This window comes from Gilliamella sp. B14384G12, from assembly GCF_016101825.1.
Classification (GTDB): Bacteria; Pseudomonadota; Gammaproteobacteria; order Enterobacterales; family Orbaceae; genus Gilliamella; species Gilliamella apicola_N.
This window is the reverse complement of sequence record NZ_JACFPU010000001.1, coordinates 300,336-358,006: the sequence shown is the minus strand read 5'-3', so window position 1 is coordinate 358,006 and position 57,671 is coordinate 300,336. Positions and strand designations below refer to the sequence as shown.

The window sequence follows — 57,671 nt, the reverse complement described above, 5'->3', positions numbered from 1 at the left end:
TATGTTCAGAAAAATGACCTTGTAAGTCATTAATACGTGCAGTTAAAAGTGCAACTTGAACTTCAGTTGAACCAGTGTCGTTAGTACCACGACCAAAGTCGGCAACGATTTTCGCTTTAGCTTCTACAGTTAGAGACATAATAAACCTCTTAAATTAACATAAAATATGGAATGACCGATCTCTAATTCAGACACTCCTCGATATTCATATATTAGATATATGAATCGTGCGCAATTATACTAGAATTTACCGAAATAGCAATTTGATTTGTTCCTTTTGCATTGGTATTACTTGAGAGTAAAGCCATATTCTTCTTGAATGAGTTTTTTAAGTGCTTCAATGTAATTTTGTGCCGACATACTCAATTGTACTTTTTGAGATGTGATCCATCCTACTAAGATTTTTTCTTTGACTTTGAGCGGTATAGATAAAATATCAGAGCCATTTAAATCCTTGCTCAATACTCCAGTACTTATAGTATAACCATTCAGGCCATGTAGTAGATTGAATAAAGTTGCTCTATCGCTAACATGGATACTTTTTTTATGGTATTCCGTACTCAAAATCTCTTCCGAAAAATAAAACGAATTATACTCACCTTGTTCAAACGATAAGTAAGGATACTCTTCTAAATCATTTAAAGTTAGCGATTTCATATCAGATAAAGGATGATTGGTACTGATAAATACGTGAGGATCTGCTTCAAATAATGGGTTAAACGTTAGCCGATGTTCTTTCAATAAACGCAAGATCACCTTTTGGTTAAAATCGTTAATATATAAGATGCCAACTTCACTACGTAAATTAGCCACATCAGTAATAATATCGTAAGTTCGGGTTTCTCTTAAGGTAAATTCATATTCATCTGTGTGATTTTTTTTAATCAAATTAACAAATGCATTTACCGCAAAAGCATAGTGCTGAGTTGAAATGCTACACAGCTGTTTAGAGGGCTCTTTTTTAGCATAATGCTGTTCTAATAGTTCAGCTTGATCTAAAACTTGTTTAGCATACCCTAAAAACTCTACACCATCAGTTGAAAGTGAAACCCCTTTTGATGTTCGAACAAAAATCTCAATACCAAATTCAGCCTCTAACTCTTTTACGGCGGTTGATAAACTCGGTTGAGTAATATATAAATTTTTAGCCGCTTCATTAATTGAACCTGAGCGAGCAATTTCTAAAATATAACGTAATTGTTGTAATTTCATAACATCAAATAGATTATCGTCAAAAGTAAAATAGGTTAAATTAAACAAGCTTTATAATTATTTGCTTATCTAAAATATCCTATACATCATAACTTACATAGCAAAAATTGTATGCAATGAATTTTATGCCATTTGATTTAAACTTTAGATAATCTTTATCAAAAGATGATTCGATAAAATGTATGAAACATACTATTAATAAATTTTTACTGAAACATAGGCGTGACCTCAAACTTTTTTACAAAAAATAAATAATAGTTAAAAATGAGACTGATAAACGCCGTATTTTTTAAATTAATTATCTGATTTATCTTATTTTATTATTGTTATCCGTTAATAACTGAATTTAATAAAAGTTTTTTGCTGAAACGTAGGCATGACCTCAAACTTTTTTACAAAAAAATAAATAACAGTTAAAAACGAGACTGATAAATGCCGTATTTTTTATATCAATTATTTGATTTATATTATTATTGTTATCAGTTAATAACTGAATTTAATAAAAGTTTTTTGCTGAAACATAGGCGTGACCTCAAACTTTTTTACAATGGTTCTAAATAGATATATATTGTGAAAAATAAATATTTTCGGCTTATATCATATTTAACTCCGATGACATTATAAAATTATAAGATCGCTTAAAAAACACAAAAAAGTTGTGTGCAAATTTGCATGCTCTATTTTAATAATAAAACAATAAATTATAATTGGTCTGTTACCTATACACATGGGAATAAACCGAGCTGGCGTTGAATGCGGTTAAAAATAATAGCCAGTTCTCTGGGATAAACTCTGGGTTTTATTTAATGTATTCGCTCCCTATTTTATAAGCTAGAAACTCGTCAATTTGTTTTAAATAACAACTTGTAATATAGACTACGGTAAATTTCATTTATTATTTGCAGTAAAGTTTAAAAAATAGTATTGAGAAATTAGAGTAAAAGACAGGATTTAAGAATAATATTGGTTAATTTTAGATTTTTTATTTTTCCGGAAGTTTATTGTTCTAATAATTTATTTAAAATCAATCGACATTTCAATATTAAAACAAGTTAAAAAAGCTGAGTTTATAAACATAATCGCTTTTGCGATTATTGTAGTAAGTTTGTTACTACTTAAATCGCAAACTAATCTTATATAAATTCTGCAATATCTCTTTTTTTGCTGTTATACAGGATTCAACAATTTGAACGACACTTTCTAAAAGAAATTTTCATAAATCAGTTTAATGCTCATAATAGTAGAAACCGTAATAAGCATTGGTCTTATTAATTTACGCCCTTTAGCAATAACCATTTTAGCGCCTAATCTTGCACCAATAAACTGACCAACCAGCATGACAAGACCAATCGACCATACCACTTGCCCGCCCATAATAAAAAATAGTAATCCAGCTAAATTTGAGGTGAAGTTAAGTACTTTAGTGTGGGCGGTAGCTTTGGTTAGATTAAATCCTGCCAATGTAATATATGCTAAAGCATAAAATGATCCGGCACCTGGTCCAAAAAAGCCATCATAAAAACCAATACTTAATGCAGGAATAAGAGCAAATTGGAGAACAGAAAAACGACTTTTACGATCACTTTCTCCAATCGTTGGGGATAATAAAAAATATAACCCTACACTAATCGTTAATATTGGCAGCAATAATTTCAAAAAATCGGTTTGGATATGCATTACCGATATTGTACCGATGGCTGAACCAACAAAAGCCGCTACAATTGCCCATTTTTGTTGGTTTAAATCAACCATCCTTTGCCGTATAAAATAGAGGCTCGCAGAAAATGAACCACCACAACTTTGCAATTTGTTGGTGGCTAATGCACTTGCTGGTGATAAACCAACCGCCAATAATGCTGGTACGGTTAATAATCCTCCACCACCAGCAATTGAATCGATAAATCCAGCTAAAGCAGCAATAGCAAATAATAATAAAAGTAGTTCATAACTCATAATTCATTTACATCATTACACTGAGCGCGATAACGAAGATAGTGATCCATTAAAACAATAGCGACCATTGCTTCAGCAATTGGCACGGCTCTTATACCTACGCATGGATCATGCCTGCCATGTGTTGATACTTCAACACTTTCACCATGAATATTAATTGATTGACCAGCAATTTCAATACTCGGCGTCGGTTTTAATGCAATACTGGCTAAAATAGTTTGCCCTGAGCTAATTCCACCCAAAATACCACCGGCATGATTAGATAAAAAACCTTGTGGCGTTATTTCATCACGGTTTTCACTACCACGTTTATTGATAACATCAAAGCCATCACCAATTTCTACACCTTTTACGGCATTAATACTCATGAGTGCATGAGCTAGTTCGGCATCTAATCTATCAAAAACAGGCTCACCTAAACCAACAGGTACATTTTCAGCAACAATACAAACTTTAGCACCGATTGAATCGCCTTCTTTTTTTAATGATCTTAATAATTGATCTAGCTCATCAAGTTTACTTTCATCAGCACAAAAAAATGGATTTTGTTCAACTTGTTGCCAATCTTTTAATTGACATTTTATCTCACCCATTTGAGCTAGATAGCCACGAATGGTAATCCCTAATTTTTCATGCAAATATTTTTTTGCTATTGCACCTGCCGCAACTCGCATAGCAGTTTCACGCGCGGAAGAACGCCCTCCTCCTCGGTAATCGCGAATCCCATATTTATGTTGATAAGTGTAATCTGCATGACTCGGTCTAAAAATATCCTTAATTTGGCTGTAGTCTTGTGAACGTTGATCGGTATTTTCGATCAATAGGCCGATACTGGTTCCCGTTGTTACTCCATCAAAAACGCCTGATAAGATTTTTACTTGGTCAGCTTCACGCCTTTGAGTGGTATAACGCGATGAACCAGGACGACGACGATCAAGATCATATTGCATATCTGATTCAGTCAAAGCAAGACCAGGCGGAACGCCATCAACAACACAACCTAGCGCAATGCCATGTGACTCTCCAAATGTTGTAACTTTGAATAATTTTCCAATTGAGTTTCCAGCCATAATAATTTTTCCGTATATTAAAAACAGCTTATTTAAAACAGTGTTGATATTGAATTAATTCTTCACGCGTGATAGAAAAAACACCTAATCCGCCACGTTCAAATTCCAACCAATTAAAAGGAACTTGAGGATATTGTTCTTGTAAGCTAACCCAGCTATTTCCTACTTCACAAACTAATATTCCTTGTGGTGATAGATAATTAATTGCATCACTTAAAATTCGTTTAACGATGTCTAAACCATCAAATCCGGCTTCAAGTGCTAATTTTGGTTCATAGGAAAATTCATCAGGCAAATCGTCCATATCTTCATTATCAACATAAGGAGGATTAGTAACAATAAGATCATATTGTTTTGCTGGAATATCATTGAATAAATCAGATAGCATTGGTGTAACTCGAAAATTCATTTCGTGCAAGTCAATATTTTGTTGTGCTACATCCAACGCTTCTAATGAAATATCAGTGATGTCAACTTGTGCCTCAGGAAAAGCATAAGCACAAGCAATACCAATACAGCCGCTACCTGTACAGAGATCTAAAATCTGTTGGGGTGGCTGTGATAATAAAGATTGGAAATGATTATCAATTAATTCACCAATCGGAGAACGTGGAATCAATACACGTTCATCAATGTAAAAACTGTGTCCACAAAACCAAGCTTGATTAGTTAAATATGGCGTTGGCACTCGATCACTAATCCGTTTTTGGATAATATCGAAAAGCTCTTGTTTTTCGTCATTGGTAAGATTTGCAGAATAAAATTCGGTAGGAATAAACAATGATAAACCCAAAGTGGCTAAGATAAGTTGTTTAGCTTCATCGATAGGATTATCTGTTCCGTGACCTAAGAAAACATCTGATAGACTAAGTTGTGATGATGTCCAGCGTATAAAATCCTGAACCGTGCGTAAGTTTTCCATAATGGCTCCAATGATTAAGGAGAGGGAAGGTATTACTCGTCACTTCCGATCACATTATAATGAGGAAATGCACTAAATTAATATTGAAAGTGACTAATAACAATCACGATGAGCAAAAAGGCTTTCCACTTCCAATAACTAAAAATTAATATGGCGGTGAGGAAGGGATTCGAACCCTTGATACGTTGCCGTATACACACTTTCCAGGCGTGCTCCTTCAACCACTCGGACACCTCACCATCTATTTACAACCTGCTTTAGAAGAGCAGGTTGCATACTATAATAATCCCAAGCGAATTAATCAAGCTTTTTTAATTCATGCAAACAATGGCGCCAAACACAATCAAAACCGATACAATTGCAGTTGCAGTCATTAAAGCGTATTTCAAATCTGTACACATGTTTATTATCTCCAATCGTTTTAATATTTATTCATCTAGTTTTTAATAGGTGATCTAAGTGAAATAATCTCTTGAGTTAATTTTTTATCTTCAATATTTGGGTATTTAGATATCAAATCCAACAATATTTCAACTGATTCGTTTAGATAAGCATCGGGTTGCTTATAATCTTTAGGTAAATCTTCTAATTTAGTAATAGGAGGTTTGCCTTCTCGAGCTAAACGTTCATTCATTCTTTTTAAATCGCGATTTTCATAACTTTTTTGTTCTGCTTCACGATTCTTTTTATTGAGAGACACAATATATCGACGATCCTTTTTATCATTAAGCTCTTTAATATCCTGATCAATATAGACAAACTCTGGATTATTTGAAATTCGTGCTAAATGTTCTGATTTCAAATAAGGCAATATTGGTTTTATATTAGTTAGAGTTAAATATTCAGATGATGGAATTTTATCCCACGGCATAGCGTTATCTAAGAAACGTTCACCGGTTTCATCGTCATATTTAGTTTTACTCATTTCAATATCAGGCTCGACACCTTTAAGTTGTGTACTATCACCATTGATACGATAAAATTTTTGCACGGTATACTGAACACCACCGAGCTCAGGCCAATTAGGATGAAGTCTAGCATCAGTTTGATAAGCAATATTTCGAGAGGTTTGCACCGTCCCTTTACCATAAGTTGTTTCACCAACTATTACAGCTCGACCATAATCTTGCAATGCCGCGGCAAATATCTCGGAAGCAGAAGCACTATAACGATTAACCATTACAACAATCGGGCCTGTATATTCGATGCCTTTATTTTTATCATCATAAACAATAACTTTTTGAAGATTATCACGAACTTGAACAACTGGTCCATAATCTATAAAAAGTCCTGTCAAAGAGATAACTTCAGCTAACGAACCACCACCATTATTACGTAAATCGATAACCAGACCTTGTAACTTAGCTTTATTGGCTTCCAACAAAAGTGATTCAACTTTGTCGGTTAAACCCATATAAAAACTTGGTATATCAATAACACCAACTTTTCCTCTTTGATTATCAACAATATTTAATTTTGCTTCACGATCTTCAAAGTGAATCTTATCTCGAGTAAGCTCAATAACTTTTGATTTGCTGTTATTACCGGCAGGTAATATTTCGAGTTTAACCACTGTTCCTTTAGGACCACGAATTTTGTCAACGATATCATCTAAACGCCAACCAATTACATCTTCTATTGGAGAATTACTTTGCCCAACACCAATGATTTTATCACCAACGGCAATCGATTTACTTTTCTCAGCCGGACCACCAGTAACAAAAGACATGATTACTGTATAATCATCTTCTTGGCTAAGCGTTGCACCGATACCTTCAAAAGATAAACTCATTTCAGAATCAAAATCACGCTTTTTACGTGGCGCTAAATAACTGGTATGAGGATCAATTTCACGCGCAAGTGCATTCATAAATACTTGAAAAGCATCTTCATTATTTGATTGTTCAATGGTTTTTAAAACTCGGTTATAACGTTTGGTTAACGTTTCTCGAATTTGAGTTTCATTTTTTCCAGATAAAGATAAACTAAGTTCATCATATTTAACGCGCTTATCCCAATAAGAGTCGAGCTCTTTTTCAGTGGTTGGCCAAGATATATCTTCACGATTAAAATCAATTTCATCGTTAGTAGAAAAATCCATTGGGGATTGTAAAACTTTAAGCGCATACTTATAACGTTCATAACGTTTATACATTGCAAGATTATAAATATCGTAAGCAGTTTTTAAATTACCATCTAATAATTCTTGACCTAATAACTCTTGCCGATTGCGAAAAGTATCGACATCACTTTGAATAAATATCGCTTTACTACCATCTAACATTTTAAAATAGCGATCAAAAATTTTAGCTGAAAATGCACCGTCTAATGCAAAGTTACGATAATGAGCTTGAGTAAAAAAGTTCGTTACTCGCTTAGCTACGACTTGATGAACATCATCCTGTTTAAGTACTGGTAATGATTCCATGTCAGGCTGTTTGGCATGAACACTCAAACTTAAAATACATAATGCAAGGCTTAATTTAATAGTGCCTTTGAGTAATTTATTCATTCAAATTCTCTATTTAGTAATAATATGTTCTGGTTTAACAGTTAATTCCATTCCAGAGCCAACATTTACTTTGATATGCTCTTTTTCAATATTAATGATTTGTACTCTTAACGGTTTATTGCCTAATATTACTTTAACATAGTCACCCACTTTTAAAGTTTTAGCTTTTTTCACTGGGGGACGTGGATTTTTACGTTTTTCTTTTTGTGTCCGTTCTTTTAAACGCTCTTTTGCTTTCTGCTTACTTTCTTTTAGCTGTTGTTGGGCATATTCCATTTGTTCTTTGCTTATAATCTCATCTGGATTTCCATCTAAATCAATACGATGAGCACCTTCTTTAATGCTGTATAAATAACGCCAACTCATTGTATAAGCGCGTAAAGCAACGCGAAGTTTTGTTTTACTTAGTGCTTCACTATCCAATCGTGAAAGGATATCTTGAAAAATTCCAATTTTTAGAGGTTTCGCTTCACCTTCGAGAGTAAAACAATTTGGAAATTGTTGAGTTAAATATGCAATAATATCTTTACTATTTGTTAATTGAAACTGACTTTCCATTGTTTATTCCATAGCAACTAAATTGATTTTTTACTAGCGTTAGAGTATATCGCAGCTTGGGCAATAACACTAACTATCTTTTTTATGTTTATTGATAAAACTTATAAAATCTTTAATACCATTTCGCATCAACCATGATATAACAATTGACTTTTCATCAACAGATAACTGTTCAAATGCTGTCATCCATATTTGCAATGGGTCAATTGGCGGAACAACATAAGTTGCACTTTCTTCCTCAAGATACAATGCTCTTTTGACACTAAGAGGTAAGCTATTTATATGATATTCTAAAGCCTTTCCTCGAACACCTGTTCTTTTGCGTGCAGTCCAATTTTCAGATCTTGCTTTACGATTAACACCTTGTATCGTTGATGGCATCCCGGCAATACTTAATAGCTCTTTTGATGAGAACCATTCTTTCATTTTTATTATCCCATTTCAACACAATAAGAAAAAAATACAGAAATTAAAGAAACTTTGATACAATAAATAAGAAACAAGAAATCATAAATAACTATAGTTAGATTATAAACTTACTTGTTTTAGTAACATCAAAGCATAACATAGATATACAAGGTTATAAACAAAGAGGAAATAAAAAATGAAAATAAATTCTAGTGATTGGCATCCTGCAGACATTATTGCCGCACTAAAAAAGAAGGGGACAACTCTTGCTAATCTATCTCGACAATCAGGTCTAAGTTCATCAACGCTTAGTAGTGCTTTAGCTCGACCTTGGACAAAAGGAGAGTTCATTATTGCCCAAGCGCTAGATTTAGAGCCTAATGAAATTTGGCCAAGCCGTTATATTGATTCAATCACCAACGAACCGATAAAACGCGTATTACGACTTACAACCACCACAAAGAAGAAGAAAAAACGAAAATCAACGAGTAAACGAAAAAAAATTAATAAAGAATGATGAAACTATGGAAACATATAGAAATAAAATATTTTCTATATTCATTATAGATTAAATTTTAGTTGATCTTGAACGTTACCAAACATATGGTATCATTCACATACATGGAGAAAAAACATTAATTATCAGGCTACAATATAATGAAAAATGTTAAGAAGTTCTTTATCGCTTTATTCTCAATAATAATATTATCGAGTTGTTCACAAAATAATTTTATAGAACAAGGTACACCACTAAGTAAAGACAAAGTTAGTAGTATAGTTGAAGGTTCAACAACTGAGTCACAAATAATATCATTATTTGGTGAACCAGTAAGTAAGAAAGTGATTAATTCTGATGAAGTACAATGGACATACAAATATATTAGAAAGATTTCAACCAGCCATTTAATTATTGGCGAAACCCAATCTAATACTATTAGCGGAACACTGGAAGTTATCATTTCGAAAGGTGTTGTAACTTGGTATAATTATAATGAAAATCATGAACAAAAAAGATGGTAGTTAAACTTACTTTATCTAATACCGATAGCACATTGTTATAATGTGCTATTAGAGTGAGCAAGTTAATTAATTGATGCATCATCAAGTATGATCCTACCTTTTCCGGCAATATCTGTATAAAAAAGTATATACTTTATCCACCTGCCTATTCAAAAACCGACATTACTGGACAAAATCATACATTAAGTTATACTCATTGATGAAATTAACCAGACAATCGCTGCTTTGTTGTAGTCCTTTGTAAAAAGGAGACAAACAGAGGGGAGGAAAGTCCGGGCTCCATAGGGCAGAGTGCCAGGTAACGCCTGGGGGATGTTGGCGTGAGCAAACATTCACGACTAGTGCAACAGAAAGTATACCGCCGATGACTTATTTATAAGTACAGGTAAGGGTGAAAGGGTGCGGTAAGAGCGCACCGCGCAACTGGTAACAGTTGTGGCACGGTAAACTCCACTCGGAGCAAGGTCAAATAGGGATTCATTGGCGCGGCCCGCGTTGAATCCGGGTAGACTGCTTGAGCTAATGCGTGAGTATTAGCCTAGAGGAATGATTGTCCACGACAGAACCCGGCTTATCGGTTAATTTCGCCCTCTTCTTTATAAATTTATCTTTAATATTAAAATTGCTTCTTCTTTGCAGACCAACGTTTAAATGCTAGCCATAAAGAGAAAATTAATCCTAATACCAATAGAAAAACTGGAATCAACATAAGAAGAGACATTATTTGTTTTTCATATTTATTAAAGAATGGAGATAAACCAAATAAATAACCTAATGTTACAATTAAGAAAATCCATAATGTCGCACTGATCCAGTTATAAATATGAAATTTTCGACTATGCAGTCCTGATAATCCCGCCATCATTGGTAATAATGTACGTACAAAAGCAATAAATCGCCCAATAAATAGAGCTTGCAATCCATATTTATGAAATAACATTTCTGATTTTTTATGATATTTTTCAGGAATATGCTCCATCCAGCCCTGTACTAGCTTAGTGTTGCCCAACCAAAGACCTTGTATATAACCTAACCAAGTACCTAAAGCAGCTCCTGCAATTAAAATAACATTTATTAAACCAAAATGAAAAACATCAAGACTAATCAATACACCAGTTAAGAATAATAAACTATCGCCCGGTAAAAATGCTGCGGGTAATACACCATTTTCTAATAAGATGACAACAAATAACATACCATAAAGCGTCCAAAGCACATTAGGATTTGATAAAGTTGCAATATCCATATTAATAAAAGCATGATAAAGATTGATGATTGTTTCCATCTATTTAATTTCCCATTTTATTTATAGTTTTTAATTATTAATCGTTCCACCAACGGTTAAATTATTCACTTTTAAAGTGGGCTGTCCTACACCTACCGGAACACTTTGTCCTGCTTTACCACAAATACCAACACCTGAATCTAATGTGAGATCATTCCCTACCATCGATATTTGTTGCATGGTTTCAATGCCGGAACCAATTAATGTTGCGCCCTTAACTGGCGTAGTTATTTTTCCTTTTTCAATTAAATAGGCTTCTGATGTTGAAAATACAAACTTACCAGAAGTGATATCAACCTGACCTCCCGAAAAATTAGGTGCATAAAGGCCATAGTCAACGCTATTGATAATATCGTCGAAAGTTGATTCCCCTGCTAACATATAAGTGTTAGTCATTCTTGGCATAGGTAAGCATGCATATCCTTCACGACGACCATTGCCGGTTGAATGTGTGTTCATCAATTTAGCATTAGTCTTATCAAACATATAACCTTTTAAAATACCATTTTCGATAAGAACGGTTTTTTGACTTACGGTACCTTCGTCATCAATTGATAATGACCCCCTGCGATTTTCAATTGTTCCATCATCTACAATGGTACAGAGTTCTGACGTGACTTTTTCACCAATTTTTCCTGAGAATACCGAGCTGTTTTTGCGATTAAAATCACCTTCTAAACCATGCCCTACCGCTTCATGAAGTAGTACTCCTGGCCAACCCGCACCTAAAATTACAGGCATTGTACCTGCTGGGGCAGCTTTAGCTGACAATGAAACTAATGCTAATCTCACTGCTTCTCGAGTATAACTATCAGCAAAGCTTTCAGACGTTTTAGGATTAATATTTAAAAAATACTCATAACCAAAACGACCCCCACCGCCACTACCACCACGCTCACGTTTCCCGTCTTTTTCGACAATGACCGATACAGATAAACGTACTAATGGACGGACATCGGCGCATAGTGTACCATCAGTACCTGCAATCAAAATATCTTCATAACTACCAGTTAAACTGGCTGATACTTCAATTACATTTTTGTCAATTGACCTTGCTAACTGATCAATGTGTCGTAACAATGCAATCTTTTGCTCTTGAGAAAAAGAGTTAATTGGATTGATTGATGCATATATTGGTACCGTTTTAGCCGTTTTAAAAGGCGTGACAACAATTGGGGTTTGCTGCTTAGTAATTGAATTAGCAGCCAATACACTCTGTTCTAAACGATTTAGGGAGAGCTGATCAGTATAAGCAAAACCTGTTTTTTCGCCAACAACTGCACGAACACCAACACCCTGATCACGATGGAAAGATGCATTTTTAATAATGCTATCTTCCAGTACCCAGCTTTCGTAATAACCAGATAAAAAGTATAAATCACCAAAATCAATTTGTCTTGAACTTAACATATCGAGCAAATGTGAAATATCTTGATGGCTTAAATTATTAGGGGTGAGTAGCCGTTCACTCACTTGAGTTACTATCATAAATTCCTTAAATTTTAATTTATAATGATATATTTTTGATATATATCCATTATTCTTCTTATACTCAAACGTATAGTTAATCTGAAATTTTTTAACAAAGTATTGCTTTACATTAATACTACATCATATTGTTCTTGAATATAAAGTGGTTCAATTTTTACTTCAACTCTTTTACCAACAAAGACTTCAACTTCTGCTAGTGCATGTGATTCATCAATAGTTAAAGCATTAGCAACAGCAGATGAAGCGTATACTAAAAAATATTCAGAACGATGAGCTTTATATACTCTAACAATTTCACGTAGAATTTCATTGCAAACAGTTTCAACTGATTTCACTATCCCTCGTCCCTTACAAGCAGGACATTCTTCACATAAAATGTGCCCAATACTTTCACGAGTTCGTTTACGTGTCATTTCTACTAATCCCAATGTAGAAAATGAATTAATTGTCGTTCTGGCTCGATCTTTCGATAAAAAATCCTGCAATGATTGTAATACACGTTCTCGATGCAAATTTTCTTGCATATCGATAAAATCAATAATAATAATACCACCTAAATTGCGTAATCTTAATTGACGCGCAATAGCAATGGTTGCCTCTATATTAGTGTTAAAGATTGTCTCTTCTAAATTTCGATGACCAACAAATGCACCAGTATTAATATCAATTGTTGTCATGGCTTCGGTTTGGTCAATAATTAAATAACCACCCGATTTCAGTTTAACTTTGCGGTCTAATGCTCGTTGAATCTCATTTTCAGTATCATATAGATCAAATATTGGGATATTACCACGATAATGAAAGAGTTTATTAGTGACTTCAGGCATAAACTCTTGAGTAAAATCGACGAGAAGATCGTAAGTCAATTTAGAATCAACTAAAATACGTTCGATTGGATCACCAACAAAGTCTCTTAACACTCGCTGTGATAAAGCTAACTCACCATAAACTAGATTTTTACTGGTAGGACGAGCCATTCGTTCTTGAATTTTAGCCCATAGCCGTTTTAAAAAATTTGCATCTTGCTCAAGCTCATGAGCATTTGCACCCTCGGCAGCAGTTCTAACAATAAAACCACCGTCTGGGGTTACATATTGTTCAACAATATGTTTTAGCCTTTGACGCTCTTCTTCACTTTCTATGCGTTGAGAAGTAGCTACATGTGCAGAATTTTGACCTGGCATCAACACTAAATAACGTGATGGTAAAGTAATATCAGTTGTGAGTCGAGCGCCCTTAGTTCCTAAGGGATCTTTAACAACTTGTACCATTAAATCTTGTCCTTGACGGACTAGTTCAGAAATATCTTTTACTTGGAATTGCTCTTGTTCTGAATCTGACACACATTCAGTATGTGGCATGATATCTGATGCATGTAAAAATGCAGCCTTTTCAAGTCCAATATCGACAAATGCGGCCTGCATACCAGGTAAAATACGAATAATTTTTCCTTTATAAATATTACCGACAATACCTCGACGTGATTCACGATCAACGTGAATTTCTTGCAATACACCATCTTCAATATAAGCAACTCGTGTTTCAGACGGAGTTACGTTCATTAATAATTCAACAGACATACAGAAATATTCCCCTAATTAATTGCAAAGTTTTGTTTTATGCTTTGCAATAGCAGATATATCCATATCCATAAAAAGCCATCAACACAACTTGATAATAGTATATAAGGTGACATAGTAATTGTATGATAAATACTTACCTGAAATATAAAGATTAAAGCATTATAACATACCGAAATACCAAATAAGATAAAAGCCTGTTGCCATAAAGCTAAATTACTCAATAATTGGTATTTGAATACAAGTAAATAGGCAATTAAAGAATAGATGAAAGCATGTACACCTAATATTGTTCCCGAACATAAATCTATTATTAAACCGAAAACAAATGCAGTACCTATGCCAATCTGATAAGGAAGAGTAATTAACCAATAAGCGATAATTAATAAAAACAAATGTGGTTTAAATATATCATATGAAGGTGACCAAGGTATAATTTGAAAAAATAAGCCTATTAACAAAGTTAACCAAATAATTAATATGCTATTACGAGCCCTCATGTTTTACTCCTTGATCTCCCCATAGTAATAATAGATAGCGTAAACGTTTTAGATCGGCTGTCGGCGTTGCTGAAATAACCGGAGTTGAATCGCTAATATCAAGTTTGACAGAACTTACTACTGCAACAGGATAACCCTCAGGAAAACGACCATCTAGTCCAGAAGTTACTAATATGTCACCGACTTTGATATCAACATTATTTGGTAAAAAATCGAGCGTTAAATCATTACTGCATCCATTACCTACTGCCACCATAGAAATATCATTTCTTAATATTTGTACAGGTATTGCATGTTGATAATCACAAACTAAAATTGCCCGACTGGTTTTTTGAGCTGTTTCATAAATTTGTCCAACGATACCTTTATCATCAACGACAGGTTGACCAATATAAACACCGTCATTTTTACCTTTATTAATAACTACCTGATAAACATAAGGATCTGTATCAGCTAATATAACTTGAGCTGCCATTTTATGTTCATCATGTCTTAAAGGCGATCCTAGCAATTCTCTTAATCGATCGTTTTCATGTCTAAGATGCTCAAGCAATAACAGGTCTGTCTTTTTTTCAAGCAGTATATTATTTAAATTTGCATTTTCTTTTTCTAACGCTTCACGTGTCTTTGACATCTCATAAAGTGTGTCATAAGTCGCTTTTGGTGCATTTGAAATGTAATACAATGGCGAAATCATTGTATCTAAATAGTAACGAACCTCTTTAAACGGACGATAATTTAAATCTAATATTATCAATATAATAGATAATAGCAAAGATATAAATAACTGCACACTAAGAGGAGAACGTTTAGAAAAAAGTAATTTCATTATCCAGTACTTACCTGTTATATGCTTAAAATCTAATTAATTCAAGATATGACTCCGCCGACTATGTCGGCGGAAAAAGTGAAATGTTTATTAATTATCGATTTCATAAAAATTAAATTAATCAATAACTAGACAATAATTACTCTTCACTAAAGAGATCTCCTCCCTCCATATCAACCATATCAAGAGCTTTGCCACCACCTCGTGCTACACATGTAAGAGGATCTTCAGCAACAACCACATGAATACCGGTTTCAGCCGCTAGTAATTTATCAATATTACGTAATAGAGCACCACCGCCAGTTAACACCATACCATGTTCGGAAATATCGGAGGCCAGTTCAGGAGGACACTGTTCTAATGCAACTTTAACGGCACTTACGATACCACTTAGCGGTTCTTGAAGCGCTTCTAGAATTTCATTGGAATTTAAAGTAAAGCTACGAGGCACACCTTCGGCAAGATTTCGACCACGCACTTCAATCTCAAGAACTTCATCCCCTGGATACGCGCTTCCAATAACATGTTTAATTCGCTCAGCGGTTGCTTCACCAATTAACGCACCATAATTACGACGAACATAATTGATAATTGCCTCATCAAAACGGTCACCACCAATTCTTGCCGATGCAGAATAGACAACACCATTTAACGAAATAACAGCAACTTCAGTGGTACCACCGCCAATATCAACCACCATTGAACCAGTTGGCGATGAAACGGGTAAATCAGCACCAATAGCTGCTGCCATCGGCTCTTCAATTAAGTAAACTTCACGGGCACCTGCTCCTAATGCAGACTCACGGATAGCACGACGCTCAACTTGTGTTGCACCAACTGGCACACAAACTAAAACGCGAGGACTTGGTCTTAAAAAGCTATGACTATGCACTTGACGAATAAAATACTGTAACATCTTTTCAGTCACGGAAAAGTCAGCGATTACACCATCTTTCATTGGTCTAATCGCAGCAATATTGCCTGGAGTACGTCCTAACATCTGTTTCGCAGCCTGCCCAACAGCAGCGACACTTTTAGGTGTGCCTGTGCGATCTTGACGAATAGCGACAACTGAAGGTTCGTTTAGTACAATACCTTGACCTTTTACATAAATAAGGGTGTTAGCTGTACCTAAATCAATCGATAGATCATTTGAAAACAAGCCACGAACTTTTTTGAACATAATAAAAACTCTTCCTAGAAATAATCTTGTTTAAGTGTTAGTGAGTACTTGAAGCAAACTATAGGATAAAATACTTAATTTTAATTTTATATCGTATAAAATAGTATTCTAGTTATTTTTTAAAACCTGTTTGCTTCAATAACAATTAGGTTTATATATTGTATCGCAATTCTAAAATAATACCTAGAAAATAGTATAATAACAGTTTGTAAAGGAGAGATATATAATGACAAAATCTATTTTACAGTGTATGCTTCCGCGTTAATGTTGAGTTACTGCCTTATTATCACTTTAAAAGATTACTTTTTAGATATTAAGGATGCATTAAATTAATTGTTACTTATATCAAATAAACACGGTGTAATTCATGGATATACGCAAAATTAAAAAATTAATTGAATTAGTTGAAGAGTCAGGTATTTCAGAAATTGAAATCTCTGAAGGTGAAGAATCGGTTCGAATTAGTCGATCAATACCTACAACAAACTATTCAGCGCCAATACAAAACATTCAAATCCCTCAAGCAGCACCAGTTGTTGTTGCTCCTAACTCAGTTAGTGAAAGTGTGGCTGAAGCGGATCCTATTGCTCCAGCTCCAACAGGTACAACTATAAAATCACCAATGGTTGGAACGTTTTATCGCACGCCAAGCCCAGAGTCGAAAGCTTTTGTAGAAGTTGGTCAAACTGTCAATGTCGGTGATGTACTTTGTATCGTTGAAGCGATGAAAATGATGAACCAAATTGAATCTGAAAAAGCGGGTACAATTAAAGCTATTTTAGTTGAGAATGGTCAACCTGTTGAATTTGATCAGCCACTATTCATCATTGAGTAATATTAACTTATTTATAAGATTAAGAGATCGAATATGCTTGATAAAATTCTTATTGCTAACCGTGGAGAAATTGCTCTACGTATCCTACGAGCATGTAAAGAACTTGGAATTAAAACTGTCGCTGTTCATTCTTCGGCAGATAAAGATTTAAAACATGTATTACTTGCAGACGAAACTGTCTGTATTGGTCCAGCAGCTTCCGCTAAAAGCTACCTCAATATCCCCGCATTAATTTCTGCCGCCGAAGTTACTGGTGCAGCAGCAATTCATCCTGGATATGGTTTTTTATCAGAAAACGCTGACTTCGCCGAGCAAGTGGAACGTTCTGGATTTGTTTTTATTGGACCAAAACCTGAGACTATACGGTTAATGGGTGATAAAGTGTCAGCAATTCATGCCATGAAAAAAGCTGGCGTACCTTGTGTACCGGGTTCTGATGGTCCTTTAAGTAATGATATTGAAAATAATAAGCAGATCGCTAAACAAATAGGCTATCCGGTTATTATCAAAGCGTCCGGTGGTGGCGGTGGTCGTGGTATGCGTATTGTTCGGGAAGAAAAAGATCTTGAACAAGCAATTAAAATGACCAAATTAGAAGCAAAAACCGCTTTCAATAATGATATGGTTTATATGGAAAAATTCCTTGAAAATCCTCGTCATATTGAGATCCAAGTGCTTTCTGATGGTCAAGGTCATGCTATTTATTTAGGTGAACGTGATTGTTCAATGCAAAGACGTCACCAAAAAGTTGTTGAAGAAGCACCAGCGGTTGGCATTACCTCTAAAATGCGCAAATTCATTGGTGAACGCTGTGTTAATGCATGCATTGAAATTGGTTATCGTGGTGCAGGAACATTTGAATTCTTATTTGAAAATGGTGAATTTTATTTCATTGAAATGAATACGCGTATTCAGGTTGAACATCCAGTTACTGAAATGATAACAGGTGTGGATTTGATTAGAGAACAGATCTTAATTGCCGCAGGCAAACCTCTATCAATCAAACAAAGTGATATTGAAATCAAAGGTCATGCTATTGAATGCCGTATAAATGCCGAAGATCCTAAAACATTTATGCCTTCGCCTGGGAAAATTACTCGCTTTCATGCACCAGGTGGTTTTGGTATTCGTTGGGAATCACATATCTATGCAGGTTACACAGTACCACCTTACTATGATTCAATGATTGGTAAGCTAATTGCTTATGGTGAAACTCGTGATGTTGCTATTGCACGAATGAAAAACGCATTAGCTGAACTAGTGATTGATGGTATTAAAACAAATATTGATCTTCACATTGAAATTATGAATGATAAAGGTTTCCAAAAAGGTGGAACAAACATTCATTATTTAGAGAAAAAATTAGGCATTTATGAGTAACAAAAATAATCCCTATTATTTAGGGATTATTGCTTTTAATAAAGATGGATAGATACAAATGAAAAACTGGAAAAGAAGTGCTGAAGAAATTCTAACTATGGGGCCTGTTGTTCCTGTTATCGTTATTGAACGACTAGAAGATGCAGTACCATTAGCAAAAGCTTTAATTGCTGGTGGTGTAAAAGTTCTTGAAGTTACCCTACGAACAGAATGTGCGCTTGAAGCAATTAAAAAAATCATTAAAGAAGTTCCAGAAGCTGTAGTTGGTGCGGGTACAGTAACAAGTGTTGAGCAACTTAAACAAGTAACCGAAGCGGGAGTTGAATTTATTATTACTCCTGGCATAACTGACGCTATTTTAAAAGCAGCAGTTGAAGGACCTGTTCCAGTCATTCCCGGTATTGCGACTATTTCTGAATTATTAACAGCCCAAGAATATGGCTTAACTGCATTAAAATTCTTCCCAGCAGAAATCAATGGCGGCGTAGCTGCATTAAAAGCTTTTGCTGGTCCTTGTGGATATATGAAGTTTTGCCCTACTGGTGGTGTAAACCCTAAAAATTATCGAGACTATTTAGCGCTCAATAATGTACTTTGTGTTGGTGGAACTTGGTTTATTCCAACTGATGCTATTGCTAATGGTGATTTTGCTAAAATTACTCAAATGGCAAAAGAAGCAGTTGCTGGTGCCAAGTAACTATTTTCCGCCGATTTTATTCGGCGGTTGTTTTTCAGTTAATTTAACTTCTTAGCCCTCGCCCACTTTCAATGAGTCGCCATGCAATTATATAGAGCACGGTAACAAACAAAATTAACATTGAAAATGTGATCCATAGTGATACGTCGGTCACACCTAAAAAACCATAGCGAAAACCATTAATCATATAAACGATTGGATTTAGTTTTGATACCCATTGCCAAAAAGTGGGTAGCATGGTTATTGAGTAAAATACCCCGCCAAGATAAGTTAATGGCGTTAATACAAATGTTGGAATAATACTAATATCGTCAAAAGTCTTAGCAAATACGGCATTTAGTAAACCTGCTAATGAAAACAAAATTGAAGTTAATAATAAAGTGCAAATAACAAAGAGCCAAGAATGCACTTCAAGACGAACAAAAAATAACGATACTATCGTGACTAAAATTCCAGTTAAAATTCCACGTATCACACCACCACCAACATATCCCCAAATCAAAATATGCGTTGGTACTGGTGCAACCAATAATTCCTCAATATTACGTTGAAATTTAGCGCTAAAAAATGAAGAACAGACATTGGTATAAGAATTTGTAATTACAGACATCATGATTAAACCAGGAACAATAAATGACATATAACTAAAGCCACCCATATTCCCCACACGAGAACCAATTAAATTACCAAATATAATAAAATAAAGTGACATAGTGATAACTGGCGGTATCAATGTTTGCAACCAAATTCTTAAAAATCTCGTCACCTCTTTACGCCAAATACTTTTTAAGGCAATCCAATATAAATTACACATTATCAGCTCCTTTTGGATTATTATTGCGTAACAAATCAACAAATAACTCTTCTAATCGATTAGTCTTATTACGCACGCTAATCACTTTGACGTTTTGATGATTAAGTTGCTCAAACAACTGATTTAATCCACGTTGTTTATCAACTTTAACTTCTAACATGCCCGTATCAACATTTACATAACTATAATCTGTTATAACAATGGGTTCATTTGTTGGTACATAATCAATAATAATAGTTTCAGATTGGCTATTAGCTAATAATTCACGCATAGAAGAGTTCGCTATTAATTGACCATGTTGAATTATACCAATATTGCGACATAGCATTTCTGCTTCTTCTAGATAATGGGTAGTTAATATAATGGTAATGCCTTGACGATTGATTTCACGTAAAAAATCCCACATTGAGCGCCGCAACTCAATATCAACCCCCGCGGTTGGTTCATCAAGAATCAGTAATTTAGGCTCATGAACTAGTGCTCTTGCAATCATTAAACGTCTTTTCATACCACCAGATAACATGTTTGCTCGGCTATGGCGTTTATCCCATAAATCTAAAATTCTTAGATATTTTTCTGCACGTTCTAATGCTAATTTACGCGGCAATCCATAGTAGCCTCCTTGATTAGTGACAATCTGAATCACTTCTTCAAATTGGTTAAAATTAAATTCTTGTGGTACTAAGCCTAATTGCCTTTTGGCATTGACAATATCAGTATCTAAATCATAACCAAAAATTCGCACTTCACCTGAAGTTTTGGTTACTAGTGAGCTAATTATGCCAATAGTTGTTGATTTTCCGGCACCATTTGGACCAAGCAATGCATAAAAATCACCTGCTTGAACCGTTAAATCAATACCTTTTAATGCTTCTACACCATTTTTATAAATTTTTTTAAGCGCGACCAATTCAAGCGCAGGAATAGATGACATGGTAAAATCCTAATTGAATAAGTTATGATTGAAATTATATAAACTCAATTATTAATGAGCAGCAATATTGACAACATAATCAGCGGTTGTAAAGGTCTTTTTAGTTTTCTTTATATTGAATATAAATGAGTTATAATTTTCAACTTTTAGCGTACATTAATTTTAGCGAACCATTGGCCATATATATGTGGTCTTAATTTCTAATTAATATAGATAAATAATCACCTAAGGAATAAGTACTATGTTCAAAATTGGTTTAGTTTCTGTGTCTGATAGAGCGGCAAAAGGGATCTATGACGATGAAGGTATTCCATCATTAATATCTTGGTTACAATCAGCATTGAAAACTCCGTTTATTACCGAAAATCGAATAATTCCAGATGAACAACCTATTATTGAACAAACATTATGTGAATTCGTTGATAAACTACATTGTGATTTGATTCTAACTACTGGCGGTACAGGGCCTGCCATTAGAGATGTCACCCCTGATGCAACTTTAGCAATAGCTGATCGAGTTATGCCAGGATTTGGTGAACAGATGCGTCAAATTAGTTTGCATTTTGTACCTACTGCCATTCTTTCCAGACAAGTTGGCGTTATTCGCAAAAAATGTTTAATTTTGAACTTACCGGGTAGACCAAAATCGATAAAAGAGACACTTGAAGGTGTAAAAGATAGTGATGGCAAAATAATTGTTAATGGCATTTTTGCCAGTGTTCCTTATTGCTTAGAGTTATTAGAAGGACCTTACATTGAAACGCATGAGCAAATAGTAAAATCTTTTCGCCCTAAAAGCAGTAACAAATCGAATATTTGATTTTATGCAAATCTTATGCATAATTATGTTTAAAGAATTTAAAGTCTAAAACTTAGTAGTTTGATACTCAATTCATTTAAAAAAATGTTTATAAAACTCACTAATTAACTTAGATTTTTTACCGATATATTAAGCAACATAAAATTATTGCTGCTTTCACCTAAAACAGCAATCAATTAATCCTAAAGGAAAAATATGAAACAAGAAGATCTTACTAAAGCTTTTAAAGAAATGCTTCTACAAGAAAAGTTTAGTTCTCAAATAAGCATTGTGCAAGCTTTACAAGAGCAAGGATTTGATAACATTAATCAATCCAAAGTTTCACGGATGTTAACCAAATTTGGCGCGGTTAGAACGCGCAACGCAAAATCAGAAATGGTCTATTGCTTGCCGGCTGAAATGAGTGTGCCAACGGCCAGTAGTCCATTAAAAAATTTGGTTGTTGATATTGATTATAATAGCTCAATGGTAGTCATTCGTACCAGTCCAGGAGCTGCTCAACTTATCGCTCGCTTACTTGATTCAATTGGTAAATCAGAAGGCATTTTAGGTTCAATTGCAGGCGATGATACAATTTTTAGTACACCGACCAAATCTTGTACGGTCAAAAGTTTATATCAAACTATTATTCAACTATTTGAACAAGAATTATAACTATTGATATAGCAATTTAATATTTAATAAATAATTTTCCTATTTAACCTATTGACACATTTAGTAAAATCGTTAATTCTATATGGCACTTAAATTGTAACTTACGTTACGAGAACGAAGAGGCGCATTGCTCAGGTAGATTATTTTAGATACTGGAATCGGTGATAAATGATTGAGGGGATGCAATGCCGAGGTTTGATTGAGTATCCAGAAAGCAATCAAATCGACTGCAAGGGCTGAATCCCTTGGGTTGTCACCTTAACAGGTGGAGCGCTTCGCGGTTTGTACTTTTTAAATTATAACTGTAAATTGCACATACCCTCGCTCTAACTCTGTTAAAAATAAAATTTTTAATATGAGGAATCCATGGAAACATCATTTGTAATTGCTAAATTTGGTGGTACTAGTGTTGCTGATTATTCAGCAATGGTAAACAGTGCTAATATTGTTATTGCTAACCCTAGTGTAAAAGTTGTTGTATTATCCGCTTCTGCCGGTATTACGAACTTATTAGTTGCATTAGCTGAAGGCCGTGATGCGGAGGTTCGAGCTCAGCATTTAGCCAAAATTCAATCAATTCAATACAATATTTTAGAGCAACTCCCTGAAAACCCTACATTAAGAGCTGAAATTGATCGAATCATTGCAAATATAGCCTCTTTATCGGAAGCTGCAAGTTTAGCAACGTCACCAGCATTAACTGATGAGTTAGTCAGTCATGGTGAAATTATGTCTTCAAAACTTTTTGTTGAGATATTAAGAGAAAAACAAAAAAGTGCCGTATGGTTTGATGTACGTAAAGTTATGCGTACTGATGATAAATTTGGTAAAGCTCAACCTAAAATTGAAGAAATCAAACAGCTTTGTTGTGCACATTTAAAATCTTTAAATACTAATGCGCTAATTGTTACTCAAGGTTTTATTGGCAGTGAAAGTACAGGTAAGACGACAACATTAGGGCGCGGCGGAAGTGATTATACAGCAGCGTTACTTGGTGAAGCATTAAATGCAACGCAAATAGACATTTGGACTGATGTTGCAGGAATTTATACCAATGACCCACGTATTACGCCAGCGGCAAAAAGAATTGATGAAATATCTTTCGCGGAAGCTGCAGAAATGGCAACGTTTGGAGCAAAAGTTTTACATCCAGCAACGTTGGTTCCAGCAGTGCGAAGTAATATTCCTGTTTTTGTAGGTTCAAGCAAAGCACCACAAGATGGTGGCACAATTGTTTATAACACGAATAGTATCACTTCAAAATTACCTGTATTTAGGGCGCTAGCATTACGACGCAAACAGACATTACTAACCTTAACCAGTTTAAATATGCTGCATGCTCAAGGGTTTCTTGCTAGAGTATTTACTATATTAGCTAAACATAATATATCCGTTGATTTAGTTACCACATCCGAAGTCAGTATCGCTTTAACGATTGATACTACAGGCACTTGCACTAATGGTAACAGTTTATTAACAAAAGAATTATTTGATGAACTTTCAACTCTTTGTCATGTAGATGTTGAGGAAGATTTAGCTCTTATTGCCATCATTGGCAATAATCTAACGACGACAAAAGGTATAGCAAAAGAAGTATTCGGCGTATTAGATGATTTTGTTATAAGACTTTGTTGTTATGGCGCAAGCACTCACAATCTATGTCTGTTATCAAAAAGTAATGATGCAGAAGCAATTATCAAAATTTTACATAAATCTATTTTTGAATAACAACTCATTCAAAGGGAGAATTAATCTCCCTTCGACTTAAATCAAAGTGATTATTTAAAAGAAGCATGTTAAAAGTTTGAAAACGCAATAAAAGACCTTAACTTTTGTTACAAATAATTATAGAATATTCATCAATTACTATATGAATACGCTTTTATGCACTCAATTCATATAGTCATTCTTTAGTCTTAGGATTAAATCTTCTATCTCCATTTTATGACTGTTATTTATTAATATTTTTAAATTTTGATTTATTAATTTTAATCAATATTGTTAAAGCTATTACATTAAATATCAACATTTCTTAGATTTTTAAACTGTGTTTGTAAACTAAATTTAACCTTAATCAAACAAAGGAAATTATCATGGGTATTTTAAGTTGGGCTATTCTAGGATTAATTGCCGGTTGGATTGCAAAGTTTTTTATGCCACTTGGACGCGTAGGAGTATTTAAAACGATTTTATTAGGAATTGCAGGCGCCATCGTTGGTGGATATATAAGTACATTCTTTGGTTGGGGCTCTGTGACAGGATTTAATTTCCCTAGCTTGTTTATTTCAGTCTTAGGTGCAATATTGCTTATTTATATCTACCGCCTAATGAAATAATACTTTGTTTTACACAAAATTGGCGGGGATTACCCGCCAATTATTTATTAAAAAGTAAATTGAGATTATAATCGACTAGATACTTTCAACCATTTATTTCTGTAAACTTTAAGTTATATTTTACATTTCTTAAAATCTTTAATGAAGCGCCATATACCCCAACAAAGAGTTATAATGAAGAATGAAAGTAAAGATGAAATGAAAAATAAGAACAAACCATCTGTTATAGTAATAGGCCACTTAAATATTAAGTGAGATACAAACACAACAATATTTAAAATAATAAAAGAAGTCCAATATAGTTTTCTTTTAAAAGTATCTTTTGACCCACCTAATTCCAAAAATCCTCTACCAATTTCTTCAATGATAGATCCTACAATATCAACAATAAATTCGCCGGGCATATGATAAAATTATAATTGAAGTATATAGAAGCATTATAATAAATAATTTCGCGATAACCATATTTTTGTTATATTATTTAACAAACTTCATTAAACTAAACCTAAAGATTGTAATGTTAAAAATATTCAATACATTAACTCGAGAAAAAGAAACCTTTAAATCAATTCATCCCAATAAAATTGGACTCTATGTTTGTGGTGTCACTATTTATGACCTTTGTCATATTGGTCATGGTCGCACCTTTGTCGCATTTGATGTTGTAACACGTTATTTGCGCTTTTTAGGTTATCAATTAACTTATGTGCGCAATATCACCGATGTGGATGACAAAATTATAAAACGTGCTCTAGAAAACGGTGAAACCTGTGAACAACTAACCGAACGTATGTTACAAGAGATGTATGCCGATTTTGATGCACTCAATATTAAGCGCCCTGATGTCGAACCTCGTGCTACGCAGCAAATGCCACAGATTATTCAATTAATAGAAGAATTAATTGCAAAAGATCATGCTTATATTGCCGATAATGGTGATGTAATGTTTTCAGTTGATAGCGATCCAAATTACGGTATTTTGTCGCGTCAAAATTTGGAGCAACTTCAGGCTGGAGCGCGCGTTGATGTGGTTGATGTTAAACGTAATCCAATGGACTTTGTACTTTGGAAGATGTCAAAACCTAACGAGCCTAACTGGGATTCCCCATGGGGTAAAGGACGTCCAGGTTGGCATATTGAATGTTCTGCGATGAACAGTTTTCAATTAGGTAATCACTTTGATATTCATGGTGGGGGTTCAGATTTGATGTTTCCTCATCATGAAAATGAAATTGCTCAATCTACATGTGCCCATGATGGACAATATGTTAATTATTGGATGCATTCAGGGATGGTGATGATAGACCAAGAAAAGATGTCAAAATCACTTAATAATTTTTTCACTATTCGCGATGTATTAAAACACTATGATGCTGAAACTGTCCGTTACTTTTTACTGTCGGGTCATTATCGTAGTCAGCTTAATTACAGTGAGGAAAATTTAAAACAAGCAAGAATGGCTTTAGAGCGCCTTTATACAGCACTTCGTGATACTGATGCAAATTATCCATATACGACAAAAGAGAGCGATTATTACCGTCAATTCTGTAATGCGATGAACGATGACTTCAATACTCCTGAAGCTTATTCAACCTTATTTGATTTAGCCCGAGAAATCAATAAAGCTAAAGCTGATAACGATATGTCATTTGCCAACGAATTAGCGGCTGAATTACGTTATTTAGCAGCCGTACTTGGTTTACTTGAACAAGATCCAATAAAATTCTTACAAGGTAATCAGCAAGATGACGCCGATGCAGAATTAATTGAAGCATTAATAAAACAACGTAATGAAGCTCGTGCTAACAAAAATTGGGCTCAAGCTGATGAAGCGCGTGATAAACTTAACGCAATGAATATTGTGTTGGAAGATGGAGCAAATGGTACAACTTGGCGGAAAAAAAGTTAATCCATTAAGTTAACCTTACCATAATCGGTTATTATTTAAAAATACCCACTCTTTTGTGGGTATTTATTTTCATGCCTAAAAATTATAACTTTTTATCAATCGACGTTAGAATACCACGTAAAATATTCAGTTCTTGTTGTTCAATACGTGCCCGAGTAAATAATCTTCGCAAACGCCCCATAATTTGACCTGGATGATTGGCATTGATAAATTCTGTTTGCAATAAAGTTTGTTCTAAATGCTGATAAAAACGCTCAACATCGATATCTTTAGGGTATTCAGATGTATGTGTATTTAAATTTGCTGACTCTGATTGATTATCTTGCAAATTTAGCATTGACATGCGAATTTCATAACATAATACCTGTACTGACATAGCTAGATTCAAAGAACTGTACTGAGGATTAGCTGGAATACCAACATGAAAATGGCATTTTTGCAATTCATCATTGGTTAACCCCACTCGCTCACGACCAAAAACTAACGCAACTTGGGCATTAACAGCCTCACCAATGATTTTATCACCGCACTCTTTTGGTGTTAAATTAGGCCATTGTAAAGTGCGAGAACGAGCACTAGTACCTATCACAAGTGAACAATCAGCGATTGCCTCTTCTAAAGATGAAAAAATTATTGCATTTTTAATAATATCACTAGCACCTGCCGCTAATGAAATTGATTGTGAATCAGGCTTTATCACTGGATTGACTAAGCAAAGATTGGATAAACCCATGGTTTTCATTGCTCTGGCGGCAGACCCCATATTACCCGTGTGGGATGTTTCAACCAAAACAATCTTAACATTATCTAAATAGCTCACATCTTCCTCATTAAAAGATCTTATAAAAATAAATAAAAATAGTAGTTACCTACAGTATATAGTAAAGCAAAACAAAATGCAGGTTCATAGTCACATAGTCATAAAATACATGATTAATAAAATCTTTTTTTAGATTTAAATCACAAAAACTCATGTTAATAGCAAAGTTCTTATTGACGAAATAAAAATAATTTGCCAATGTATTAAAGGAAGCTTAAAAAATCAACTTAGTTGTTTGAAATTATAAAGGAGGTCGATTATGGCTTTAAGTATTACCAGTAAACAAATGGATATTACCCCCGCAATTCGTAGTTATTTAGAAGATAAATTTTCGAAGTTGGATAAATGGAGAGCGCTGTTAATCAATCCTCATTTTATATTATCTAAAGAGCCCGATGGATTTATCATTGATGCAACAATTGCCACCAAAGGAGCGCCACTAGTCGCATCGGCAAAACATATTGACATGTATGCAGCTATTAACGATCTTATTGGTAAACTTGAAAAACAACTGAATAAAATTCAACATAAAGGTGAAGCTCGTCGAGCAACGGAAAGTATTAAAGGTGCAATTTTGGAAGAAGAAATCTAATAAATAAAACGCTCTATTTTTTTAAAAGGTACTACGTTTAAGTAGTACCTTTATTTGTAGCTTGCTATAATACCGTTAACCTTTTAAAAAAATCTAATAAAAATGAAAGTAGATCACTTATTACCTTTACGAGATAAAATTAACGAACTTGATAAAACTCTTTTAGAACTGATTGCTAAACGTCGTGAGCTTTCGACACAAGTAATTAATACTAAAATTAAGGCAAATATACCCGTACGCGACATGGAACGTGAGCGTTCATTGATTAAATCACTAATTGAACATGGTAAAAAATATCATCTCGATGATATTTTTATCAAACATTTATATCAAATAATTATCGAAGATTCTGTACTTTTACAACAAAAAATCCTACAAGAAAAAATAAATCATGGTTCTATTACGACCGCAAAAATTGCTTTTCTAGGACCCATAGGATCTTATTCTCATTCAGCTGCTCGACGCTATGCTAGTGCCCATTTAGAACAGATAGTTGAATCAAGTTGTGCGACTTTTAAAGATGTTTTCGAACAAATAGAGAAAGGCGTTGTTGATTATGGTGTTGTACCAATTGAAAACTCAAGTTCCGGATCCATTAACGAAATTTATGATTTACTACAAAAAACGAATTTGCATATTATTGGCGAGTTATCACTACCGATTGATCACTGTATTTTGGCGCTTCCAAATACTCAATTAGATCAAATTGACACCGTATATAGTCATCCACAACCATTCCAACAATGTTCTCACTTTTTGGAGGGATATCCGCATTGGAAGATTGTCTTTTGCGATAGCACTTCATCAGCAATGGACATGGTTGCTAAGTCAAATAAGCCTAATTTTGCTGCTATGGGTAATAAAGATGGCGGTGAACTTTATGGATTACAAGTTCTTGAACATAGTTTTGCTAATCAAAAAGAGAATATCACTCGATTTATAGTGTTATCTCGTAAGCCAGTTCATGTATCTGATCAAATCCCAGCTAAAACCACAATATTAATGAAAACAGGTCAGCAAGCAGGTGCACTCGTTGATGCTCTTTCTGTGTTACGTAATCATAATATTGTCATGACTAAACTTGAATCTCGTCCAATTCATGGTACTCCATGGGAAGAGATGTTCTATATTGATCTACAAGGTAATCTTTATTCTGAAGAAATGCAAAACGCATTAAAACAGTTAGCAAAAATTACCTTATACACAAAAGTATTGGGTTGTTATCCAAGTGACACAATTACTGCTGTAATGTAATGCCTGTAACAATGCCCCCCTTTGCAAAGACTGTATTAAAATGGTATGAACAATACGGCAGAAAAACGCTACCATGGCAGATTGAGAAAACGCCTTATCATGTGTGGTTATCAGAAGTAATGTTGCAACAGACACAAGTTGCAACTGTTATCCCCTACTTTAATCATTTTATTAAGCTATTTCCAAAAATAACGGATTTAGCAAAAGCACCTATTGATGATGTATTACATCTTTGGACAGGGCTTGGTTATTATGCTCGTGCTCGTAACTTACACAAAGCAGCACAAGTTATTAATAATAAATTTAATGGGCTATTTCCAACCAAATTTGATGATGTAGTGGCTTTACCAGGAATTGGTCGTTCAACCGCTGGAGCAATTTTATCACTTTCACAAAATCAACATTACCCAATTTTAGATGGTAATGTAAAACGTGTTTTAACTCGATATTTTGCTGTTGAAGGATGGCCTGGTAATAAAACAATCGAAAATAAACTTTGGCAATTAAGTGAACAAGTTACGCCTGAACAAAATATTGCTAAATTTAATCAAGCAATGATGGATATTGGGGCAATGGTTTGTACTCGTACAAAGCCTAAGTGCACACAGTGCCCATTGCATGAAGATTGTATTGCTTATAAAACGGAAAGTTGGCAAAAATATCCAACACCAAAACCTAAAACAACCAAGCCAGAAAAATCGGCTTATTTTTTAATGTTAGAATACAATCGTGCCATTTGGTTAGAAAAAAGACCACCAACAGGTATATGGGGAGGGTTATATTGCCTACCAGAATTTTCAAGCGAGCAAGAGCTAAAAGCGTGGTTAGAAAAAAAAGGAATAGTATCAACTGAACCTAAACCATTAAACTCGTTCAGACATACATTTAGCCATTTTCATTTAAATATTACTCCAATTTATTGTGTTATTACCAATTTCACAAAATGTTGGGATGAATCTTCTGGCTATTGGTATAAACTTGAATCAGATAATACCAAAATAGGACTCGCTACACCCGTTTATAACTTATTAAAACAATCTGCTTAAAATTGCTGTCAAGCAGAGGCAATCTTATTTTTAATATATAATTCATCATTATTTTTTTGTAACATTTATTTTATGCAAAGCAAACAATCTCAAGGTTTATCCAGCTGGTTAGTTTTTTTAATGGCATTTGCTATTGGTGTAACTATTGCCAGCAATTATTATGCTCAACCACTACTACATTCAATTACTCATGATTTAAATATTGCAGTTGAGCATGCTGGCTCAATCATAATGGCAGCACAGTTTAGTTATGCTGTTGGTTTACTTTTTATCACACCTCTTGGTGATAAATTTGAGCGAAAACACTTAATTATTATTTTAATGGTATTATCCACCTGTGGGCTTATCGTTAGTGCTTTATCAAAAAATTTATGGATGCTAATAATAGGTACATCCATAACGGGGCTATTTTCAACCGTTGCACAAGTTTTAATTCCTTTTGCAGCTACCCTATCCAAACCGGAAAACCGTGGTAAAATCGTTGGCACTTTAATGAGTGGAATGTTACTTGGCATTTTACTGGGTAGAACTTTTGCTGGCACTATTTCAACTATTGCCGATTGGCATTACGTATATTGGATTGCCACAAGTATCATGGCTATTGTTACCCTATTACTTTGGATTTCACTGCCTACTTACCGTAATACAATTAATATCAATTATTTTCAACTATTATGGTCAATTGGCTCATTATACAAACAAGAACCTATCCTTAGAATTCGTTCATTGTTAGCAGTTATATCATTTGCATTGTTTTCTTTATTATGGACACCACTTGCTTTTTTATTAAGTAATGATCCTTATCACTACTCAGACTTTATTATTGGTCTATTCGGAATTGCTGGGGCGGCGGGTGCATTGGCTTCGCCTATAGTAGGTAAATTATCAGACAAAGGTAAAGGTTGGCTTGCTACCACAATAGGATTAGGTTTATTGCTGTTATCGTGGTTACCACTTTCATTGGCGCAATACTCAATCATTGCATTAATTTTAGGTGTGGTTATATTAGATTTTTCAGTGCAAGTCACACATGTTTCAAATATGAGTGCAATTTACCAAATAAGGCCTGAAGCTCGTAGCAGAATGAATACAGGTTACATGGTCTGTTATTTTATTGGTGGAATGCTTGGCTCTGTTGGTTCAACCTATTTATTTAGTCATTATGGCTGGATAGCAATTGTGGCATCAGGAACAATATTGGGGTTGATGGGGATCATTTGTTGGCTATTTTATACTAAAACGTATAGTTAACCTGAAACTTTTTTACAAATGAATTGATAATTAAATTATCATTTAGTTTCTAACTTTAAGTACAAGTAATTTATTATTCCTTGAAAAAAATTATTAGGCGTTGAGGGGAAAGTAGAAATGATAACAAAAACTTCTTTTCAAATAAGTAAACAAATGACCAAAATATCACATTTTTTTAATTTAAGTGCTCTTACATTTTACTCATTGAAATTGATAAAAAATTCTAAACTCAATTGAATTAAAACATTAATATTTACTTTTACTGATGAATAAACTAACTTAATACTTTTATTAAGTTACCTAAGGAGTCATTTATGGCTAAAATCTCTTTTCTCAATACTCCCTTTAGTATCAAAAATTTATCACTAAAAAATCGCATCGTAATGCCCCCTATGTGCCAATATCAAGCTACCGATGGCATGCCTAATGATTGGCATTTTGTTCACTATGTATCTCGAGCAATTGGTGGGGTAGGCTTAATTATTGTTGAAATGACGAATGTAGCGCCTAATGGTCGTATTTCACCAAATTGTCTTGGGTTATGGAATGATGAGCAGCGTGATCAATTTAAACGAATTGTTGATGCTGTACATGCTCAAAATGGTAAAATTGCTATCCAAATTGCTCATGCAGGTCGAAAAGCTTTAGGAGCTTCAGATGTTGTCTCTTGTTCACCTATTCTTTATGATGGTTCCAACGAAGCTAATCCAAAATGGCAGTATCAAATGCCAAGAGAATTATCAAAAGATGAAATTATTGATATCATTCAAAAGTTTAAAGAATCAACAAAACGGGCAGTTGAAGCAGGTTTTGACGCCATAGAAATTCATGGCGCTCATGGGTATTTAATTCATCAATTCAGCTCACCAAAAACTAATCACAGAACCGATGAATACGGTCAAGATAAATTATTATTTGGTGAACAAGTTATACAAGCAGTTAAATCTGTAATGCCTAGCAATATGCCACTTATTATCCGTTTTTCTGCGCAAGAGTATAGTAAAAATGGCTATGATATAGAATATGGACGTAAAATAGCAAAACGTTTCGCTGATGCAGGCGCTGACATTTTGGATGTAAGTGGTGGTGGCGATGGGCAATTAGATCCAGCTCATACACCGCAGTTTCATGCTGGATATCAAGTATATTTGGCTCGTGCGATCAAACAAGCAATCAATTTACCTGTAATAGCTGTTGGTATGTTAGAAGATCCATACCTAGCAGATTATGTATTAAGTACTGGGGATGCTGACTTAGTGGCAATTGGACGAGGATTATTAAAAGACCCATATTGGGCGATACATGTACCCTCTTCACCATTTGTACCAACTTCTTATCAAGTTGCTTTCAAATAACTCAATTATTATTAAATCCTGTAAAAATTTTGCAGGATTTAAATATTTGGATTCGATTAAATATGCATTGCGTATTTAATAAGTTGTTTTTTCAAGGGTGAACAATTGTTTATAGCATTCATGCCCGCAGTTCTTAACATTTTTTTCAAAACGTTATCACCATTAAACATGTCTTGAATAGTTCGCATCGCAGTTAACATTACTAACGTATCTTTACGGCGAGTAAATTGGAAAGATTTTAAATTATCAGCAAGTCCTATATCTTTGTGTTTATCATGTAATTGCTTAATTGTCGAAACTAATAAAGCTGAATCCTGAAAACCTAAATTCACTCCCTGCCCAGCCAAAGGATGGATAGTATGTGCGGCATCACCAATAAGTACTGTTCGATGTTTAACAAATTGTTTGGCAAAACGCGCTTTTAGCGGAAAGACCATCCGTTGATTAATTAATTGGCATTTACCTACTTTATCGCCCGTTAATTTAAACAGTTCTTGGCAGAACTCTGATTCTGTAAGCGCTGTTAAAATCGTTGCTTGGTTAGGTTTAGTTGACCATACCAAGCAACTTTTATTTGCTTGCCAAAGTGGTAAAAAAGCAACAATACCATTTGGATAAAAAATTTGTTTAGCACAAGATTGGTGAGGGTATTGAGTTTCAACGGTTGTAATTACTGCGTGATGAAGATAGTTACGTTCAAAAACTGAAATTTTTTCATGTTTACGCAACCAAGAGTGTGCACCATCAGCGCCAATAATAAGTTTAGCTTGTAAAATAGTATTATCTGCCAAGGTTAAAAAAGCATAATCGTCATTATAACAATTATCGATAGCAGCAAGATTAAAAATTGTTATATTGTGATTTTCTTTAGCAAAGTGATACAAACAGTGAGAGATCAGATTATTTTCGATGATATAGCCTAGATTTGGATAACCATAATCTTTTGCGTGAGCTGAAAGATGCGCTATACCGTTTTTTTCCCATACTCCTATTTCGGTAAAGTCTTGCACACGATGACTATTTAATAAATCATCCCAAATGCCTATTTGAGAAAAATACCTTTGGCTAGCACCATTAATTGCTGAAGCCCTTATGCCGATTTCATTTTGTAGAAAAGATTCATTGTGATGAACCTTAGCATCTATAATCGCTATCTTCAAATCATATTGACTAAGTGCACAAGCTGTTGCTAACCCAACTAAACCACCGCCAACGATTACAATATCAAAGTGAGTATCCATACTAATCAATCGTTACTTATTATCTTTCTTTAATTCAATTTCATCGTCATTCATCGCTTTTTTGAAGCTTTTTAATGCGAAACCAAGATCTGAACCTAAATTACGCAATTTTTTAGTACCAAATAATAGAACAACCACAGCAAGAAACACTAAAAGGTGTGGGATACTAAATGACATAATAAAATCCTCTTAATTAACTACTCTTATCTATTTAAACTTTATTCTTAGACGTAAGTTTTAATGGGATTTCATTATACTCTTTTTGTGAAAGGATTTCATAACTAGATTATGGATAAAAAAAGACCTGTATAAAACTATACAGGCCAACATGAAATATAAGGAATATAAGGAAAGAAAACAATGAAAAATCCTTACCCTGCTTATTATCCATTTTTTTTCGCTTTAGTCAACGTTTTTATTTGTTTTTTTGTTTTATAAAAACGAATCGCTAAAAAAACGAACAAAATATTAAAAATCATGTCACTAAAATGGATTACCAATGAAATTCAGCTCTTTCATTAATTAGATAAATATCAAAAAAAAGGTAAAAAAACGTTATTACTCATAAAAATAATATAAATATCGTGCAAAACTACAGATTTAAAGCGGAAAAAAACTATTCAAAGGTTTTTTTCTAAATATTGGTTCAAAAACCTAAAACCGTAAAAAAAAGGATTAATCGCGATATAACACGAATTAAAAACATTAAATCGAAGAAAAACACATTAAAACACATATTATTCCCAATACCGTGTATATAAAAGTTAAAAAATATGCACTATAATTACCATACGGATGAAAAAAAGAAAAACGAGACAGAAATGAATATGATCAAAAATAAAAATGTCAAAACCTTCAAAGACAGACTATATAATTCAATGCAAGGTTTATCTGTTTCTGCTTTTGCGAAAAAATGTGATATGTCAGAAACTGTTATCAGGGATTATTTGTCAGGAAAAACCTATCCCTCACTTACTCGTCTAGAGGTAATTGCTGAGAAATGTAATGTTTCATTTAACTGGCTTGCCACGGGTTACAGACTTGAAGTATTTGACCCAAAAGACGATGACGATGATGTATATAATGAAAATATTTATCGTATTCCTGTTTATAAAAAACAATTACCAACCAAAGAAGAAGCACAGTATCAACGCTATATTAGAGAAACACCACCTGTAATGAATTATCCAGTTGTGGAAGGTTGGGCATCTCATCGTGGCTTAGATATAAAAAAATTAATTATCTATTGGGCAAAAGGTGATTTAATGTCGCCTGAAATTGAAAATAATAACGGACTTATTATAAACACGGATATAACGGAGATGGTTGATGGAGCAATATATTTAATCGAATATGAAAATTTTACCTTGTTAAGAAAAATACGCCTAACTTTGAGTAGTTGGATTTTAATATGTAACAATGAACAATATCCAACAATAGAAGTACCTAAAGCTCATTTTGATAAGTACAATATAGTTGGTCGTGTTGTACAAATCATTAAAGACGTTTTTTAAACCAATAAATAGAAATCTACTGTTTTTCAATATATAATTGCTAAAGTGAGGAAATATTAACCAGACATTTTCCTCACTATTTTTTTATGTTCATAAATCCTTTAATGACAGGTAGATAGCTAAGCAATGTTTATTTAAAATTTCACTTAAATTTGGGTATCAGGATGAATTATATCCATTAGCCTTAATCTCATATTCCATATATCATTGATATATTTACCAATAAAATATCATTTTACTAATTAGGTCTATTATGTATCGATTTTTTGAAAAATTGGTGTCACCTTATCCTAAAGATGATCCTCAACCAGCGGCTAAAAACTTTTTTAGTTTTATATGGCAATCAACCAAAGGCACTCGCGTGTTTATGCTGTTATTAATCATACTAAGTGGATTAAGTGGTGCTTTTGAAGCCTTTTTATTTGCTGCATTAGGTAAAGTGGTTGACTGGCTTGCAGAAGTTGAACCATCTAAATTTTGGCAGCAAGAAAAAACCACATTAATTTTATTAGCTTTAATAATTTTAGCCAGTACGCTAATCATCAGTTTACAAACGATTATTAAACATCAATGTCTTGCTGGCAATTTCCCAATGAGAATGCGTTGGAATTTGCACAGATTAGTTCTTAATCAAAGTATGCGCTTTTTCCAAGATGAATTTGCAGGAAGAATATCAGCAAAAGTTATGCAAACAGCGCTTGCGGTTAGAGATACTTGTTTTTTAGTCGCAGATATTTTTATCTATGTACTTATTTCCTTTATTACCATGGCGGCTATCATTGGACAATTAGATCTTTGGTTATTAATGCCTTTTCTTGGTTGGACTGTGCTTTATGGGATTGCAATGTACTATTTTATTCCACGCCTAGGTAAAGTTGCCAGTATGCAAGCCGATGCACGTTCTACCATGACAGGACGAGTCACCGATGCCTATACCAATATCATGACAGTTAAACTGTTCTCACATGCAGGTAATGAAGCTAAATACGCTCAAGAATCAATGGATGAGTTTTTAGTTACTGTTAATCGACAAATGCGTTTAGTCAGCAGTTTTGAAATTGTTAACCATCTTTTATCCATTACATTAATACTCTGCACGACTGGTGTTGCTTTATGGTTATGGACAGATCAGTTAGTTGGTGTTGGAGCAATCGCAACAACTACCGCAGTCGCATTACGATTAAACGGTTTCTCTCATTGGATCATGTGGGAAATGGCTGCTCTATTTGAAAATATTGGTGTAGTGAAAGATGGTATCAATACATTTTCTTCAACTAAAACAGTCAATGATCAACCTAATGCAACTGAACTTGTTGTAAAACAAGGTAAAATTGACTTTCAACACATTAACTTCAATTATGATGCCAAAAGACAAAACTCTATCATTCAAGATTTGGATTTAACAATTAATCCAGGTGAGAAAATAGGGTTAGTAGGTCGCTCTGGAGCAGGTAAATCCACGCTTATTAATTTATTATTACGCTTTTATGATTTACAAAGTGGTAAAATTATTATTGATGGACAAGAAATTACAACCGTTACCCAAGAAAGCTTACGCGCCCAAATTGGTATGGTAACTCAAGATACGTCCCTATTACACCGCTCAGTACGAGAAAACCTACTCTATGGTAACAATCAAGCCACTGAAGAAGAAATGATTATAGCAGCAAAAAAAGCTCATGCTGATAGCTTTATTCATACACTTGTTGATGCAAACGGTAGAACAGGCTATGACGCATTTGTAGGAGAGCGAGGCATAAAATTATCAGGTGGACAACGACAGCGCATTGCAATTGCTAGAGTTATATTAAAAAATGCCCCAATTCTATTATTAGATGAGGCGACCAGTGCGTTGGATTCTGAAATTGAGCAAGCTATTCAAGAAAGTTTATATACTTTAATGGAAGGTAAAACCGTTATTGCCATTGCTCACCGATTATCAACCATCGCGGCAATGGATAGATTAGTTGTTCTTGATCAAGGAAGAATTATTGAACAAGGAACTCATCAAGAATTGCTTGATAAAAATGGACTGTATGCTCAACTTTGGAAACATCAGAGTGGTGGATTCTTAGGTGAAAACATTTAATTATTGATTTATCAGAACAAAGAGTAGTAGGACACATATAAGGCTAGTACATATATGTGTCCTTAATTCATTTATTAATCAATAAAATTCTTATAAAATTCTGATTCAAACCGCATTATTGCACCATTTTTCGGTTCACCTTGTGTATCAGCGTGATATCCTGATAATAACTGCACAAACGCCAAATATTGACCATCGGATTTTTGAATAAATCCAGCTAAATTATAACTACCTTGAATATAACCGGTTTTGGCTCGAATGGTTTCCTTAAAGGGTAATTGATTAAAGCTTTTACGATTTTGCAAGGTTCCATCAACGCCAGCAATTGGCAACATGTCAATAATCCCTAATTGCGCATTATTCGCCGAAATATATTGTAATATTTCCATTAATTTGTCTGCACTAACTAAGTTTAATCGGGATAATCCTGAACCATCCACAATGACTAAATTTTCAAGATTAATACCCGCTTTTTTAAGTAAAATTCGTTTAACTGCATCGCTACTATTACGCCAAGTTCCAGCAATGTTGTAATGATGTGCTCCGAGTGTTCTAAAAATAGCATCAGCATATAAATTATTTGATTTTTTTAACATAACAGTCAGTAATTCAGAAAGTGGGGCTGACTCACTGGAACTTAATAAAGTCAGTTGTGAGCTGTTTTTTTGGTTTTTCTCTAAAATTTTACCTGTATAAACTATTTTTTGTGATTTGAGTTCTTTTTTTAATATTGCAGAAAAATAAGCTGTTCCATCAAGTACCGCAAATTTTAATGGTATTTTATTATTTCCAGAAGCAACACATCCAGATAGATGATAACGATTTTTATCAAAATAGCTTACATCTAACTCACAATATTTATCATTTAAATCTTTACTATTGGCGGCAATTGTTTTGATATCAGCAGATACCACTACCGGAATATAAGATGCGACTGAAACAGATGCTTTAGAGCCTACCTTTCCTGGTGTGATTGTTGCATAAAAACAGTTATCGTTTATGATTGCTGCGAATGGAGGTGCATTATAACAAGCAGTTAAGTTATTCCATGACCAACCAGCGGCTTTATCATGACTGGCAAAAACTGAAGTATCTAAAATGATATTTCCTGCAATTTTTTCAATACCTTTTTGCCGCAGTTCAGTAAGCATTATTTTTAATCTATCACTTGAAAAGGTGGGATCGCCACTTAATTGAATGATAAGGTCACCATTCAACTGTTTATTACTTATTGAACCATTCGTTTTCATAAGCGTTTTAAAGCGAAAATCACTACCTAATTCAAGCTGTGCAGCTAAAGCCGTAATAACTTTTTGAGTACTAGCCGGTTGTTTAAATTGATCGCTCTTATATTTTGCTAATGTTTTCGGATTACTACCAACAGATTGAACCAGAATGGATAAATCGCTTCCTTTAGGTAACGTTGATAAATAAGGTTCTACCGATTGCGCATGTAAAAATCCTGATAAAAAAGGAAGAATACATAAAATAATTATCCTGATATTTGTCATGAAAATTGGCTCAAAATGTTAATTAATTATAATTGTTAATGGGGGGATTCAAATATAACTTTTTTTGATTTAGCTAGCAATATATACTGTACCACTTTTATAATTACATGATACCGTTTATATTAAACAGTATTTCCCATTCAAATTATCTGTATATCAAAATTATAACTAGGTCACATAAATATGATTCAACATTCATTAGGATTTCCAATAGAAACAGTATTAGTATTTGTTGGGTTATCCCTAGCTGCAATTATTATCGACTTATATGCTCACCACAATGATAAACCGATTAGTTTAAAAAATGCAATTGGATGGTCAATTTTTTGGATCGCAGTCGCCTTAGGATTTGCACTATTTTTATACATTCATCATGGTAGTACAGCTGCAAGTTTATTTATAACGGGTTATGTTCTTGAAAAAGCGTTATCTGTCGATAATTTGTTTGTTATTATGGCAATTTTTTCATGGTTTACCGTACCCAATAATTACCGTCACCGCTTACTTTACTGGGGAGTTATTGGTGCCATTATATTCCGAGGAGTTTTTGTAATAATTGGTACAAGTTTATTATCCTTAGGACCGTGGATGGAGTTAGTTTTCTCCGTTATGGTTGCTTTTACGGGAATAATGATGTTAAAAAATCAAAACAGTGATGATGAAATTAAAGATTATTCCAATCATATTGCCTTTCGCATAGCGAAACATATTTTTCCCTCATACCCTAAAATTGTAGGACACTCTTTTTTATTGACTCAAAAACAAGTAGACAGCGAACTTGAAAAACCAGAAAACAGCGATTTAATTGGCAAAATTTCTAAAAGTGTACTTTATGCAACACCGTTATTTTTATGTATTGTTGTTATTGAACTTAGTGATGTTATGTTCGCTTTTGACTCAGTCCCTGCGGTAATTGCGGTTAGCCAAGAACCATTAATTGTTTATAGTGCCATGATTTTTGCTATTTTAGGACTTAGAACGATGTATTTTGTTTTAGAGGCTATGCGACAATATTTGCTGCATCTAGGTAAAGCTGTTATCTGTTTACTATTTTTCATTGCTGGTAAATTAGCTTTAAATGCCAGTCATCATCTGTTTGGTTATGGACTCGATATTAGCCCAAGCATGAGTCTTTACATCGTGTTAGGAATTTTAGTTTTAGGTATTATTGCAAGCTTTATCTGGCCAGCAAAAAATGATGAATAATTAAAAGAGAATTGGCAGGATATGCCTGCCAATATTTAATTTACATATTATCTTTTCAATGAACGGAAATAATAACTTACTCCTAATATTACAAACCAAATAGGTGTTGCGATTAAAGCTTGGCAAGTATCAGCTTCGAAAGTAAGCAACACAATTACAAATGCAAAAAAGGCCAAACAGACAAAACACATCAAAATACCACCAGGCATTTTAAAGTCAGATTGCTCATGTAAATCAGCTTTCTTACGACGATAAGCAATATAAGAAATTAAAATCATCGACCAAATAAACATAAATAAAATAGCCGAAATCGTCGTAACTATGGTAAAGGCCTCCATAACATTAGGCACAAGGTAAATCAATACCACACCACCAAATAAGCAGAGACAAGAAAATAACAAACCATTAGCTGGAACAGAGCGACTTGATAGTTTTCCGAAAGGCTCTGGTGCATCTTGCTTTTTTGCAAGTCCAAATAACATACGACTCGTTGAGTAAATACCGCTATTAGCAGAAGAGGCAGCTGATGTCAGCACTACAAAATTAATAATGCTTGCCGCAGCAGGTAAACCTATTAAGGTAAATAATTCCACAAACGGACTTTTATTTGGTGAAATTAATGTCCAAGGTGTAACACTCATAATTATGATTAAAGCAAACACATAAAAAAAGATAATCCGAGCAGGTACAGAATTAATTGCTCGTGGTAAATTTTTATTTGGGTCGACAGTTTCTGCTGCGGTAGTACCAACTAGCTCAATTCCCACAAAAGCAAAAATTGCAATTTGAAAGCCAGCAAAAAAGCCCATACTACCATTAGGGAAGAGCCCCCCATATTGCCATAAATTTGAAAACGCTGCTGTTGTATCAGTTTGGGTAGAATGATATGAGATTAAAATTAATATACTCCCAATAACAATTAATCCAAGAATCGCAACGATTTTAATCATTGAAAACCAAAATTCCGTCTCACCAAACATTTTTACGGTTAATAAATTTAGAGTTGCTAATAAAATAACCGTCAAAAACATTGGTATCCATGCCTGTAAGTCAGGAAACCAATGTTGTGCATATCCCGCAATGGCAACAACGTCTGCAATTCCGGTAATTACCCAACAAAACCAATAAGTCCATCCTGTAAAAAAACCAGCCCAAGGCCCTAAAAGGTCATTCGCAAAATCACTAAATGATTTATACTTTAAGTTTGAAAGTAGAATTTCACCCATTGCACGCATAACAAAAAACAGGATAAAACCAATTACCATATAGACAAAAACGATTGAAGGTCCAGCCAGACTTATCGTTTTACCTGACCCCATAAATAAGCCAGTACCGATTGCACCACTAATGGCAATTAACTGAATATGTCGGTTAGAAAGGTTTCGCTTTAGATCATGGTTAGAGGATTTAATGCTCATTGCTATTATTACCTTTTATTTTCACAATTTTCCGATTCACTAGAATATAGGACTATAAAGTCTATAGAATCAAAGCGCAAGCTGAATTGTTATGAAAACTTTTTATGGGTACATAATAATTATCTATAGTTTCTTATAATAGAATTGTGTAGCATAATCCACTATACTTTATAACTTATTACAATAAATAATTAACATGAAACAAAAGAAACGCTGCTTTTACTTATCTGTCTTATACATTTTGGTTATTCTATCAGTATCAACTGGTTGCCAAAGTCATTTAAATAAAAATCCTAAACAGGATGAACAATACATGGATGGTAAGTTGCTATTAACTTCTAATGTATCATATCCCCATTTAAGCGCACCTGTTAATATTTCCGATTATGTTCTTCAAGTTGCAATGATTGAATCTTCATGCCCTGAGTTGTATCGTGAAAATGAACATATTTATACCGCTGTTAATAATTGGATTAACAACTTATTAGATTTTGATGAATTTTATAAAGTTGGATTAAATAGTTATAGAATGATTGGGCAAGATGGCTATGGTAATGTACATTTTACGGGTTATTATACACCAGTCATTAAAGCAAGACATACTCCAACATCAGAATTCAAATACCCTATTTATAAGATGCCAACCCTAACTGAAGGACAATTTCCAAGCCGTGAACAAATTTATAATGGTGCATTAGCTGGCAAAGGACTGGAAATAGCTTACAGTAACTCTCTAATGGATAACTTTATTATGGAAGTTCAAGGAAGTGCTTATATTGATTTTGAAGATGGTGAGCCCTTAGTATTTTTCAGTTATGCTGGAAAAAATGGTTATAGTTACTCAAGTATCGGGCAATTGTTAGTAAAACAAGGTGAAATTAAAAAAGAAGAATTATCAATGCAAGCAATAAAAGATTGGTCTAAAAATAAAAGTGAAGAAAAACTTAAACAATTGCTCATACAGAATCGTTCTTTTGTCTTTTTTGAACCAAAATATAATGCAGAAGTAAAAGGTGCGGCTTCGGTTCCCTTAATCGCTAATGCATCAGTTGCTTCTGACAAGTCTTTAATTCCCATTGGTACAGTAATCTTAGCCGATGTGCCACTTCTTGATGAAGATGGTCAACATCGAGGTAGAAGAGAGACTCGATTAATGGTCGCACTAGATGTAGGGGGGGCCATTAAAGGTCAACACTTTGATCTTTATCTAGGCATTGGTGAAAAGCCTGGAGAACTGGCTGGTTTTTATAATCACTATGGACGAGTATGGGTGCTAAAACCTTAATTTGCGAACATCGACGACATTAAAAGAACCTGCTAGAATAAACTAATATAAGTTGCATTAAGGATAACTCATGAGATTATGCGATCGAGATATCGAAACGTATTTACAAAATGGTAAATTAAAAATAACCCCTCAACCAGCGCCAAGCTGCATCAATGGTGCAACTATTGATGTTAGATTAGGCAATAAATTTCGTACGTTTAGGGAGCATACTACACCTTATATTGATTTGAGCGGTCCTAAAGAAGAAGTATCTGCGGTATTGGAAAAAGTGATGAGTGATGAAATAGTATTACCTGAAGGTGATGCGTTTTATCTTCATCCAGGTGAATTAGCATTAGCCGTCACTTTAGAATCTGTCACAATTCCTAATGATTTGGTTGGCTGGTTAGATGGACGATCATCTCTTGCTAGACTTGGGCTTATGGTACACGTAACAGCTCATAGGATCGATCCTGGCTGGCAAGGACAAATTGTACTAGAGTTTTTTAATTCTGGAAAAATTCCGTTAGCACTTAGACCAGGAATGACTATAGGAGCACTTAGCTTTGAAACACTAACCGGTCCAGCAGCTAGGCCGTATAATAGTAGACAAGATGCAAAATATAAAGATCAACATGGCGCAGTCGCTAGCCGTATTGATAAAGACTAAATCACTCAGTAGTTTTTATTCTGAAGGAATATTAACATGATCAAAAAAATATTGATTACTCTTTTAGTTTTAATTCTTCTTACTGCCATTGGTATCGTATCTCTTATTATTTTTGTTGATCCTAACAATTATAGAGGTTTTATTTCTGATACAGTTAAAGATAAAACAGGTTATGAATTAACTATTGACGGTAATTTACGATGGCACATCTGGCCACAAGTAAGTATATTAACTGATTCAGTTAAACTGTCTGACATTGATGCCAAAAAGCCAATTTTAACAGCGGATAATATGCGCCTTGATGTAGAGCTATTTCCTTTATTTTCAAAAAAATTAGAGGTTAAAAATGTATTTATAAAATCGGCTATCATCAATATTACCGATGACAGTAAAGGACAAGTTTATAAACATAAAGCTGAACAGCTACCCTCTGCAGATGAAAGTCAGACTACACAAACTAAGCAGCAGAAAGACTCATCAACAAAATGGGCATTTACCTTAAATAAACTTGAAGTTTCTGATAGCACTGTTGTTTTACAAAATAAAGATGATTTTATCAACTTTAGAAATATTAACCTTGCTATCATCCAAAAGGCTGATAAAAAGATTGCTATTGATGTTAAAGGCAATATCGATCGTAATCAACAAAATTTTTCTTATGTGGCTGATGCAGATGTTGATTTAGCACTATTCCCAGAAAAAGCCATAATTGATCTGAAGAAATTTGATTACACCTATAAGGGCGTAGCTATTCCTACCAAAGAACTAAAAGGCAATTTGAAAGGTGTTATTAATTATCTACACAATTCAAAACAATTAACAAGCAAGGATTTATCTTTTTCAGTTAATGAAAATTATTTTTCTGGTGCCGTTAATGCTAATTTTGATAAAAAGCCTTATATCGATTTAACGGTAACAAGTAATGAGCTAAATCTTACGCCTTTTTTAGAGAAAGACAAAAAAACAAATGAAAACATTACAATACAACAATCTCCGCCTGTTGTATCTAATGTTACAAATGTAGATAACGAACTAAACTTTCTTAATAGTTTTAACGCTAAAGCAAAACTAGACATTAAAAAATTAAATGTTAATAAGATGATATTAAATAATATCAATGTAGCTTTAGCCAATAATGATGGAGTTGCAACATTCCAAAATATTAATTTTGACTTCGCTAAAGGTCACATAGCAGCTACGGGTATGGCAAATGGTAAACAAAAATATACTCAAATAAAACTAATTCCAAAAGTTACTAATATTGATTTAAATACATTTTTCAACCAGATGGAAACACCTAATGATTTGGAAGGATTATTTAATGCAAGCGGAGATATAGAAGTAAATACATTATCTGGAAATAAGTTATTAGAAAATTTAAAAGGTAATTTATCAATTAATGTAACTAATGCGAAATTAAATAAAATCAATATAAATAGTATCATTCAGAATGCTGCAACTAAATATACTAAAGATGTTTCAGCAACTGAAAATATGAAAAATTATACAGAATTTTCTAAAATTAGTACTGATGCCTATTTAAATAGAGGAGATCTGGAATTAACAACATTAAATGCCCTTTCACCAACCCTTGAAATAGTTGATGGTTCGGGCAAAGTTGGGATGATTCAAAAAGATCTCGATATTAACATGAACATTAAAATTCTTGGTGGTTGGAACGGAAAAAGCGAAACTATTGCCAAACTACAAAAACTAGTAATTCCACTGCGTATTTACGGGCAATTTTCTAAACTTCATTATCAACTTGATATAGGTCAAGTGATTAAAGATCTCTTTAATGATAAGTTACAAGAAAGTTTAGATAAATTTCGCAACAAATTAGAAAATCGCAGCTCAAAAGATGGCTCAAAATCAAATTCCAAACAAAAAGCCGTTGATATGTTAGAAAATTTATTGAGCAAATAACAAGCTAAATTAACTAACAAGCATAATAAAAAAAGGTGAGTTAAAAACTCACCTTTTTTATTGTTAGTAAAATCCTACTCTATTTATTATAGAATAAACTTACTTAGATCCTCATCTGCTACAAGTTTATCTAAATGGTCACTTACATATTTAGCATCAATAGTCACTGTTTTGCCATTAAGTTCACTTGCATCAAATGATACTTCTTCCATTAGACGTTCAAGCACAGTGTGTAACCTACGAGCACCGATATTTTCATTTTGCTCATTTACTTGCCAAGCTGATTCGGCAATTTTACGAATACCGTCAGGTGTAAAGTCGATATTCACCCCTTCAGTTGCCATTAATGCTTTATATTGCACAGTTAATGATGCATTCGGTTCAGTTAAAATTCTTTCGAAATCTTCGCTAGTTAACGCTTGTAATTCAACTCGAATTGGTAAACGCCCTTGAAGTTCAGGAATTAAATCTGATGGATTTGCAGTTTGGAATGCACCAGAAGCGATAAATAAAATATGATCGGTTTTTACCGAGCCATGTTTAGTTGAAACAGTACAACCTTCAACAAGTGGTAATAAATCACGCTGAACACCTTCACGCGAAACATCTGGTCCAGAGGAATTACCTCTTTTACACACTTTATCAATCTCATCAATAAACACAATACCATTTTGTTCAACTGCTTCAATTGCTTCATGTTTAAGCTCATCAGGGTTAACCAATTTTGCTGCTTCTTCTTCAGTAAGCTGCTTGAAGGCATCTTTAATCTTCATTTTGCGAGCTTTAGTTTTTTGCCCACCTAAATTTTGGAACATTGACTGCAATTGATTAGTCATTTCTTCCATTCCTGGTGGCGCCATAATTTCAACGCCAATATTAACACCAGCAACTTCGATTTCTATTTCTTTATCGTCAAGTGAACCTTCTCGTAATTTTTTTCTAAATGCTTGTCGAGCAGTCGAATCATTATTATTTTCAACTTGCCCCCAACCATCTTTAGCAGGCGGTACAAGCACATCTAAAATACGTTCTTCAGCTAGTTCTTGAGCTCTATTTCGGTTTCTTTCAATTGCTTCTTGCCGAATCATCTTAACAGCAGAGTCAGTTAGATCTCGAATGATTGAGTCAACTTCTTTACCTACATAGCCAACTTCGGTAAATTTTGTTGCTTCGACTTTAATAAATGGAGCTCTAGCAAGTTTAGCTAATCTTCTTGCAATTTCTGTTTTACCAACACCCGTTGGACCTATCATGAGAATATTTTTTGGCGTAACTTCATGACGTAATGCTTCATCAAGTTGCATTCGACGCCAACGATTACGCAAAGCAATAGCAACTGAACGTTTTGCTTTATCTTGTCCAATAATATGTTGGTTTAATTCGCTTACAATTTCGCGAGGAGTCATTTCAGACATAATAGTAGTTCTCTTAAATCAGTTTAATTAGTAATTGAGTTCTTCAATAGTTTGGAAGTTGTTGGTGTAAACACAAATGTCACCCGCTATTGATAGAGATTTTTGTACGATATCATGTGCAGATAATGCTGTATTATCTAACAAAGCTCTAGCTGCTGCTTGAGCATAAGGTCCACCCGAACCAATGGCAATAAGATCATCTTCTGGCTGTATAACATCACCAGTACCTGTAATAATCAGTGAGGCACTTTCATCGGCAACAGCAAGTAATGCTTCTAATTTACGTAGCATTCTATCTGTACGCCAATCTTTAGCTAGTTCAACAGCAGCCTTAGTTAAATGACCTTGGTGCATTTCTAGTTTACGTTCAAATAACTCAAAAAGTGTAAAAGCATCGGCAGTACCACCGGCAAAACCCGCAATTACTTTATTATTATATAAACGACGAACTTTACGTGCATTACCTTTCATAATAATACGTTCACCAAGTGTAACTTGACCATCACCACCAATAACCACTTGCCCTTCACGGCGAACGCTGACTATTGTTGTCATATTCTGCTCCTTCTCTTACTTAAAATAACTAAATTTGGAATGAATAGAAGATATATGAGGACGAATAATTGATTTTCAACATCTCCATTAAAAGATGTTGAAAATTTATTTCTATAAAGAAGCTTTTAGATCAAATCATTTTTAATAAAATAATTTCAATACTATTTGGGTTGGAATTCAACTGTCATATTTTTTACTTCATCATATAAACCACTCGCTGGTTTTGGAATAGTTGCAAGTTTAGTGGCAGCAACCGCTTCACGACATAAAGCTTCATCACCTCCACTAGAAGTTACATTAAGTAATAACCCATCCGGTGCTATTTGAATTTGTAAAACACAACTTTTGCCACTATAAACATTAGCTGGATTTATAAATTTATTGCTTATAGCATTTGTCACTAACGCTTTGTATTTAGCTAGTTCATCTTCGGATGAACCTTTACGACTTGCAGAAGCTCCACTTTGATCACTTGGAGAATTTGGAGCGCCAGAAGTCAGACCACCTAATAGATCATTAATAGCTTTATCTTTTTTAGCCTGTTCTGCCTTTTGTTTAGCTTTAATCTCCGCTGCTCTCTTTTCTGCTGCCGCCTTTTCCGCCGCTGCTTTCTCTGCCGCCGCCTTTTCCGCTGCTGCTTTTTCTGCCGCCGCCTTTTCCGCGGCTGCTTTCTCTGCCGCTGCTTTTTCTGCTGCCGCCTTTTCCGCGGCTGCTTTCTCTGCCGCTGCCTTTTCCGCTGCTGCTTTCTCTGCCGCTGCCTTTTCCGCTGCTGCTTTCTCTGCCGCTGCCTTTTCCGCTGCTGCTTTCTCTGCTGCAATCCTTTCTTCTTCTTGCTTTTTCAATTGCTCAGCAAGTTTTATACGTTCTTTTGTTAAATCCTTTAGATATTGTTGTTCAGCTAGTTGTTTTTCTTGCAATTCTTTAGCTTGATCGGCTAACTGCTGTTCTCTTTTTCTATCAGCTTGCTGTTGGCTCTCTTTCGTTTTTAATTGACGTTGATATTGATCAGTCATAACAGAAGGATCGATCATAATAGCATCAATACTGTTTCCAGTCTCTTTACCATAATTGACACCATCTATATTTTTTATAGCTTGATAACCAAGAATAATAATTAAGATTAAATGTAATATAATCGATATTATGATTGGTATACTTAATTTAGAATTTCGCATATAAGACATTGCTGATATTTTTAATGTATTATTATGGTTAGTTAAATTGGTTGAGTCATCAGTCCAACAGATTTAACGCCTGCAGATTGCAATAAATTTAATGCTTTTATAATTTCTTCATAAGGAACATTCTTAGCACCACCAACTAAAAAAACAGCTTTTTCATTTATTGAAATTTGATGTTTTACCTCAGCAACAATTTGCTCTTGCGGTAAGTCGGATTGACGATCTTGATCAATAATGAGAGCATATACACCAATACCAGATACTTCAATGATTATCGGTTTATTGTCAGCAGGAGAAACTGTTTTTGATTCTGATGCTTCAGGTAAGTCTACCTCTACACTTTGGCTTATAATTGGTGCTGTTGCCATAAAAATAAGCACCAACACTAATAATACATCAAGCAACGGAACTATATTGATTTCAGATTTAGTTGAATATCGTGAACGTCTACTCATAATTATTTCCTAACAGCCACAGCTTGACGTTGTAAAATAGCTGAAAATTCGTCAATAAAATTAAGGTAACTCTGTTCAAGTCGACTTACACGTAGTGATAAGCGATTATAAGCAAGAACAGCAGGTATAGCAGCGAATAAACCAATCGCCGTTGCAATTAAAGCTTCAGCTATCCCCGGAGCAACCATTTGTAATGTTGCTTGTTTTACCGCACCTAAAGAAATAAACGCATGCATAATCCCCCAAACAGTACCAAATAAGCCGATATAAGGGCTAATTGAACCTACAGTACCTAAAAAAGGAATATGTAATTCTAAATTATCGAGTTCACGGTTCATTGCTAACCGCATAGAGCGAGAAGCTCCATCTAATGCAGCTTCTGGCATATTTGGGTTGATTTGGTAAAGACGTGAAAATTCCTTAAAACCTGAATAGAAAATATGTTCTGTACCGCTAATGTCTTCTTTATGATATTTTGCTTTATCAAACAACATATTTAGTTCTTCCGATGCCCAGAAACTATTTTCGAATTGATCAATTTGTTTTTTAGCCTTCCCTAAAATTTTAGTACGTTGGAATATAATAGCCCAAGACATCACAGAAAATGCTAGTAACAATAACATAACGCCTTGTACCAAAAGGCCTGCCTGTAAAAAAAGATCAATAATATTCAAATTTTCCACTTAAATAAACTCCAAAACTAATAACTTTGGAAGCGCACATGGCTTCATTTTAGTCATATTGACACAAGCAATAACTATATCAGCATTGCTGATAATTTGCTTATTCTGATTTAATATAGTCTGTTTAAAAATAATAGACGCCTTACGAATTTGCTCAACCTGAGTGCTGATAGTTAGCATGTCATCTAAACGTGCTGGAAAGTCGTAGCTAATATCCATCTTTTTAACAACAAAAGCAATACCTTCTTGTAGTAATGTTTGTTGACTAATATCAAGCTGTCTTAGCATTTCTGTTCTAGCACGTTCATAAAAAGCAAGATACCGAGCGTGGTAAACAACTCCGCCAGCATCCGTGTCTTCATAATAGACTCTTGCATTCCAATTGAATTGTTTCATATTCTATGATCTAATTTAAACTAAAAAATTAGCGACATTATATCTGAATATAAAATTCGCTGCACTATGATATAAAAATAGTTAAATGAAAACAATTATCATTTGTCAATTATTTATCACATTGGCAGACTAATAATCAAAAAGGTGACAATTTGTCACCTTTATATTTATTTTTTGTAGATTTCACTATTTGTTCATTTCTTTTTCGTTACTAGAGTTTTCAACCCAAAGTCCAGTAACAACAGCAAGCATACAAGTTGCAATAACTCCAATGAACCATAATACGTAATACATAATTATTCCTTAATAAAGTGAATGTTTATTATTTTCAATATGATTTTTGTCTAATCGCCCAAACATTTTTATATAACTCCAAATAGTATAGAAAAGTATGATTGGTAAGAATATTACCACCACACCAAACATTATATTCAGTGTTAATTGACTAGAACTTGCATCCCATATTGTTAAACTAGCATTTGGCATAATGCTTGATGGAATAACAAATGGGAATGTTGCAATACCATATGTAAATAATACACAAGCAATGGTTAAAGAAGATGATAAAAACACTAATCCATTTTTATTCAAACCAGAAAAGAAAATAGTTAATAATGGTAATAATACACCTAATGCAGGAACAAGCCATAAAATAGGGTAATTCATGTAATTTTTTAACCATGAAACATCTGTTGATACAGTCTTATTTAACGGATGAGAAACACCATTGTAATCTATTGCACTAGTAATTTCATAACCATGAATACCAAAAGTAACCCACACACCAGCCAATACGAATGCAATTAACATAATTAAACTAGCAATTTGGGTTGCTTTTCTAGCTCTTAGATAAAGTTCACCAGAAGTCTTTAATTGCAACCAAGCCCCACCATGAGCAACCATTAACATTAAGCTGACAATACCTGCTAATAATGCAAATGGATTAAGTAGACCAAAAAAAGAACCATCATAAAAAGCACGATAAGAATTATCGAATCTAAATGGTACACCTTCTAATAAGTTTCCAAAAGCTACCCCTAACACAAGTGCAGGAACAAAGCTTCCTAAAAAGATAGCGATATCCCACATATTACGCCATTTAGTGTTCTCTAATTTACTACGATAATCAAAACCAATTGGTCTAAAGAATAATGCACATAACACTAAAATCATCGCAATATAAAAACCAGAAAAGGATACAGCATAAGCCATAGGCCAAGCAGCAAATATACCTGCACCACCAGTAATTAACCAAACTTGGTTACCATCCCAGTGTGGAGCAATTGCATTTATCATTATACGACGTTCAGAATCAGTTTTACCGATAAAAGGTAATAAAATACCAACGCCCATATCAAAGCCATCAGTGATAACAAAAGCGATTAAAACAACACTAATCAACACCCACCAGATGACGCGTACAATTTCGTAATCAATCATTGTATATACTCCCTATGCCTATTCTGATATCGCTTGTGTTTTTTCATAATAATAGTTGCCAGTACCTAATGAACTCGGTCCTAATCGTGCAAACTTGAACATCAAGAACAATTCAGCAACTAAAAATAGTGTATATAGACCACAAACTAAGGTCATAGTAAATAATACTTCCCCTGGCGTTAACGAGGAATTGGCGACTCCAGTCGGTAAAATATCTTGAATTGCCCAAGGTTGACGACCATATTCCGCAACAAACCAGCCACATTCACAAGCAAGCCATGGCGCAGGCAATAATAGAAGAAGTAAACGATGTAACCAACGTTTTTGACCAATTTTATTTTTGTAAGTTGCCCATAACGCGAGTCCGGCACCTAAAATCATCAGCAATCCAAAACCAACCATTCCTCTAAATGCCCAGAACAAAGGCCATACAGTTGGAATTGAATCATCTGTCGCCGCTTTAATATGTTCTTCAGTAGCCTCAGGAATCGTTAAATTATCACGATCAGTAAAACGTTTAACCAAATAACCATATCCTAAATCGGCTTTATTATCCTCAAAGGCTTTAAGAACAGATGGATCTTGATCGCCTTTTTGAATTTTTTCTAAATTAGCATAGGCTAAGATACCATTACGGATTCTGGTTTCATTATCAGTAATAATATCTTTCAAACCAATTACTTGCTTATCAAGTGAACGGGTCGTCATTATTCCCATTACATACGGAATCTCAATTGCAAATAAATTTTCCTTATTTTTTTGCGATGGGAATGCAATCACATTAAATGACGCTGGTGCAGGTTGAGTTTCCCATTCGCCTTCAATTGCTGCCAGTTTAGTAGGTTGTACGGTCGACAATTCGTGACCTGCTTCATCCCCCATGACGGCGACAACAATTGACATGATAAAACCAAACATGGCCGCTACGGCAAAAGAACGATTTGCGAAAGGTAAATCTCGTTTCTTTAAAAGATAATATGAGCTAATACTTAAAACAAACATCGCACCGGTTAAGTATCCTGCAGCAACAGTATGTACGAATTTGTATTGAGCAACAGAATTGGTAATTAGTTCGAAAAAGCTGGCCATTTCCATACGTGAGTTTATCGGATTAAAGTCAGATCCTATAGGGAATTGCATCCATCCATTTGCAACTAAAATCCAAAGTGCTGAAAAGTTTGAACCAAACGCCACACACCAAGTGACCATTAAATGTTTACCACGACTTAGTCTATCCCATCCAAAAAAGAATAAACCAACCATCGTTGATTCCAAGAAAAATGCCATTAATCCTTCAATTGCAAGCGGTGCACCAAAAATATCACCCACATAGTGTGAGTAATAAGACCAGTTGGTACCGAATTGAAATTCCATGGTTAAACCTGTAGCAACACCAACAGCAAAATTAATACCGAATAGTTTACCCCAGAATTTGGTCATATCCTTCCAGACTTGCTTGCCACTCACAACATATACTGTTTCCATAATTGCAAGCATAAATGCCAAGCCCAGTGTTAATGGTACAAAAATGAAATGATACATTGCTGTGAGTGCAAATTGAAGGCGTGACAGTTCTACTATATCTAACATAAAGCGCTCCCTTATCCTTAAATGCTTAAATGCCCACAAAATTTGTAAAGTTACTTTAGCTATTGTACAACATTATTTAAAGAATAAAAATTGACAGGGATCAAAAATTATATTTCAAACTGTTTTTTAACAGCACTTCCGATATCAGCAAGGTTAGTAACAATAGTTATACCTGCTGCTAATAGTGCTTTGGTTTTTTCTTTCGCTGTACCTTTGTTACCAGAAATAATCGCACCAGCATGTCCCATGCGTTTACCTGCTGGAGCAGATGTTCCTGCAATATAGGCTATAACAGGTTTAGTTACATGTTTTTTAATATATTCTGCGGCTTCTTCTTCTGCACTTCCTCCAATTTCACCTATCATAACAATAGCCTCAGTCTTTGGATCTTGTTCAAGTAATTTCAAAATTGAAACAAAATCACTTCCAGGAATTGGGTCACCGCCAATACCGACACAAACAGATTGACCAATACCGATATCCGTTGTCTGTTTAACTGCTTCATAAGTTAACGTTCCAGAGCGAGAAACAATCCCAACTTTACCCGCTAAATGAATATGCCCTGGCATAATACCAATTTTACATTCATTCGGTACAATAATTCCAGGGCAATTTGGTCCAATCATTACTACGTCGTTTTGTTTCAATTTTTCTTTGACGATTAACATATCTAAAGTTGGGATGCCTTCAGTTATACAAACAATTAATTTTATTCCAGCATCAATTGCTTCTAAGATGGAATCTTTTCCAAATGCAGCTGGCACATAAATGACGGTGGCTGTAGCACCCGTTGCCGCAACAGCCTCTTTAACGGTATTAAAGACTGGCAAACCTAAATGTGTTGTTCCACCTTTACCCGGTGTGACGCCTCCAACCATTTTAGTACCATATGCTATCGCTTGTTGAGAATGGAATGTACCTTGACTACCAGTAAATCCTTGACAGATGACTTTGGTTTCTTTATTGACTAAAATTGACATAATAAATATTCTCCACTCTCACTATTTTGCAACGCCAACGATTTTCTGTGCAGCATCTGTTAAACTTTTGGCAGTAATAATATTTAGATTACTATCAGCTAAAATACCTCGGGCAATTTCGGCATTATTACCTTGAAGTCGTACAACAACCGGAACCTTAAGACCTATTTCTTGAATTGCACTAATAATACCTTCAGCAATTAAATCACAACGAACAATACCACCAAAAATATTGACTAAAATCGCTTTGACGTTTTTTTCTGATAAAATCAATTTAAATGCTTCTGCTACACGTTCTTGAGTTGTACTACCGCCAACATCTAAAAAGTTAGCAGGTTCACCGCCATATAATTTGATGATATCCATTGTAGCCATTGCTAATCCAGCACCGTTAACCATGCATCCAATATTTCCATCTAAAGAAACATAACTAATACCTTGTTTGGCAGCAATGGATTCAAGTTCATCTTCTTGCGTTGTATCTTTTAAATAATTTAATTTTGGATGACGAAAAAGAGCATTATCATCAAGAACGATTTTAGCATCTAAACAAACAAGTTCTTGTTCATTAGTAATAACTAAAGGGTTAACTTCAGCTAATGCAACATCGTTATCTAAAAATAGATTAGCAAAATTAACAAATAATTTAGAAAATTGGTTAACAAGCTTACCTGTTAATCCCAATTTAAAAGCAAGTTCACGACCTTGGAAAGCAGATGGTCCAGTTAACGGATCGAGCGGCATTTTGTGAATTAAGTGTGGAGATTTTTCAGCAACACTTTCAATATCAACGCCTCCCTCAGTCGATGCCATAATAACAACACGTTTAGAGCTTCGATCAATAACTGCACCTAAATAAAGTTCTTTAAAAATATTTGAAGCTTTTTCGATTAAAATCTGATTTACTGGTTGGCCTTTGGCTGTTGTTTGATAAGTGACTAAATATTTACCTAACCACTTTTCAGCAAAACCTTTTATCTCGTTAAAGTTTTTAGTACAAATTACGCCCCCAGCTTTACCTCTTCCTCCGGCATGAACCTGGCATTTAGCAACCCAAGAACTAATATCCGATTGGGATTGTAATTTTGATAAAATATCTTTTACCTCATCAACTGAATTACAAACATAGCCTTCAGGTACGGGTAAATTGTATTCTTTAAAAATATATTTTGATTGATACTCGTGCAGGTTCATAACTAAATTCCATGATTTAAATTAATATAAACACTGATAATAATTCTAATCCAAGATGAATAAATTGTGTAGTAAATAATATCTTATGTTGATAGTAATTGAGAATGATTGCTGATATTAATTGACAATGATATACTCAAAACATATTTTTGATGAAGTAATAACAGTAAAGGTATAAATATGGCGAACGTTGGTATTTTTTTTGGTAGTGATACAGGTAATACAGAAAATGTAGCAAAGCAAATCCAACAAATTTTAGGTAGTGACAAAGCAGATATTTTTGATATTGCAAAAACAACTAAAGAAACACTAGAACAATATAATTACCTTTTTTTAGGTATTCCAACTTGGTACTATGGTGAATCACAAGCTGATTGGGATGATTTTTTTCCTAACTTAGAGCAAATTGATTTCAATGGTAAAACGGTTGCTATTTTTGGTTGTGGAGATCAAGAAGATTATGCAGAATATTTTTGTGATGCCATGGGTACATTACGCGATGTTATCGAGCCTAAGGGCGCAAAAATAGTTGGACATTGGTCAACTGAAGGATACAGCTTTGAAGCATCAAAAAGTTTAGTTGACGATACTCACTTTGTAGGATTAGCCATTGATGAAGATCGCCAACCAGAATTATCAGAAGAACGAATCAGTAATTGGGTCAATCAAGTCAAAACCGAAATGAACATTTAATCAATTGAAATGATTTATTTTATTTATCGTACATAGTTTCTATAATATGTAATTATTAATAACTTAATTGGGATGTAATATGAAAAATCATGATAATGATAATAATGCAGCGCTTAAAAGTGCTGGTTTAAAGGTTACGTTACCACGATTAAAGATTTTAGAATTATTGAGAGATCCTTCATGTCAACATATCACCGTCGAGGATCTTTATAAAAAATTGCTTGATATGGGCGAAGAAATCGGTCTCGCCACCGTCTACCGTGTTTTAAACCAATTTGATGATGCTGGAATCGTAACACGTCATAATTTTGAAGGTGGCAGAGCAGTATTTGAGCTTGCAACGCAAAAGCACCATGATCATTTAATTTGTTTAGATTGTGGTGAAGTATTTGAATTTCGAGATGAAATTATCAATGCAAGACAAAAAGAAATTGCTGAGCAATATGGAGTTAAATTAACTTTTCATAGCTTATATCTTTATGGACATTGCCAATCAGGTAATTGTAAAGCCCATCCTGAACTTCATACAAAAAAATAAGCCTATTTCTGATAGGCTTTTTCACTTACAATTATCACTAAGACAAGTTATCTTTTCTATCAGGTTAATATTTACATGAAACAGCTTTTGAATTTTATACCCCTTGTAATCTTTTTTATATTTTTGACAATGTATGATGTCTTTGTTGGTGTACAAGCCTTGATGATAGCAGCAACGGTCTGTTTTCTAATTGTGCTTATCATTTACCGAAAAATAGACAAAGTAGAATTGATATCTTATTTAATGGTGATGGTTTTTGGTGGGTTTACTCTTTATACCCGAGAACCTAATGTTATAAAATGGAAAGTGACAATTATTAACTTTTTGTTTGCCTCAGGTTTACTCATTAGTCAGTATGGTTTCAAAAAAAATATGCTTCAAAAGCTTCTAGGCAAAGAAATTCAGCTAGATTCAGTCATTTGGAATAGATTAAATATATTATGGATAGCTTTCTTCATGACATGTGGCGTGATTAGTTTAGGTGCGACC

56 protein-coding genes, 1 tRNA gene, 1 other RNA gene and 1 riboswitch (2 of these 59 cut by a window edge) are annotated in these 57,671 nt (G+C 34.1%); of the genes, 25 read left to right on the top strand and 33 right to left on the bottom strand.

The features are described from left to right. From rpsO to H3S73_RS01590, 9 genes are all read right to left on the bottom strand, one after another. On the bottom strand, nt 1-139 hold the 5' portion of the coding sequence (gene rpsO / locus H3S73_RS01630) for a 30S ribosomal protein S15 (protein ID WP_025316125.1). It extends 131 nt beyond the left edge of the window; 139 of the gene's 270 nt are visible here — the first part of the coding sequence; its start codon is at nt 137-139; its stop codon lies beyond the left edge, outside the window. A gap of 149 nt (nt 140-288) precedes the next feature. Continuing rightward, complete coding sequence (locus H3S73_RS01625) at nt 289-1,212, bottom strand: LysR family transcriptional regulator (RefSeq protein ID WP_065739151.1); 924 nt, start codon at nt 1,210-1,212, stop codon at nt 289-291. Nucleotides 1,213-2,412: 1,200 nt separating this feature from the next. Further along, nucleotides 2,413-3,165, bottom strand: coding sequence for a TSUP family transporter (locus tag H3S73_RS01620; protein ID WP_198235729.1), 753 nt, complete (start codon nt 3,163-3,165; stop codon nt 2,413-2,415). Then, nucleotides 3,162-4,235 carry a chorismate synthase gene (aroC, locus tag H3S73_RS01615; protein WP_086308149.1) on the bottom strand — a complete coding sequence of 358 codons (1,074 nt, stop codon included), beginning with the start codon at nt 4,233-4,235 and terminating at the stop codon, nt 3,162-3,164. Before aroC ends, H3S73_RS01620 begins: the two co-directional genes overlap by 4 nt. A 28-nt stretch (nt 4,236-4,263) precedes the next feature. Beyond that, complete coding sequence (prmB, locus tag H3S73_RS01610; protein ID WP_198227050.1) at nt 4,264-5,157, bottom strand: 50S ribosomal protein L3 N(5)-glutamine methyltransferase; 894 nt, start codon at nt 5,155-5,157, stop codon at nt 4,264-4,266. 151 nt (nt 5,158-5,308) lie between these two features. Next, a tRNA-Ser gene (locus H3S73_RS01605) sits at nt 5,309-5,396 on the bottom strand. A gap of 197 nt (nt 5,397-5,593) precedes the next feature. After that, nucleotides 5,594-7,669 (bottom strand): carboxy terminal-processing peptidase, encoded by a 2,076-nt coding sequence (gene prc / locus H3S73_RS01600; protein ID WP_198235728.1) that lies wholly within the window; start codon nt 7,667-7,669, stop codon nt 5,594-5,596. A gap of 9 nt (nt 7,670-7,678) precedes the next feature. Next, nucleotides 7,679-8,227, bottom strand: a complete 549-nt coding sequence (proQ, locus tag H3S73_RS01595; RefSeq protein WP_198227046.1) for an RNA chaperone ProQ — start codon at nt 8,225-8,227, stop codon at nt 7,679-7,681. Nucleotides 8,228-8,296: 69 nt separating this feature from the next. Further along, nucleotides 8,297-8,653, bottom strand: a complete 357-nt coding sequence (locus H3S73_RS01590) for a DNA-binding protein (protein WP_198227044.1) — start codon at nt 8,651-8,653, stop codon at nt 8,297-8,299. A gap of 178 nt (nt 8,654-8,831) precedes the next feature. Between H3S73_RS01590 and H3S73_RS01585 the strand changes: the two genes are divergently transcribed. From H3S73_RS01585 to rnpB, 3 genes are all read left to right on the top strand, one after another. After that, a complete protein-coding gene (locus tag H3S73_RS01585; RefSeq protein WP_198235727.1) occupies nt 8,832-9,152 on the top strand; it encodes a helix-turn-helix domain-containing protein in 321 nt (106 codons plus the stop codon). Nucleotides 9,153-9,292: 140 nt separating this feature from the next. Further along, complete coding sequence (locus tag H3S73_RS01580; protein WP_198235726.1) at nt 9,293-9,655, top strand: outer membrane protein assembly factor BamE; 363 nt, start codon at nt 9,293-9,295, stop codon at nt 9,653-9,655. 201 nt (nt 9,656-9,856) lie between these two features. Continuing rightward, nucleotides 9,857-10,245: RNase P RNA component class A (rnpB, locus tag H3S73_RS01575), an RNA gene on the top strand. 26 nt (nt 10,246-10,271) lie between these two features. Here rnpB and H3S73_RS01570 read toward each other — a convergent pair. The 6 genes from H3S73_RS01570 to H3S73_RS01545 all read right to left on the bottom strand — a co-directional run bounded on the left by H3S73_RS01570 (nt 10,272) and on the right by H3S73_RS01545 (nt 16,523). Continuing rightward, nucleotides 10,272-10,940 carry a DedA family protein gene (locus H3S73_RS01570; RefSeq protein WP_198227037.1) on the bottom strand — a complete coding sequence of 223 codons (669 nt, stop codon included), beginning with the start codon at nt 10,938-10,940 and terminating at the stop codon, nt 10,272-10,274. A 30-nt stretch (nt 10,941-10,970) separates the two neighbouring features. After that, nucleotides 10,971-12,428, bottom strand: a complete 1,458-nt coding sequence (gene tldD, locus H3S73_RS01565) for a metalloprotease TldD (RefSeq protein WP_198235725.1) — start codon at nt 12,426-12,428, stop codon at nt 10,971-10,973. A gap of 107 nt (nt 12,429-12,535) precedes the next feature. Next, nucleotides 12,536-14,011, bottom strand: coding sequence for a ribonuclease G (rng, locus tag H3S73_RS01560; RefSeq protein WP_198227033.1), 1,476 nt, complete (start codon nt 14,009-14,011; stop codon nt 12,536-12,538). 14 nt (nt 14,012-14,025) lie between these two features. Beyond that, nucleotides 14,026-14,511 (bottom strand): rod shape-determining protein MreD, encoded by a 486-nt coding sequence (mreD, locus tag H3S73_RS01555; RefSeq protein WP_198227031.1) that lies wholly within the window; start codon nt 14,509-14,511, stop codon nt 14,026-14,028. Then, nucleotides 14,498-15,340, bottom strand: coding sequence for a rod shape-determining protein MreC (gene mreC / locus H3S73_RS01550; RefSeq protein ID WP_065738691.1), 843 nt, complete (start codon nt 15,338-15,340; stop codon nt 14,498-14,500). The genes mreD and mreC overlap by 14 nt, the downstream gene beginning before the upstream one ends. A gap of 139 nt (nt 15,341-15,479) precedes the next feature. Continuing rightward, entirely contained in the window at nt 15,480-16,523 is a 1,044-nt protein-coding gene (locus tag H3S73_RS01545) for a rod shape-determining protein (RefSeq protein ID WP_198227029.1), read from the bottom strand. A 367-nt stretch (nt 16,524-16,890) separates the two neighbouring features. On the opposite strand from H3S73_RS01545, the gene accB reads away from it, so the two are divergent. Genes accB through H3S73_RS01530 form a run of 3 tightly spaced genes read left to right on the top strand, consistent with a single transcriptional unit; the run spans nt 16,891 to nt 19,435 of the window. Next, nucleotides 16,891-17,358 carry an acetyl-CoA carboxylase biotin carboxyl carrier protein gene (gene accB / locus H3S73_RS01540; protein ID WP_039127285.1) on the top strand — a complete coding sequence of 156 codons (468 nt, stop codon included), beginning with the start codon at nt 16,891-16,893 and terminating at the stop codon, nt 17,356-17,358. A 33-nt stretch (nt 17,359-17,391) separates the two neighbouring features. Then, nucleotides 17,392-18,738, top strand: coding sequence for an acetyl-CoA carboxylase biotin carboxylase subunit (accC, locus tag H3S73_RS01535; protein ID WP_039127287.1), 1,347 nt, complete (start codon nt 17,392-17,394; stop codon nt 18,736-18,738). Nucleotides 18,739-18,796: 58 nt separating this feature from the next. Continuing rightward, on the top strand, nt 18,797-19,435 hold the full coding sequence (locus H3S73_RS01530; RefSeq protein ID WP_039127290.1) for a bifunctional 4-hydroxy-2-oxoglutarate aldolase/2-dehydro-3-deoxy-phosphogluconate aldolase: 639 nt from the start codon (nt 18,797-18,799) through the stop codon (nt 19,433-19,435). Between the two features lie 43 nt (nt 19,436-19,478). Here H3S73_RS01530 and H3S73_RS01525 read toward each other — a convergent pair whose 3' ends face one another. After that, nucleotides 19,479-20,249 (bottom strand): ABC transporter permease, encoded by a 771-nt coding sequence (locus H3S73_RS01525; protein ID WP_065738688.1) that lies wholly within the window; start codon nt 20,247-20,249, stop codon nt 19,479-19,481. After that, nucleotides 20,242-21,183: an ABC transporter ATP-binding protein gene (locus tag H3S73_RS01520; RefSeq protein ID WP_198235724.1), complete on the bottom strand. Its 942-nt coding sequence runs from the start codon at nt 21,181-21,183 to the stop codon at nt 20,242-20,244. Before H3S73_RS01520 ends, H3S73_RS01525 begins: the two co-directional genes overlap by 8 nt. A gap of 241 nt (nt 21,184-21,424) precedes the next feature. Between H3S73_RS01520 and mog the strand changes: the two genes are divergently transcribed. From mog to cysS, 5 genes are all read left to right on the top strand, one after another. Beyond that, nucleotides 21,425-22,003, top strand: a complete 579-nt coding sequence (mog, locus tag H3S73_RS01515; RefSeq protein ID WP_198235723.1) for a molybdopterin adenylyltransferase — start codon at nt 21,425-21,427, stop codon at nt 22,001-22,003. Nucleotides 22,004-22,198: 195 nt separating this feature from the next. After that, the gene (argR, locus tag H3S73_RS01510) at nt 22,199-22,657 is read left to right on the top strand and encodes a transcriptional regulator ArgR (protein ID WP_039127302.1); all 459 of its coding nucleotides are present in this window, start codon (nt 22,199-22,201) and stop codon (nt 22,655-22,657) included. Nucleotides 22,658-22,766: 109 nt separating this feature from the next. Continuing rightward, nucleotides 22,767-22,941: riboswitch (Lysine riboswitch) on the top strand. Nucleotides 22,942-23,023: 82 nt separating this feature from the next. Further along, complete coding sequence (gene lysC / locus H3S73_RS01505; RefSeq protein ID WP_086327596.1) at nt 23,024-24,385, top strand: lysine-sensitive aspartokinase 3; 1,362 nt, start codon at nt 23,024-23,026, stop codon at nt 24,383-24,385. A 365-nt stretch (nt 24,386-24,750) separates the two neighbouring features. Beyond that, a complete protein-coding gene (locus H3S73_RS01500) occupies nt 24,751-24,993 on the top strand; it encodes a GlsB/YeaQ/YmgE family stress response membrane protein (RefSeq protein ID WP_039127307.1) in 243 nt (80 codons plus the stop codon). Nucleotides 24,994-25,510: 517 nt separating this feature from the next. Next, complete coding sequence (cysS, locus tag H3S73_RS01495) at nt 25,511-26,902, top strand: cysteine--tRNA ligase (RefSeq protein WP_144091537.1); 1,392 nt, start codon at nt 25,511-25,513, stop codon at nt 26,900-26,902. Between the two features lie 82 nt (nt 26,903-26,984). Here cysS and trmJ read toward each other — a convergent pair whose 3' ends face one another. Continuing rightward, nucleotides 26,985-27,722 (bottom strand): tRNA (cytosine(32)/uridine(32)-2'-O)-methyltransferase TrmJ, encoded by a 738-nt coding sequence (gene trmJ, locus H3S73_RS01490; RefSeq protein ID WP_198235722.1) that lies wholly within the window; start codon nt 27,720-27,722, stop codon nt 26,985-26,987. A gap of 259 nt (nt 27,723-27,981) precedes the next feature. On the opposite strand from trmJ, the gene raiA reads away from it, so the two are divergent. From raiA to H3S73_RS01465, 5 genes are all read left to right on the top strand, one after another. Next, complete coding sequence (gene raiA / locus H3S73_RS01485) at nt 27,982-28,314, top strand: ribosome-associated translation inhibitor RaiA (RefSeq protein ID WP_086326699.1); 333 nt, start codon at nt 27,982-27,984, stop codon at nt 28,312-28,314. 102 nt (nt 28,315-28,416) lie between these two features. Further along, nucleotides 28,417-29,568, top strand: coding sequence for a bifunctional chorismate mutase/prephenate dehydratase (pheA, locus tag H3S73_RS01480; protein ID WP_198235721.1), 1,152 nt, complete (start codon nt 28,417-28,419; stop codon nt 29,566-29,568). 11 nt (nt 29,569-29,579) lie between these two features. After that, nucleotides 29,580-30,614, top strand: coding sequence for an A/G-specific adenine glycosylase (gene mutY, locus H3S73_RS01475; protein ID WP_198235720.1), 1,035 nt, complete (start codon nt 29,580-29,582; stop codon nt 30,612-30,614). A 72-nt stretch (nt 30,615-30,686) separates the two neighbouring features. Next, nucleotides 30,687-31,865: an MFS transporter gene (locus tag H3S73_RS01470; protein WP_198235719.1), complete on the top strand. Its 1,179-nt coding sequence runs from the start codon at nt 30,687-30,689 to the stop codon at nt 31,863-31,865. A gap of 314 nt (nt 31,866-32,179) precedes the next feature. Beyond that, nucleotides 32,180-33,220 (top strand): NADH:flavin oxidoreductase/NADH oxidase, encoded by a 1,041-nt coding sequence (locus H3S73_RS01465; RefSeq protein ID WP_198235718.1) that lies wholly within the window; start codon nt 32,180-32,182, stop codon nt 33,218-33,220. A 56-nt stretch (nt 33,221-33,276) separates the two neighbouring features. Here the strand turns inward: H3S73_RS01465 and H3S73_RS01460 are convergent, their stop codons facing one another. After that, entirely contained in the window at nt 33,277-34,461 is a 1,185-nt protein-coding gene (locus tag H3S73_RS01460) for an FAD-dependent monooxygenase (RefSeq protein ID WP_198235717.1), read from the bottom strand. A gap of 12 nt (nt 34,462-34,473) precedes the next feature. Beyond that, on the bottom strand, nt 34,474-34,638 hold the full coding sequence (gene tatA / locus H3S73_RS01455) for a twin-arginine translocase TatA/TatE family subunit (RefSeq protein WP_051516275.1): 165 nt from the start codon (nt 34,636-34,638) through the stop codon (nt 34,474-34,476). A 644-nt stretch (nt 34,639-35,282) separates the two neighbouring features. On the opposite strand from tatA, the gene H3S73_RS01450 reads away from it, so the two are divergent. Both H3S73_RS01450 and H3S73_RS01445 read left to right on the top strand, forming a co-directional pair. Then, entirely contained in the window at nt 35,283-35,975 is a 693-nt protein-coding gene (locus H3S73_RS01450) for a LexA family transcriptional regulator (RefSeq protein ID WP_039127328.1), read from the top strand. A 253-nt stretch (nt 35,976-36,228) separates the two neighbouring features. Next, nucleotides 36,229-38,064, top strand: coding sequence for an ABC transporter ATP-binding protein (locus tag H3S73_RS01445; protein WP_198227011.1), 1,836 nt, complete (start codon nt 36,229-36,231; stop codon nt 38,062-38,064). Nucleotides 38,065-38,138: 74 nt separating this feature from the next. On the opposite strand, the gene dacB is transcribed toward H3S73_RS01445, so the two are convergent. Then, nucleotides 38,139-39,575, bottom strand: coding sequence for a serine-type D-Ala-D-Ala carboxypeptidase (gene dacB, locus H3S73_RS01440; RefSeq protein WP_198227009.1), 1,437 nt, complete (start codon nt 39,573-39,575; stop codon nt 38,139-38,141). 183 nt (nt 39,576-39,758) lie between these two features. Here dacB and H3S73_RS01435 point away from each other — a divergent pair, with 183 nt between their 5' ends. Beyond that, the gene (locus tag H3S73_RS01435) at nt 39,759-40,781 is read left to right on the top strand and encodes a TerC/Alx family metal homeostasis membrane protein (RefSeq protein ID WP_198227007.1); all 1,023 of its coding nucleotides are present in this window, start codon (nt 39,759-39,761) and stop codon (nt 40,779-40,781) included. A gap of 47 nt (nt 40,782-40,828) precedes the next feature. On the opposite strand, the gene cycA is transcribed toward H3S73_RS01435, so the two are convergent. Beyond that, complete coding sequence (cycA, locus tag H3S73_RS01430; protein WP_198227005.1) at nt 40,829-42,199, bottom strand: D-serine/D-alanine/glycine transporter; 1,371 nt, start codon at nt 42,197-42,199, stop codon at nt 40,829-40,831. Nucleotides 42,200-42,395: 196 nt separating this feature from the next. On the opposite strand from cycA, the gene mltA reads away from it, so the two are divergent. From mltA to asmA, 3 genes are all read left to right on the top strand, one after another. Then, nucleotides 42,396-43,484, top strand: coding sequence for a murein transglycosylase A (gene mltA / locus H3S73_RS01425; RefSeq protein ID WP_198227003.1), 1,089 nt, complete (start codon nt 42,396-42,398; stop codon nt 43,482-43,484). A 70-nt stretch (nt 43,485-43,554) separates the two neighbouring features. Then, nucleotides 43,555-44,136 (top strand): dCTP deaminase, encoded by a 582-nt coding sequence (dcd, locus tag H3S73_RS01420; RefSeq protein ID WP_198227001.1) that lies wholly within the window; start codon nt 43,555-43,557, stop codon nt 44,134-44,136. Between the two features lie 36 nt (nt 44,137-44,172). After that, nucleotides 44,173-46,062 carry an outer membrane assembly protein AsmA gene (gene asmA / locus H3S73_RS01415; RefSeq protein ID WP_198235716.1) on the top strand — a complete coding sequence of 630 codons (1,890 nt, stop codon included), beginning with the start codon at nt 44,173-44,175 and terminating at the stop codon, nt 46,060-46,062. Between the two features lie 86 nt (nt 46,063-46,148). Here asmA and hslU read toward each other — a convergent pair whose 3' ends face one another. The 11 genes from hslU to sucC form a co-directional block, all read right to left on the bottom strand. Further along, nucleotides 46,149-47,477 (bottom strand): HslU--HslV peptidase ATPase subunit, encoded by a 1,329-nt coding sequence (gene hslU, locus H3S73_RS01410; RefSeq protein WP_198226997.1) that lies wholly within the window; start codon nt 47,475-47,477, stop codon nt 46,149-46,151. Between the two features lie 27 nt (nt 47,478-47,504). Continuing rightward, nucleotides 47,505-48,032 (bottom strand): ATP-dependent protease subunit HslV, encoded by a 528-nt coding sequence (hslV, locus tag H3S73_RS01405; protein ID WP_198226995.1) that lies wholly within the window; start codon nt 48,030-48,032, stop codon nt 47,505-47,507. Nucleotides 48,033-48,193: 161 nt separating this feature from the next. Then, entirely contained in the window at nt 48,194-49,207 is a 1,014-nt protein-coding gene (tolA, locus tag H3S73_RS01400; protein WP_232352900.1) for a cell envelope integrity protein TolA, read from the bottom strand. A gap of 41 nt (nt 49,208-49,248) precedes the next feature. Beyond that, on the bottom strand, nt 49,249-49,668 hold the full coding sequence (gene tolR / locus H3S73_RS01395) for a colicin uptake protein TolR (protein WP_065738668.1): 420 nt from the start codon (nt 49,666-49,668) through the stop codon (nt 49,249-49,251). Between the two features lie 2 nt (nt 49,669-49,670). Next, nucleotides 49,671-50,351, bottom strand: coding sequence for a protein TolQ (gene tolQ / locus H3S73_RS01390; protein ID WP_198226991.1), 681 nt, complete (start codon nt 50,349-50,351; stop codon nt 49,671-49,673). Continuing rightward, the gene (gene ybgC / locus H3S73_RS01385; protein ID WP_198226989.1) at nt 50,352-50,747 is read right to left on the bottom strand and encodes a tol-pal system-associated acyl-CoA thioesterase; all 396 of its coding nucleotides are present in this window, start codon (nt 50,745-50,747) and stop codon (nt 50,352-50,354) included. 186 nt (nt 50,748-50,933) lie between these two features. After that, nucleotides 50,934-51,041: a cytochrome bd oxidase small subunit, CydX/CbdX family gene (locus H3S73_RS01380; RefSeq protein WP_198226987.1), complete on the bottom strand. Its 108-nt coding sequence runs from the start codon at nt 51,039-51,041 to the stop codon at nt 50,934-50,936. Between the two features lie 9 nt (nt 51,042-51,050). Then, nucleotides 51,051-52,187, bottom strand: a complete 1,137-nt coding sequence (gene cydB / locus H3S73_RS01375) for a cytochrome d ubiquinol oxidase subunit II (protein WP_065738665.1) — start codon at nt 52,185-52,187, stop codon at nt 51,051-51,053. Nucleotides 52,188-52,205: 18 nt separating this feature from the next. Further along, nucleotides 52,206-53,777, bottom strand: a complete 1,572-nt coding sequence (locus tag H3S73_RS01370; RefSeq protein ID WP_198235714.1) for a cytochrome ubiquinol oxidase subunit I — start codon at nt 53,775-53,777, stop codon at nt 52,206-52,208. A gap of 107 nt (nt 53,778-53,884) precedes the next feature. After that, the gene (gene sucD / locus H3S73_RS01365) at nt 53,885-54,757 is read right to left on the bottom strand and encodes a succinate--CoA ligase subunit alpha (RefSeq protein ID WP_198226983.1); all 873 of its coding nucleotides are present in this window, start codon (nt 54,755-54,757) and stop codon (nt 53,885-53,887) included. Between the two features lie 21 nt (nt 54,758-54,778). Further along, entirely contained in the window at nt 54,779-55,951 is a 1,173-nt protein-coding gene (gene sucC / locus H3S73_RS01360; RefSeq protein WP_198235713.1) for an ADP-forming succinate--CoA ligase subunit beta, read from the bottom strand. Nucleotides 55,952-56,131: 180 nt separating this feature from the next. Here sucC and fldA point away from each other — a divergent pair, with 180 nt between their 5' ends. From fldA to H3S73_RS01345, 3 genes are all read left to right on the top strand, one after another. Beyond that, on the top strand, nt 56,132-56,644 hold the full coding sequence (gene fldA / locus H3S73_RS01355) for a flavodoxin FldA (RefSeq protein ID WP_198226979.1): 513 nt from the start codon (nt 56,132-56,134) through the stop codon (nt 56,642-56,644). Nucleotides 56,645-56,723: 79 nt separating this feature from the next. Further along, entirely contained in the window at nt 56,724-57,182 is a 459-nt protein-coding gene (gene fur, locus H3S73_RS01350) for a ferric iron uptake transcriptional regulator (RefSeq protein ID WP_025316178.1), read from the top strand. A gap of 75 nt (nt 57,183-57,257) precedes the next feature. Further along, a protein-coding gene (locus H3S73_RS01345; protein WP_144091522.1) for an inner membrane-spanning protein YciB crosses the window boundary here: on the top strand, nt 57,258-57,671 show its 5' portion. 129 nt of this gene lie beyond the right edge of the window; only the first 414 of its 543 coding nucleotides appear in the window; the start codon lies at nt 57,258-57,260; the stop codon falls past the right edge of the window.

What these genes read in the sequence shown, in the direction of transcription:
- H3S73_RS01625 (WP_065739151.1), bottom strand. Translation starts at nt 1,212, where the DNA reads ATGAAATTACAACAATTACGTTATATTTTAGAAATTGCTCGCTCAGGT.
- H3S73_RS01620 (WP_198235729.1), bottom strand. Translation starts at nt 3,165, where the DNA reads ATGAGTTATGAACTACTTTTATTATTATTTGCTATTGCTGCTTTAGCT.
- aroC (WP_086308149.1), bottom strand. Translation starts at nt 4,235, where the DNA reads ATGGCTGGAAACTCAATTGGAAAATTATTCAAAGTTACAACATTTGGA.
- prmB (WP_198227050.1), bottom strand. Translation starts at nt 5,157, where the DNA reads ATGGAAAACTTACGCACGGTTCAGGATTTTATACGCTGGACATCATCA.
- prc (WP_198235728.1), bottom strand. Translation starts at nt 7,669, where the DNA reads ATGAATAAATTACTCAAAGGCACTATTAAATTAAGCCTTGCATTATGT.
- proQ (WP_198227046.1), bottom strand. Translation starts at nt 8,227, where the DNA reads ATGGAAAGTCAGTTTCAATTAACAAATAGTAAAGATATTATTGCATAT.
- H3S73_RS01590 (WP_198227044.1), bottom strand. Translation starts at nt 8,653, where the DNA reads ATGAAAGAATGGTTCTCATCAAAAGAGCTATTAAGTATTGCCGGGATG.
- H3S73_RS01585 (WP_198235727.1), top strand. Translation starts at nt 8,832, where the DNA reads ATGAAAATAAATTCTAGTGATTGGCATCCTGCAGACATTATTGCCGCA.
- H3S73_RS01580 (WP_198235726.1), top strand. Translation starts at nt 9,293, where the DNA reads ATGAAAAATGTTAAGAAGTTCTTTATCGCTTTATTCTCAATAATAATA.
- H3S73_RS01570 (WP_198227037.1), bottom strand. Translation starts at nt 10,940, where the DNA reads ATGGAAACAATCATCAATCTTTATCATGCTTTTATTAATATGGATATT.
- tldD (WP_198235725.1), bottom strand. Translation starts at nt 12,428, where the DNA reads ATGATAGTAACTCAAGTGAGTGAACGGCTACTCACCCCTAATAATTTA.
- rng (WP_198227033.1), bottom strand. Translation starts at nt 14,011, where the DNA reads ATGTCTGTTGAATTATTAATGAACGTAACTCCGTCTGAAACACGAGTT.
- mreD (WP_198227031.1), bottom strand. Translation starts at nt 14,511, where the DNA reads ATGAGGGCTCGTAATAGCATATTAATTATTTGGTTAACTTTGTTAATA.
- mreC (WP_065738691.1), bottom strand. Translation starts at nt 15,340, where the DNA reads ATGAAATTACTTTTTTCTAAACGTTCTCCTCTTAGTGTGCAGTTATTT.
- H3S73_RS01545 (WP_198227029.1), bottom strand. Translation starts at nt 16,523, where the DNA reads ATGTTCAAAAAAGTTCGTGGCTTGTTTTCAAATGATCTATCGATTGAT.
- accB (WP_039127285.1), top strand. Translation starts at nt 16,891, where the DNA reads ATGGATATACGCAAAATTAAAAAATTAATTGAATTAGTTGAAGAGTCA.
- accC (WP_039127287.1), top strand. Translation starts at nt 17,392, where the DNA reads ATGCTTGATAAAATTCTTATTGCTAACCGTGGAGAAATTGCTCTACGT.
- H3S73_RS01530 (WP_039127290.1), top strand. Translation starts at nt 18,797, where the DNA reads ATGAAAAACTGGAAAAGAAGTGCTGAAGAAATTCTAACTATGGGGCCT.
- H3S73_RS01525 (WP_065738688.1), bottom strand. Translation starts at nt 20,249, where the DNA reads ATGTGTAATTTATATTGGATTGCCTTAAAAAGTATTTGGCGTAAAGAG.
- H3S73_RS01520 (WP_198235724.1), bottom strand. Translation starts at nt 21,183, where the DNA reads ATGTCATCTATTCCTGCGCTTGAATTGGTCGCGCTTAAAAAAATTTAT.
- mog (WP_198235723.1), top strand. Translation starts at nt 21,425, where the DNA reads ATGTTCAAAATTGGTTTAGTTTCTGTGTCTGATAGAGCGGCAAAAGGG.
- argR (WP_039127302.1), top strand. Translation starts at nt 22,199, where the DNA reads ATGAAACAAGAAGATCTTACTAAAGCTTTTAAAGAAATGCTTCTACAA.
- lysC (WP_086327596.1), top strand. Translation starts at nt 23,024, where the DNA reads ATGGAAACATCATTTGTAATTGCTAAATTTGGTGGTACTAGTGTTGCT.
- H3S73_RS01500 (WP_039127307.1), top strand. Translation starts at nt 24,751, where the DNA reads ATGGGTATTTTAAGTTGGGCTATTCTAGGATTAATTGCCGGTTGGATT.
- cysS (WP_144091537.1), top strand. Translation starts at nt 25,511, where the DNA reads ATGTTAAAAATATTCAATACATTAACTCGAGAAAAAGAAACCTTTAAA.
- raiA (WP_086326699.1), top strand. Translation starts at nt 27,982, where the DNA reads ATGGCTTTAAGTATTACCAGTAAACAAATGGATATTACCCCCGCAATT.
- pheA (WP_198235721.1), top strand. Translation starts at nt 28,417, where the DNA reads ATGAAAGTAGATCACTTATTACCTTTACGAGATAAAATTAACGAACTT.
- mutY (WP_198235720.1), top strand. Translation starts at nt 29,580, where the DNA reads ATGCCCCCCTTTGCAAAGACTGTATTAAAATGGTATGAACAATACGGC.
- H3S73_RS01470 (WP_198235719.1), top strand. Translation starts at nt 30,687, where the DNA reads ATGCAAAGCAAACAATCTCAAGGTTTATCCAGCTGGTTAGTTTTTTTA.
- H3S73_RS01465 (WP_198235718.1), top strand. Translation starts at nt 32,180, where the DNA reads ATGGCTAAAATCTCTTTTCTCAATACTCCCTTTAGTATCAAAAATTTA.
- H3S73_RS01460 (WP_198235717.1), bottom strand. Translation starts at nt 34,461, where the DNA reads ATGGATACTCACTTTGATATTGTAATCGTTGGCGGTGGTTTAGTTGGG.
- tatA (WP_051516275.1), bottom strand. Translation starts at nt 34,638, where the DNA reads ATGTCATTTAGTATCCCACACCTTTTAGTGTTTCTTGCTGTGGTTGTT.
- H3S73_RS01450 (WP_039127328.1), top strand. Translation starts at nt 35,283, where the DNA reads ATGAATATGATCAAAAATAAAAATGTCAAAACCTTCAAAGACAGACTA.
- H3S73_RS01445 (WP_198227011.1), top strand. Translation starts at nt 36,229, where the DNA reads ATGTATCGATTTTTTGAAAAATTGGTGTCACCTTATCCTAAAGATGAT.
- dacB (WP_198227009.1), bottom strand. Translation starts at nt 39,575, where the DNA reads ATGACAAATATCAGGATAATTATTTTATGTATTCTTCCTTTTTTATCA.
- H3S73_RS01435 (WP_198227007.1), top strand. Translation starts at nt 39,759, where the DNA reads ATGATTCAACATTCATTAGGATTTCCAATAGAAACAGTATTAGTATTT.
- cycA (WP_198227005.1), bottom strand. Translation starts at nt 42,199, where the DNA reads ATGAGCATTAAATCCTCTAACCATGATCTAAAGCGAAACCTTTCTAAC.
- mltA (WP_198227003.1), top strand. Translation starts at nt 42,396, where the DNA reads ATGAAACAAAAGAAACGCTGCTTTTACTTATCTGTCTTATACATTTTG.
- dcd (WP_198227001.1), top strand. Translation starts at nt 43,555, where the DNA reads ATGAGATTATGCGATCGAGATATCGAAACGTATTTACAAAATGGTAAA.
- asmA (WP_198235716.1), top strand. Translation starts at nt 44,173, where the DNA reads ATGATCAAAAAAATATTGATTACTCTTTTAGTTTTAATTCTTCTTACT.
- hslU (WP_198226997.1), bottom strand. Translation starts at nt 47,477, where the DNA reads ATGTCTGAAATGACTCCTCGCGAAATTGTAAGCGAATTAAACCAACAT.
- hslV (WP_198226995.1), bottom strand. Translation starts at nt 48,032, where the DNA reads ATGACAACAATAGTCAGCGTTCGCCGTGAAGGGCAAGTGGTTATTGGT.
- tolA (WP_232352900.1), bottom strand. Translation starts at nt 49,207, where the DNA reads ATGCGAAATTCTAAATTAAGTATACCAATCATAATATCGATTATATTA.
- tolR (WP_065738668.1), bottom strand. Translation starts at nt 49,668, where the DNA reads ATGAGTAGACGTTCACGATATTCAACTAAATCTGAAATCAATATAGTT.
- ybgC (WP_198226989.1), bottom strand. Translation starts at nt 50,747, where the DNA reads ATGAAACAATTCAATTGGAATGCAAGAGTCTATTATGAAGACACGGAT.
- H3S73_RS01380 (WP_198226987.1), bottom strand. Translation starts at nt 51,041, where the DNA reads ATGTATTACGTATTATGGTTCATTGGAGTTATTGCAACTTGTATGCTT.
- cydB (WP_065738665.1), bottom strand. Translation starts at nt 52,187, where the DNA reads ATGATTGATTACGAAATTGTACGCGTCATCTGGTGGGTGTTGATTAGT.
- H3S73_RS01370 (WP_198235714.1), bottom strand. Translation starts at nt 53,777, where the DNA reads ATGTTAGATATAGTAGAACTGTCACGCCTTCAATTTGCACTCACAGCA.
- sucD (WP_198226983.1), bottom strand. Translation starts at nt 54,757, where the DNA reads ATGTCAATTTTAGTCAATAAAGAAACCAAAGTCATCTGTCAAGGATTT.
- sucC (WP_198235713.1), bottom strand. Translation starts at nt 55,951, where the DNA reads ATGAACCTGCACGAGTATCAATCAAAATATATTTTTAAAGAATACAAT.
- fldA (WP_198226979.1), top strand. Translation starts at nt 56,132, where the DNA reads ATGGCGAACGTTGGTATTTTTTTTGGTAGTGATACAGGTAATACAGAA.
- fur (WP_025316178.1), top strand. Translation starts at nt 56,724, where the DNA reads ATGAAAAATCATGATAATGATAATAATGCAGCGCTTAAAAGTGCTGGT.